The sequence below is a fragment of the Duganella paludis genome (assembly GCF_054461335.1).
In genome coordinates this window covers 1,079,717-1,136,925 of sequence record NZ_CM136922.1, presented here as the reverse complement: position 1 = coordinate 1,136,925, position 57,209 = coordinate 1,079,717, and the positions used below count along the sequence as shown (strand labels likewise).

Genomic DNA, 57,209 nt, shown 5'->3' with positions numbered 1-57,209 from the left:
AGCTGCGGCTTGGCGGTCGCGCTGTCGACGGTGGCGGCCAGCGCGGCGCGTTCCAGTTCATCGCGGTTGGTGTAGAAGGGCTGGTCGGCCAGTGGCACGTTCAGTTCGCGCGCCACGTCCAGCAGGATGTCGAGGTATTCCTCGATGTGGCGCGCGGTGTAAGTGTTCACGTCGTGGAAGGTGACTACCACCGGTGTGTAGCCGTCGGCCGAAGGCATGGCGCCGGCGGCCCAGCGTTTGCGGGTTTCCGCCAGGTGGGTCAGCAAGTTGGAGCGCTTGTGCCAGCTGAAGTTGATGCCGTAGATTTTGCCGTCGTTGGCATTCAGGTCGGTCAGCAGCATTTGCAGGCCGTGCGCGTGGTAGGACGCCAGCGTGTCGGCGTCATAAGCCCAGAAGGGCGGCCGCACCAGCTTGGGGGCGACGCCGGTTTCGGCCCGCAGGTCGTCGACGCCGGTCTGCAAGTTGCGATCCAGCTGCTCGCGGTTCATGAAGCGATGATTGGAATGCAGCGCGGTGGCCGAGTGCAGGGCCACCACGTGGTCTTCGGCTTGCTCGCGACGGATCAGGAAGCGGCCCATTTCGGTGCCGCCGCCGTTCCAGGCGCGGGTCTGGGTGAAGAACACGGCCTTGATGCGGCGCTTGGCCAGCACCTCGAGTACCTGGACGGTCGGGTTGTCGTTGACGGCGGCGGCGGGGCCGTCGTCGAAGGTCAGCAGAAAACGCACAGGGGCCTGCGCCAGGGCGCCAGCGCACCACAGCAGTAGAGAGAATGCAGCAAGCAGCAGGCGCGGACGGAAGACTGGCACGATACGGATCATTTCGACGGGGTCCGATATTGTACGTGAATTCGCCAGCCGGGCCGCGCATCGGACAACGTTGAAGATAAGAGAGCTTATGAGTGCCAATTTGGATTTGATGCAGCCGCCAAGTGATCCGCATGTGCCGGAGACGGCCTTCGGTAAGTGGTTCCTGCGTACCGAGACCTGGACCGTGCACGTGCTGGAACGTGCGCTGGCCGACCTGGACCGCCTGATGCCGGCCGGTGCGCCGCGTAGCTTCGGCGTGGTGGCGGACGTGGGCTGCGGCTTTGGCCGTTCGCTGGGCAAGCTGCACCAGCGCTTCGCGCCGCAGCGCCTGATCGGCATGGACATCGATCCCGAGATGCTGCAGGCGTCGGCCAGCGAAGTGGCGGCGCTGAACATCCCGGCGGAATTCATCTGCTGTTCCAGCTCGAACATCAAGCTGGAAGACAATTCGGTCGACCTGCTGTTCTGCCACCAGACCTTCCACCACCTGATCGACCAGGAGCGCGCGATTGCGGAGTTCTACCGCGTGTTGAAGCCGGGCGGCGTGCTGCTGTTCGCCGAATCGACCCGGCGCTACATTCATTCGTGGATCATCCGCCTGCTGTTCCGCCACCCGATGGACGTGCAGAAGACCGCGCCGGAATACCTGGCGATGGTGCGCGCCGCCGGCTTCTCGGTGCCGGACAGCGCGGTGTCCTATCCCTTCTTGTGGTGGAGTCGCGAAGACCTGGGCCTGCTGGAAACCGCGCTGCGCATCAAACCGCCCGCCGTGCGCGAGGAAACGCTGATCAATCTGGTCGCCGTCAAGCCGTAGACCGTAGGTGTATAGTTATTCCATGGAGGTTAGCCATGACCGAACTGGATGCGATGTTGACGGCTTATTCGGAAGGACGGATGAGCAGGCGCGAGCTGGAGCAAGCCACGGGTTTGTGGTTCGGTGAGATATTGTCCGAAATGGCGCTCCGTTCCCTGCCGCTGCCGCGCGTGGATACGCGTATGCATTTCAATGAAGCTCAACAGCGCTTGTTTGAGCAGGTGTTCGGATGACCATCACGTTCATCGTCAGGGACGCCTCCGCCGTTTGTCGTTCCCGCGCAGGCGGGAACCCATGCCGAGCCAACAAACACGCGGCGTATGGATTCCCGCGTGCGCGGGAATGACGGTTCTCAGTTATCCAGGCTCCACACATACTGCATTTTGGTCCAGGAGGATTGCGGCACGCCGTCCACTGAGCCGGGCTTGAAGCGGCACAAACTGAGCCCGGCCTGGGCGGCGCGGTCCAGTTCACGGAAGCCGCTCGATTTCTCGATGCGGGCCTCGGCCACTTTGCCATCCGTGCCGATCAGGAACGCCAGCATGACGGTGCCGGTGTCGCCGTTGCGCAGCGCGGTTTTCGGATAGTCAGGTTTGCTGCAGGCCTGCGCGTCCACCACGGCGGCGGTCACCACCGGGGCCGCTTTCACTACCTGCGTTTTCTCGCCCGGTTCGACCACGCCGCGCGGCGGCTGTGACTGTGGCGGCGGCTGGTCGGTCACGGTCCGCGTGGTCAGCGGCGGCTGGCTGTCGATCACAATATCCTTCGGCGGTTGCGGCACCAGGATTTCCGGCCGCGCCAACTGTGGTTCCTCAATCTGCGGCTCGCGTTCGCGCGGTTTCGGCTGTTCCAGCGTGGGGATCAAGTCCACCATCGGCGGCGCCGAATGGAAAACCGTCAGCTTCGATCCCTGCAGAAAAGCGCCAAGCAGCGCCACGTGCAACAGGACTACCGTGGCCATGCCGGTGAAGTTCTTCTTCTGGTTCATGCTTGCTCCTTGGTGGTGGGTAGAATTGCTAGTAGATGGAAGTATACTATTCCATGTAATAGCAAAATAAAAGCACATTTTTTGTGTTATGCTTCCGTCATCGAGTACTTCGGATAGCATCATGAAGAAAATACGTGTGCTGCTGGCGGACGATCACCCGATCGTTATGACCGGCTTTGCCATGTCGCTGGAAGGGCAGGGGCTGGAGGTGGTGGGGCAGGCGCGCTCGCCGGAAGAGGCGTTGGCGCAGTTCGCGCAATTGCATCCGGACGTGAGCGTGCTGGACATCCGCTTCGGCGACCAGCTGACTGGCCTGGACGTGGCCAAGCGCATGCTGGCGCAGCAGCCATCGGCCGCCATCATCTTCCTCAGCCAGTTCGACCAGGACAGTCTGATCAAGGAAACCTACCGCCTCGGCGGTCGCGCCTTCATGACTAAGGATTGCGACCCGGCCGACCTGGCGGCGGCGGTGCGGCGCGCGCATGAGGGCGAGCTGTACTTCCTGCCGCACATCGCCGAGCGTCTGGCCAACCTATCGGTGCGCGGCGACCTGTCGCCGCAATCGCAGCTGGACGAGCGCGCGCTGGAGATCTTCACGCTGATGGCCGCCGGCTTGACCAACGCCGAAATCGCCGAGAAGCTGGACGTGTCCACCAAGACCATCAGCAACATCAGCCAGGCGGTGAAGGAAAAACTCGGCGTGCACCGTCCGGCCTACATCACCCGGCTGGCGGTCAAGCATGGCCTGATCGAGCCCTGATGGGTAAGCGGTGGCAGCCGCCGTGGCGGCGCTGGAGCGTGCGCACGCGGCTGATGGCGATGACGGCCATTCCGTTGGCCTATCTGTTCTTCACCTTCCTTTGGTACGCCTACCATTCGCGCCTGTCCGAGGTGCGCGAAGAGCTGGCCGAGCGCGGCCCGCTGGTGGCCAAGGTGCTGGCCGATAGCAGCGAATTCAGCGTGGTCGCGCGCCGCCTCGACGACCTGAAGCCGACCATAAACGGCTTGTTGCGCACCGATCCGAGCATCCACCGCATCGACGTGCTGGACGCGCAGCGGCGCGAGCTGCTGCATGCGGCCGCGCGCGCGCCGGGCGGGACGGCGGAGCTGCGTTATTACGAGGCGCCCATCCTGAAGCGGCTGATGTGGGTGGCGATGTTGGGACCGGACGGCAAGCCGTACCAGAAGGACCGGCCGGCGGCCAGCGGCGTAACGGTGGAGACCATCGGCTATGTGCGGGTGACGATGTCGCCCTCGGCACTGCTGCTGAAGCAGACGCGTCGCTTCTACGTCGAACTGCTGGTGGGCAGCCTGGGGCTATTGGCCTGCGTGCTGCTGGCGTGGCAGCTGGCCAAGGGCCTGGATGCGTCGCTGCAGGCGTCGATGCAGGCGCTGCGCGAGGCCGACGCCGAGAAGCGCCGCCTGATCGGCAAAGTCAACACGGCGGTCGAAGATGAACGCAAGAGCATCGCGTTGGAGATCCACGATGAATTGAACGCCACCCTGATCGCCGTGCGGTTGGAAGGGCAGCGCATTGCCGACCTCAGTCCGGAAGGGGAGGTGCGCGACAAGGCGCAGTCCATCATCAAGCTGGCGCTGGGGCTGTACAACAGCGGACGCTCGCTGGTGCGCCGCCTGCGGCCCGAAGTGCTGGACATGCTGGGCCTGGAAGGCGCAGTGGAAGAGATGGTGCGCCACTACGACAGCGCCCGTAGCGGCTGCCGCTTCGATTTGCTGGCGCACGGAGACTTCTCCCGGCTGGAAGGCGAAATTGCTATCTCCGCGTACCGGATCGTGCAGGAGGCCTTGTCCAACATCGTCAAGCATGCGCGCGCCACGCAGGCGTCGGTCAGTCTGGCGCTGGAGCAGGGCGAACTGCGCATGCGGATCGCCGACAACGGCAGGGGCTTCGATGCGGCGCTGGCGTCGGCCGGCATCGGCCTGGTGGGGATGCGCGAGCGGGTGTATGCGCTCAACGGCAGCATCGCGGTGGAAACCTCGCCGGAAACGGGAACGCTTATCAGCATTGCAATGCCAATTCGATAAAATTTCTCTTTTAATGTAAACGATTCTCATTTACTATTACTGATTAAGAATAATTCTCATTCAATAATCAGGGGTAACAGGGAAATGCGTATCAAGGTCATGGTGGTGGCGCTGGCAGGAGTATTGGCCGGCTGGGCGGTGCATGCTGAGGAGGCGGCGCCGATCGAGCAAGTGGTAATTTCCGGCGACAAGCTGAAACGGACGGAAATCGATAGCAGCGCCAGCGTCGGCGCGCGCAACCGGCGCCAGATCGATGAATCTGGCCTGACTTCGCTGGACGAAGTGGCCGGCCAGATGGCCAACGTCGGCACCGCCGAGAACCTGTCGATCCGTGGCGTGCAAGCCTACGGCCCCACCGGTGGCGGCGGCAAGACCATCACGCTGGTGGTGGACGGCGTGCCGCAGGACGGCTTCGGCCAGGACATCGCCAACCTGAGCGTATGGGATGCCGACCGCGTGGAAGTGCTGCGCGGCCCGCAATCGACCAACCAGGGCCGCAACTCGCTGGCCGGCGCCGTGGTGCTCAAGACCCGCGACCCATCCGATGTGCGCGACTTCAGCTACCGCGCCAGCGCCGGCAACCAGCATGCGCACAATGTGGCGCTGGCAGGTGGCGGCGCGATCGTGGAGCAGGTGCTGGCCGGGCGCGTCAGCTTCGAGCAGCGCAAGCGCGACGGCGATGTCTACAACCCCACCCGCGACGACAAGCGCTCCAACCACAACGACGGCCACACCCTGCGCGCCAAGCTGCGCATCACGCCATGGGGCGACAATTACCAGGCGCTGGTGACGCTGGTGCACGACCAGCAGGACCTCGGCTACGGCAATGTGGAGGCGGTGAAGGTGCCGGTTTCCGCGCGCCAGAATTTTTCCAACGAGCCGCGCTTCACCGAGAACCTGACGCGCTCGGCGGCGCTGGAGCAGACCTTCCACGCCCTCGGCGCCGACATCACGCTGCTCACCACCTATTCGCACAACCGCTACAACCGCACCCAGGACTATGACGGCACGGAGCTCAACCAGGGTTACCGCAAGGGCGAGAACATCGACCGTCAGTGGGTGCAGGAGGCGCGCGCCAACTTCGACACCCAGCTGTTCGGCCACAAGCTGAAAGGCGTGGCGGGCCTGTACTACTCGCAGCAGTACTATGACGGTGACGACGGCTTCATCGTGCCGGTGTCCTATGTGCTGGGCCTGATCGGCCAGTGCAAGGTGCAGACCGTGTGCGACGCCATGTACGGCGCGGACTTCATCAGCCGCCGCCAGATGCAGAACAACGACAGCAAGACCCGCGCCGCCTACGGCGAGTTCGATTACGTGGTCGATCGCTGGACCATCACCGCCGGCATGCGTTTCGACGCCGAACGCCAGAACCGCTTGCTCAATTCGCAGACGTCCGGCACCTCGCCGCTGGCGCGGCAGATCTTCACGCAGCTAATCAGCGCCGGCGCCTTCGCACCGGATGGCCCGCTGGGCCTCGGCACCGACAACTCGGTGTGGCTGCCCAAGCTGGGCGTGCGCTATGCGCTGGCGCCGGAGTGGGTGGCCGGCCTGACCGCGCAGCGCGGCTACCGCACCGGCGGCGTCGATTACAGCTACCAGCGCGGCGCCCATCCGTATGGTCCGGAGTACACCAAGAACTACGAGGCTTCGCTGAAGGGCGTCATGGCCAACGGCTTGATGGTGGCGCTGAACGCTTACCGGGTCAACTGGACCGACCAGCAGGTCGACATCGGCGCCAACTCGCTGGATACCTATTTGGTCAACGCCGGCAGCTCGCGCCTGCAAGGACTGGAAGCGGAGCTGCGCGGCCGCGTGACGCCGCAACTGGAGCTGTTCGGCGCGGTGGGTGTGGCGCGCACCAAGTTCATCGACTTCGTGTCGCCGACCGGTGATTTCAGCGGCAACCAATTCGCCCGTTCGCCGCGCCAGAACCAGTCGGTGGGATTCAGCTGGACGCCGGGCCGCTGGATGTTGAACATGAACCTCGTGCATTCAAGCGGCACGTACATGAATTCGCAGAACACTGACCGCAACGACGGCCACACCCTGCTGGGCGGCAAAGCCACCTACGAGCTGGCCAAGGGACTCAAGCTGTTCGCCTACGGCTCCAACCTGACCGACCGCACCTACATCACCGCCAACAAGCTGGAGTCGGTCACGGGCCGCTACAACGCGGCGCTGGGCAGCGCGCGCCAGTTCGGCTTCGGCTTGCAGGGCACTATCTGAACGGAGGAGTGAGATGAATTGGATCTGCATCGGCGTGGCGGCGTTGGCTGCGCTCTGTCTCTACCTGGCGTCGCCGCACCAGACGTTATGGCGCGCGGCGCTGCGGCGCCAGGCTTTCCTGCGCTGGCTGTCGGTGCCGCTGCTGGTAGGCTCGGTCGCCAGCGCGGTGGACGCATATGGCCTCTGGTGCGGCGTGTGCATCACGCTGTCGGGCTGCATGACCATGCTGGTGGTGCTGCCCTACGTGGATGCCTGGTATCGCAAGGGAGGGCGCCATGCTCGGTAAATCGACCGCCGCCGCGTTGCTCGGCTTGCCGCTGTCGGTGCTGATCGTCGGCTTCGCGGCTTTGCTCAGCGGCGACCAGGCCAGCACCACCTTGCCCTGGCTGCTGGTGTTCTTCCTGGTGTGGATAGGCGCGATGACGGGCGCCTTCCTGTTCAAGACCGGTCTGCGCGCCTGGCTGTGGATGGGTGGCGCCACCGTGATCGGCTTCACGGCCCTGCATTTTCTCAAGGCCAGCGGTCTGTTAAGGATAGGCGCATGAAGGCATCGACTTTACGCACTTTCATTTCGGTGCACACCTGGATGGGACTGATCGCGGGCTTCGGCCTGTTCATCGCCTTCTATGCCGGTTCGGTGACCCTGTTCCATGAACAGCTGGGCGCGTGGGAGACGCCGGCCGCCAAGGTGGCCGCGCCACAGCACGATCCGCAATTGCTGATCGACGCGGTGCTGCAGGCGCATCCCAAGGCCAGGGAGACTTTCTACCTGCGCCTGCCTTCGGGCCACGGCCCGGAGACGGTGCTGGAATTCGACGAGCGCCACTTCCGCCTGGACGCCGCCGGCAAGCTGGAAGAGTTCGAGGAACGCTCGCAACTGGTGGACTTCATCTACCGCCTGCATTACACGGCCGGCCTGCCGCGCAGCTGGGGCATCTACGTGCTGGGCGTGGTGTGCGTGCTGTACGGGCTGGCGCTGGCCAGCGGCGTGATCATCTACGCGCCCACCTTCTTTAAGGACCTGTTCGCGCTGCGCATCGGGAAGAACATCAAGCGCATGTGGCAGGACGCGCACAACGCCATCGGCATCCTGTCGCTGCCGTTTCATCTGATGTACGCGTGGAGCAGCGCCGTGCTGGCGTTGGGCCTGTTGTTGCTGGCGCCATTCCAGTACCTGGTATTCGACGGCAAGCTGCTGCAACTGGTGGGGCCGGACATCAGCGCGGCGGCGCCGCCCAAGCCGGCCGGCGTGGCTGCGGCGCTGGCGCCGGCCTCGCGCTTGCTGGCGGAAGTGCGGCGCGCGGCGCCCGGCATCGAAGTCGAAACCATGGCCTACCATCGCGCAGGCGACGCCAACGCGCAGGTACAGGCCTACGGCCATCTGCATCAGAAAGCCGTGGCCAATGTCAGCGCGGTGGTGCTCAACGCCAGCAGCGCCAAGGTCGAACGGGTGGTCATGCCGGAGAATTACAGCGCCGGCACGCGCTTCCTACGTAGCTTGCAGACGCTGCACTTCGGCAGCTTCGGCGAGGCGGCGGTGCAGTGGATGTACTTCGTGCTGGGCATGGCGGGCGCCTTCCTGTTCTACAGCGGTAACCTGCTGTGGATCGAAGCGCGCCGCAAACGCCAGAAGCTAGTGCAGCCGCGCAGCGGCAGGCTGATGGCGCAGGCCACGCTGGGCGTGTGCCTGGGCTGCGTGGCGGGCGTGTCGGCGGTGTTCCTGGCAAATAAACTGGGACCGGAGGGACAGCTGCCGTTGTGGGAAGGGCGCAGCTACTACGCGGTGTTCTTCGCTTGCGTGCTGTGGGCCTTCGCCCGCCCGCCGGCGCGTGCGGCGCATGAATTGCTGGTGCTGTGCGCGGCGCTGACGCTGGCCGTGCCGTTCGCGCACTGGTGGAGCACCGGCCTCAATCCGTTGCTGGCGCTTGTGCAGGGCGACGGCGTGGTGGTCGGCGTAGCGCTGGTGGCCCTGCTGTTTGCGGCTTTGTACTGGAAGATGGCGCGCGCCGTTCTGCACCGGGGACGCCATGGCGATCCGCACAGCGTTTGGTCGTTGCGCCCGGCGCCGCCGGCACAGGGGGCCATGCAACAGGCGGCTTGATAGAACGCATGCCGGAGGGCTCCGGCATGCGGTTATAATCCGTCAATCTTTCCTGAACGGATACGCCCGACATGAGCCAGCCGAACCAGTTTTCCCTGTTGAAGCAGCGCCGCTTCGCACCGTTTTTCTGGACCCAGTTCCTGGGCGCTTTCAACGACAATCTGTTCAAGACCGCGCTGGTGGTGATCATCACCTTCGATGCGCTGAGCTGGACCACGATGTCGCCGTCGCTGGTGACCAATCTGATTCCCGGCCTGTTCATCCTGCCCTACGTGCTGTTCTCCGCCACCGCCGGTCAGTTGGCCGACAAGTTCGAGAAGTCCGGGCTGACGCGCTTCATCAAGTGGCTGGAGCTGGCCATCATGGGCGTGGCCGCTCTCGGCTGGGTCACGCACCACCTGTGGCTGCTGATCGCCGGCGTGGTCGGCATGGGCATCCATTCCACCTTGTTCGGCCCCGTGAAGTACGCCTACCTGCCGCAGCAGCTGAGCAAGGAAGAGCTGATCGGCGGTAACGGCGTGACCGAGATGGGCACCTTCGTCGGCATCCTGATGGGCGAGGTGCTGGGCGCCGTGCTGGTGGTGCAGGAACCGCACGGCCTGATGCTCGAAGCGGCCGCCACCATGCTGGTCGCGGCGCTGGGCCTGCTGGCGGCTTACCGCATTCCGGTGTCGCCGGCGCCGGCGCCCGAGCTCAAGATCAGCTGGAACTTCGTCGGCGAATCGATCCGCAATATCAATTTCTCGCGCAAGAACCGCACCGTGTTCCTGTCCATGCTGGGCAACTCGTGGTTCTGGTTCTATGGCGCGCTGGTGCTGGCGCAGTTCCCGGTCTACGCCAAGGATTATCTGCACGGCGACCACGGCGCCTTCGTGCTGTTGCTGACTATTTTCTCGCTGGGCGTGGGTAGCGGTTCGCTGCTGTGCGAGCGCCTGTCGGGCCGCAAGGTGGAGATCGGCCTGGTGCCGTTCGGCTCCATCGGCCTGACGCTGTTCGGCATCGACCTGTATTTCGCCAGCCTGGCCTACGCCGGCAGCGCCGGTGTTGTGGCGGCCGGCGTGCACCTGGACGCCTTTGCGCTGCTGGCGCAGCACGGCATGTGGCGCATCCTGTTCGACGTGCTGATGATCGGCATGTTCGGCGGCTTCTTCATCGTGCCGCTGTTCGCGCTGATCCAGTTGCGCTGCGATCCCGCGCACATCTCGCGCACCATCGCCGGCATGAACATCCTGAACGCGTTGTTCATGGTGGCGGCGGCCGGCCTGGCCATCCTGTTGCTGGGGCAGGGCTTCACGATTCCGCAGCTGTTCCTGATCACCGCGCTGCTGAACGCCGTGGTGGCGATCTACATCTTCTCGCTGGTGCCGGAATTCCTGATGCGCTTCCTGGCCTGGCTGCTGATCCACACCATCCACCGCGTCGATACCGTCGATGCCGAGCGCATTCCGGCCGAAGGCCCGGCGGTACTGGTGTGTAACCATGTCAGCTATGTCGACGCCATCGTTATCGTGGCGGCCGCGCCGCGCCCGATCCGTTTCGTGATGGACCACCGCATCTTCAAGCTGCCTTTGCTGGGCTGGATCTTCCGCACCGCGCGCGCGATTCCGATCGCGCCGGCCAAGGAAGATCCGTGGTTGATGGAGAAGGCCTACATCGATATCGCCCAGGCGCTGCACGAGGGCGAGCTGGTCTGCATCTTCCCCGAGGGCCAGCTGACGCGCACCGGCGAGATCAACGACTTCAAGGGCGGCGTCGCCAAGATCATCGAGCGCAGCAAGGTGCCGGTGATTCCGATGGCGCTGCGCGGCCTGTGGGGCCATCTGTTGAGCCGCAACCACGAGAACGTGTTCGGCCGCGTGTTCCGCAAGGGCTGGCGTTCGCGCCTGTCGTTGGCGGTGGGCGCACCGGTGGCGCCGCAGGATGTGTCGCCCGACGACCTGAAACAGCGCGTGGCGGCGCTGCGCGGCGACTGGAAGTAATCCTCCCGGCCCCCTAGCGCGCCGCCTGCACCTGGTCGCGGTTCTGCCGGGCGCCGGCCAGGCGGATGATCTGGTCCAGCTCCACCGGCTTGACCAAGTGATGGTCGAAGCCGGCTTCCACCGTGCGGCGGCGGGCGTCGCCCTGGCCCCAACCGGTCAGGGCCAGCAGCAGGATGCGCTCGGCGCCGGCGATGCCGCGTATCGCCCGCGCAGTTTCGTAGCCGTCCATGCCGGGCATGCCCAGGTCCATGATGATCATGTCCGGCGCCTGCGCCTGCACGGCCTGCACGGCGGCGGCGCCGTCGTACACGGCGCGCGCATCGAAGCCGTCGATCTCCAGCAGGGCGGTGAGCGAATCGGCGGCGTCCTCGTTGTCGTCCACCACCAGCACCTGCATCCTGCGGCCGTCGGTGCCGGCCTGCTGCGCCAGCGGAATGGCGTCGCGCGCGCCGTTGTGGTTCAGCACCGGCAGGCGGATCACGAATTCGCTGCCTTTGCCCATCCCTTCGCTATACGCCTCCACGCTGCCGCCGTGCATTTCGGCGAACTGGCGCGACAAGCTCAGGCCGATCCCGAGCCCGCTGGAGAACTGGCCGTTGACGGTTTTGCTTTGCTCGAACATGCGGAAGATGCGCGGGATGGTGTCGGCTTCGAGGCCGATGCCGTCGTCGCGGATCGATACCACCAGATCGTCGCCATCGACCGTCGCGCGCACCACCACGTGGCCGCCCTGCGGCGTGAACTTGACCGCGTTGGAGACGATGTTGGCGTAGATCTGCACCACGCGCGCATAGTCGATATTGAGCATCACTTCCTGCGGCGGCAACTGCCAGGCGATGTGGATGCGCTTGTCGTCGGCGGCCTGCTGGCACAACTCGCTGGCGTGGTTGATGACCGAGGCGAGCGAGGCCAGCTGCGGCTGCAAGGTGATCTTGCCGCTGGTGATGCGGGCCACGTCCAGCAGGTCGTCCACCAGCCGCGTCAGCAGGCGCACCTGGCGCTCCACCATGTCGCGGATGCGCCGCACCGGACCGGCGTCCGGGTACAGGTGGGTGAGCAGCGACACCGAGGTGCGGATCGGCGCCAGCGGGTTGCGCAGCTCGTGCCCGAGGCTGGCCAGGAATTCATCCTTGCGGCGTGCCGCTTCGCGGATCTGGTATTGCTTGTTGCGGGCGCGCAGGGTCGAATGCAGCGCCGTGATCAGGGTGATGGTGCGCACCGGGCGCTCCATCAGCGCCAGGTTGCCGAGCCCGGCCACCGCCTGCCGCACGCTGGCCGAATCGGCGCCGCGATGGGTCAGCAGGATGATCGGCAGGTCGGACCAGTCGGGCTGGCGCGCGACGCGGCCCTGCAGCAGCTGGAACGCGCCCGGCGCCAGCGCTTCCTCCACCGTCAGCACGGCGCCGGCGCCGCGTTCCAGTTCGTGGTCCAGGTCGGCCAGGGTGGGGCAGATGTGGGTGTCGATGGCCGCCATGGCCAGCACCTTGGCAGTGAGCGCCGCATCCTGGCCGGTAGGAGCGTAGATCAGGATACGGTTTTCCATGGGCTTCAACCGGCCGCGCTCTCGGCGATGGGGGCGCCGTGGTAGGTCGGCACGCCGGTCAGTACGCCGTGGAAGTCCTTCAGCACCGGCCCCACCCGCAGGCCGGCGGAACTCAGTTCGAAACTGCGCAACGTGCGTTCGTGCGCGCTGCCGCGTTTCTTGAACACCGAGATGGCTTGCTTCACGGCGCCGTTGGTTTCGTAGTAGCGCAGCATGATGACGTTGTCGGCCAGGTAGCTGGCGTCGATGCTGTTTTTCATGGAGCCGCCCACCATGCCCTGCTGGACGCCGACGATGATGCTGACCACGCCGCGCTGGCCGAGGAAGGTCAGCAGCTCGTGCAGGTGGGTGATGAGGAAGCGCTCGTCCGGCACCGCGTTCAGGTAGCCGTTCAGGCTGTCGATCACCACCACCCGCGCGCCTTCCTCCACCGAACGGATGACGGCGCTGGAGAACTCGCCCGGCGACAGCTCGGCCGGATCGATCTGCTGCACGCTCAGCATGCCGCTCGCCAGCGCCGGCCCCAGTTCCAGGCCGAGGTTGGTGCAGCGGTGCAGCATATTGCTGCGCGCCTCTTCGAACAGGAACATTGCGCATTTCTCCTCGCGCCGCGTGGCCGCGTGCACGAACTGGGTCGCCAGCGAGGACTTGCCGGTGCCGGACGGGCCGGAGATCAGGGTGCTGGTGCCGGCCTCCAGGCCGCCGCCGAGCAGCGCGTCGAGCGCCGGCAGGCCGCTGGAGCGCTGTTTGCGCTCGCCGTTCTCGCGCGTCTGCGCCGCCACCAGGCGCGGATACACGTACAGGCCGCCCTGGATGATCTTGTAGTCGTGCGCGCCGCCGCGATAGGCCACGCCGCGGTACTTGACCACGCGCAGGCGGCGCCGCTCGGCGCCGTAGGCCTGGTCCGTTAGTTCCAGCGTCAGCACCGCGTGCGCCACGCTGCGAACCTGCAGGTCGGTGCTGAGGGCGGTGCGGTCGTCGAGCAGGATGGTGGTGCAGCTGCGGCTGGTGAGATACTGCTTGAGCGCCAGCACCTGGCGGCGGTAACGCAACGGGCTTTCGGCCAGCAGCTGCAACTCGGACAGCGAATCGAGCACCACGCGACGCGGCTGGTATTTGTCGATCGCCGCCAGGATGCGCTGGGTCGTGCTGCTCAGCTCGATTTCGGACGGATGGAAGATGGTGTACTGCTGGTCCGGATTGAGCGCCTTTTCATCGGGGATGATTTCCTCGATGTGGATGCCGTCCATGCGCCAGCCGTGCGACTGCGCCACGCTGCTCAGCTCCACCCTGGTTTCGGCCAGCGTGATGTACAGCGTCGATTCGCCGCGCCGCACGCCTTCGAGCAGGAACTGCAGCGCCAGCGTGGTTTTGCCGGTGCCGGGCTCGCCCTCGACCAGGTACAGGCGGTCGCTGGTCAGGCCGCCGGCCAGGACGTTGTCCAGGCCAGGCACGCCGGTTGAGAGAAAGTCGTTGGTGATGCTGTTTTGCTCTTCCATGGGTTGTCCGGAACGAATGATTTTTGTTCCAGAAATCCTACCCCACGGCGAAAAACTTTGGTGTTCGTTAGCGCACCTAAAGAACAGTCTTAGCGGCGTGCGCGCTGCTGCATGCCCTGCTGTTTGTGGCGGTACATGGCGCGGTCGGCCCGGCCGAGCAGCATTTCGATATCCTGCGGATCGTCCGGATGGTGCAGGGCGATGCCGATGCTGGCGCTCAACGCGACGGTGGCGGTCTTCAGGATGAAGGGCTGTTGCAGGACCGGCAGCAGCTTGTCGGCCGCCTCCTGCGCATCGGCGTCGCTGTGCAGCATTTCGAGGATGACGATGAACTCGTCGCCGGCCAGGCGGCCGACGGTATCGGTCTTGCGCACCGCGCCGCGCACGCGCTGGGCGAACTGGCGCAGCAGCTCGTCGCCTTCCTCGTGGCCGTAGCGGTCGTTGACTTGCTTGAAGCGGTCGAGGTCGAGGAAGAACACGGCGCACGTCTGGCGCAGGCGGTTGGCGCGCTGCAGCGCCTCGGGCAGGGCCTGCATCAGCGCGCGCCGGTTGGGCAGGCCGGTGAGCGTGTCGTTCAGCGCCATCTCCTCCATCGAGGCGAACAGTTGCTTGCGCTCGCTGATGTCGTGCAGGAAGGCGATGAACAGGTGGCCGCTGCTGCGCGCCACATAGGCCAGCGAGACTTCGACCGGCAACTCCTGCCCGGCGCGGTTGTGCAGCGTGAGTTCCACCCGGCGGCTCAGCATGGCGGCGGCGATGTCGGCGCTCTCGGCCAGCTGGCGCATGTCGCGTTCGTAAGCGCGGCGCAGCAGCGGCGGCAGCATCATGGCCGCCAGCGGCTGGCCGATCACCTCGTTGCGCTTCCAGCCCAGCAATTGTTCGGCTTGCAGATTCCATTCGCGCACCACGCCGCCCGGATCGAGGGCGATGAAGGCGTCGTGGGCGTTGTCGAGAATGGCTCGCAGTTCGGCCGCGCGTTCCTGCAGCAACTGCTGGGTGCTTTGTTCCTGGGCCAGCGCGCGCTCCAGCTGCAGCGCCTTGCGGGCGATCTCGCGGGTGCGTTCACCGACCGTCGATTCCAGCTTTTCGTTCAGGCTGCGCAGGGCGCCGAGGTGGCCCTGTTCAGTGCGCAGCATTTCATTGAGCGCGCGTGACAGCACCTGCACTTCGTGATAGCCATCGTGCTGCTGCACGTCCGGCAGGCTGACCGCATCAGAAGGCGCGGCCAGGCGCGCTTCGATGGCCCGGCTCAGGGCGTTGAGCGGGCGCGTCAGGCGGCCCGCCACCACGGCGGCGGCCAGCGCCATCGCCACGCCCAGGATGGCGCCCAGCAGCAGGATTTGCCGTTCCAGCGCGCGGGCGCCGGACAGGGCCTGCGCTTCCGGCTGGCGTACCAGGATAGCCCAGGTGAGCGTGGCCGGATCGCCGGGCTGGCCGCTGCGCGCGTAGCCGGTGAGGTAGTCGCGGCCGTCGGCCCAGGTTTCCTTGAGCGCGCCCGAGGCGCCGCTCTGGGCAAGCGTCAGGCTGGCGCTGCTGATCGTTTGTTCCTCCATGCCCTGCGGGCCGAGGATCACGGTGCCGTCGCCGCGCACCACGAAGATCTCGGCCGAATATTGCTGGTCGGCCGGGGCCAGGATGGTTTGCACCATGCGCCGCGCCCAGCCCCAGCTCATGTGTACGCACAGCACGCCCCGGTAGCTGCCGTCCGGGCCGAGCACCGGGCCGGCGGCGTCGACAAAGCGCCATGGGTCGGCGCTGGAGGGAAGTTTCTTGCCCAGCGGGGAGGCCGGGTGGAAGTCGCCCGCGTAGAGTTTGACGCGGCCGTCGCGGAACCATGGGCGGTCGCTGACGTCCACGCCTTCCTGCACGCCCTGGGTGGCGGCGAATACCTTGCCGTCCGGGTCGGTCAGGCCGATCCAGGCGTAGTCGGGGAAGGTTTTTTGCAGGCTTTCGAGCACCTGGCGCACCTCGGCCGGCGTGCGGGCATCGCGCACGCGCGGCAGTTCGCTCAGCAGCGTGACGTCGCCGATGGCCTTGCGCACCACGCCGTTGAGCGAGTCGCGCATCTGCCAGGACAACTGCTGCAGGCGCTGCTCGGCCTCGCGGCGGGCATAGCCGATGGCGAAATGGTCGACCAGGATCAGCAAGGCCAGCACCGTCAGCAACACCGTCGCACTGACGCCGACGGTGACCAGCGTGGTCAGACGGGGACGGGTGGCGGGGGACGGCGGGGACATGGGCTGTACTGGCGGGCCGAAAAGATGTCTTTGAGAAAGTGATTGATTGTAGCATCGCAGGCCGCGTGCACCGCATCGGCATGTGGTTTTTGCATCCTTAAAACACGCTTAAGCTTGCCGCACTGCACAAGAATGTTGCTTGACTTAACTAGAATGATCGTTCATTCTATAGCCTGTGCTTAAATTTTATACAGAAAGCCCACATACTATGGCAGCCTATTTCTGCAAAAAAACCATGCTGCGGACCACCGGTACCGTCGCAATCCTCACCGCAATCGCCATGCTGGCTGGTTGCTCCAAATCCACGACCGAAGCACCTCGCACGCAGCAGGTGGCGGAAGTGGGCGTATTCAAGGTAGCGCAGGAAGCGCTGCAGATCACCACCGAACTGCCGGGCCGCACCGCCGCTTATCAAGTGGCCGAAGTGCGCCCGCAGGTCAGTGGCCTGATCAAGAAACGCCTGTTCGTCGAAGGCGCCGATGTGAAAGCCGGCGTCCCGCTGTACCAGATCGATGCCGCCACTTACCAGGCTTCATACAATGCGGCCAAGGCGTCGCTGTCCAAGGCCAAGGCCAACTTGCTGACCGCCGCGCCGAAAGTGGCGCGCTACAAAGAGCTGGTCGCCATCGAAGGCGTGAGCCGCCAGGACTATGAAGACGCCATCGCCGCCCACGAGCAGGCCAAGGCCGACGTCGAGTCGGCCGCCGCCGCGCTGGAACAGGCCAAGATCAATCTCGATTACACTCACGTCGATGCGCCGATCAGCGGCCGTATCAGCCGCTCAACCGTGACGCCGGGCGCGCTGGTGACCGCCAACCAGACCACCGCGTTGACCACCGTACAGCAGCTGGATCCGATCTACGTCGACGTGACGCAGAGCAGCGAAGACATGCTGCGCCTGAAGCGCGAAATCGAAAGCGGCGGCCTGAAAAAGAACGGCGGCCAGGCCAAGGTGACCTTGCTGCTGTCCGACGGCAGCAAGTACGCCGAAGAGGGCAAGCTGCAGTTCTCCGACGTGTCGGTCGACCCGGGCACCGGCAATGTGACCCTGCGCGCGCTGTTCCCGAATCCGAAGCACGATCTGCTGCCGGGCATGTTTGTGCGCGCGGTGATCGAGTCGGGCGTCAACGAGCACGCCATCGCCGTGCCGCAGCAAGGCGTGACGCGCAATCCGAAAGGCGAAGCGACCGCGCTGGTGCTGAACAAGGAAGGCAAGGTTGAGCAGCGCATCCTGGTGACCGGCAGCACGCTGGGCGCCAAGTGGCTGGTGAAATCGGGCCTGAACGAAGGCGACCTGCTGATCGTTGAAGGCGTGCAGAAAGTGAAACCGGGCGCACCGGCCAACGCCGCCAAGCCTGCCGCCGCCGTTGCCGCCGCCGGCGCTGCGCCCGCCGCCGCGAAAAGCGCGCAATAAGGAGATAGCTCATGTCACGTTTCTTTATTGATCGCCCGATTTTTGCGTGGGTGGTCGCGATTGTCATCATGCTTGCGGGCGTGATTGCCATTCTCGGCCTGCCGATATCGCAATATCCAAGCATTGCGCCGCCGTCGATTTCGATCAGCGGCTCCTATCCGGGTGCTTCCGCCAAGACGGTGGAAGACGCGGTTACCCAGATCATCGAACAGAAGATGAAGGGTATCGACGGCTTGCGCTACATGTCGGCGTCGTCCGATTCGACCGGTGGCGTCAGCATCACGCTGACCTTCAAGAGCGGCACCAATCCCGACATCGCGCAGGTGCAGGTGCAGAACAAGCTGCAACTGGCGACGCCGCTGTTGCCGGCCGTGGTGCAGCAGCAAGGCCTGGTAGTGGCCAAGGCCACCAAGAACTTCCTGATGGTGCTGGGCTTCGTGTCCGAAGACGGCAGCATGAAGCAGGCCGACATCGGCGACTACGTGGCCGCCAGCGTGATCGATCCGATCTCGCGCGTGGAAGGCGTGGGCGATGTCACCAACTTCGGTTCGCAGTACGCCATGCGCATCTGGCTGGACGCCGCCAAGCTGCAAAGCTATCAATTGACGCCGGCCGACATCTCCACCGCCATCTCCGCGCAGAACACCGAAGTCTCGGCCGGTGAGCTGGGCGGCCTGCCGGCCATCAAGGGCCAGCAGCTGAACGCCACCGTGACCGCGCAAAGCCGTCTGCAAACCGCCGAACAATTCGGCGCCATCCTGCTGAAGACCACCGCCAGCGGCGCCACCGTGCACCTGCGCGACGTCGCTCGCATGGAGCTGGGCAGCGAAAACTACAACATCCTGGCGCGCTACAACGGCAAGGCCGCTTCCGGCGTCGCCATCAAGCTGGCCACCGGCGCCAACGCGCTCGATACCGCCAACGCCGTCAAGGCCAAGGTCGCCCAGTTGGAGAAGCAGTTCCCGCAGGGCCTGAAAGCCGTGGTGGCTTTCGATACCACCCCGTTCGTCAAGCTGTCGATCGAGGAAGTGGTGAAGACGCTGGTGGAAGCGGTCATCCTGGTGTTCCTGGTGATGTACCTGTTCCTGCAAAACTTCCGCGCCACGCTGATTCCAACCATGGCCGTGCCGGTGGTGTTGCTGGGTACTTTTGCCATCTTGTCGGCGCTCGGTTATTCGATCAACACACTGACCATGTTCGCCGTGGTGCTGGCGATCGGCCTGCTGGTCGATGATGCGATCGTGGTGGTGGAGAACGTTGAACGCGTGATGACGGAAGAGGGCTTGTCGCCGCTGGAGGCAACCCGCAAGTCGATGAGCCAGATCAGCGGCGCGCTGGTGGGTATCGCCATGGTGCTGTCGGCGGTGTTCGTGCCGATGGCCTTCTTCAGCGGTTCGACCGGCGTGATTTACCGCCAGTTCTCGATCACGATTGTTTCGGCCATGGTGCTGTCGGTGCTGGTGGCGATGATCTTCACGCCGGCGCTGTGCGCCACCATTCTGAAGCCGGTGGAAAAAGGTCATCACCTGACCAACAAGGGTTTCTTCGGCTGGTTCAACCGCACGTTCGAGCGCAGCACCAACAAGTACCAGGGTTTGGTCGGTTCGATCCTGAACCGCAGCGGCCGTTCGCTGCTGGTGTATGGCCTGATCGTCGCGGTGCTGGCGGTGGTGTTCATGCGCTTGCCGACGTCCTTCCTGCCGGAAGAAGACCAAGGCGTGCTGTTCTCGCAGATCCAGCTGCCGACCGGCGCTACGCAGGAACGCACGCTGAAAGTGATCGAGAAAGTCGAGAACCACTTCCTGACCGAAGAGAAGGACGCAGTCGCTTCCGTGTTCGCGGTGGCCGGCTTCAGCTTCAGCGGCAATGGCCAGAACAGCGGCATCGCCTTCGTGCGCATGAAGGATTGGTCCGAGCGTCCGGGCGCCGCCAACCGCGTCAACGCGATTGTCGGCCGCGCCATGGGCAAATTCTCGCAGATCAAGGACGCGATGGTGTTCGCCTTCGCGCCGCCTGCGGTGCTGGAACTGGGTAACGCCAGCGGCTTCGATTTGCAGCTGCAGGATATCGGCGGCGTCGGTCACGAAGCGCTGATGGGCGCGCGCAACCAGATGCTGGGCATGGCGTCCAAGAGCCCTGTGCTGGTGGGCGTGCGTCCCAACGGCCAGGAAGATACGCCGCAGTACAAGATCACCGTCGACCAGCAGAAAGCCATCGCTTTGGGCCTGTCGGTGGCGGACGTGAACAAGGTGTTGAGCAACGCCTGGGGTAGCGCCTACGTCAACGACTTCGTCGACCGTGGCCGCGTGAAGAAGGTGTACCTGCAAGGCTCGGCCGATTCGCGCATGACGCCGGAAGACCTGAACAAGTGGTTCGTGCGGAACGCCGACGGCCAGATGGTGCCTTTCTCGGCCTTCTCGACCGGCAAGTGGATCTACGCTTCTCCGCGCCTGGAACGCTACAACGGCTTGCCGTCGACCGAGATCCTGGGGGCGCCTGCGCCGGGCCAAAGCTCGGGCGCCGCCATGGCGGAAATCGAGAAGCTGGCGGCGCAACTGCCGCCGGGCATCGGCTACGAGTGGACCGGCTTGTCGACCGAAGAGCGCGACTCCGGCTCGCAGACCACGCAGCTGTATGCGATCTCGATCCTGATCGTGTTCCTGTGCCTGGCCGCGCTGTATGAAAGCTGGTCGGTGCCGTTCTCGGTGCTGCTGGTGGTGCCGCTGGGCGTGGTGGGCACGGTGCTGTCGACTTATGTGTTCAAGCTGTCGAACGACGTCTACTTCCAGGTCGGCCTGCTGACCGTGATCGGCCTGGCGGCGAAGAACGCGATCCTGATCGTGGAATTCGCCAAGGAGCTGCAGGAGCAGGGCGTGGAACTGAAGGAAGCGACGTTGCAGGCGGTGAAGCTGCGCCTGCGTCCTATCCTGATGACCTCCATCGCCTTCGGCCTGGGCGTGCTGCCGCTGGCGATCAGCAGCGGCGCCGGTTCCGGCAGCCAGAACGCGATTGGCGTCGGCGTGTTGGGCGGTATGCTGACGGCCACTTTCCTTGGCATCTTCTTCGTGCCGTTGTTCTTTGTACTGGTGCGCGGCTACTTCACGCCGAAGAAGGCCGCCCCTGCAACTGTTGAGGTGCATTGATATGAAAAAGTCCTTATTCACGATGGCGGCGGTAGCCGTGCTGGCCGGCTGCAGCCTGGCGCCGGTGTATGAACGCCCGGCGCAACCGGTGCCGCAAGCCTTCCCTGCGGGCGCAGCCTACCAGGGCGTGCCTGCCGCCGCCGCAGATGCCAAGCCGGTGTCGCAAATCCAGTGGCGCGACTACTTCTCCGACGAGAAGCTGCGCAAGGTGATCGAGCTGGCGCTGGTGAACAACCGCGACCTGCGCGTCTCGGTGCTGAACATCGAAAAGGCCAAGGCCCAATACGGCATCGAGACGGCAGCGCTGCTGCCGCGTCTTTCGGCCAACGTCGGCCAGAGCGCGTCGCGCACGCCGACCAATATGACCGGCACCGGCGAGGCGGCCATCAACCGCCAGTACAACGGCGGGCTGGTGATGTCCTCGTATGAGCTGGACTTCTTCGGCAAGGTGCGCAACCAGTCCGAGGCCGGCTTGCAGAGCTACCTCGGCACCGAGGAAGCGCGCCGCACGCAGCAGATCACGTTGGTGTCGGAAGTGGCGAACGCCTACCTGACCCTGATCGCCGATCAGCAGCGCCTGAAGCTGGCGCAGGAAACCCTGAAAAGCCAGCAGACCAGCTACGACTTGAGCAAGAAGCGCTTCGACCTGGGCGTGGTGGCGGGCACCGACATGTACGATGCGCAGACCACGCTGGAATCGGCGCGCAACGACGCGGCGGTCTACACCGCGCAGGTGGCGCTGGACCAGAACGCCCTGACCCTGCTGGTGGGCGGCGCGGTGCCGGACGAGCTGCTGCCGACCGGTGACCTGAACGAAGTCACCCAGCTGGCGGCTATTCCGGCCGGCCTGCCGTCGGACCTGCTGCAAACGCGTCCCGACGTGCAGCAAGCGGAGCGCGCACTGCGCGCCGCCAACGCCAATATCGGCGTGGCGCGCGCCGCCTTCTTCCCGAGCATCTCGCTGACGGCGTCGGGCGGCAGCGCCAGCTCGACCTTGTCCGGCCTGTTCAAGTCCGGCTCGGGCACGTGGAGCTTTGCGCCGTCGATCAACCTGCCGATCTTCGACGGTGGCGTCAACCGCGCCAACCTGAATATCGCCAAGGCCGACCGCGACATCTCGGTGGCGCAGTACGAAAAAGCCGTGCAGACGGCGTTCCGCGAAGTGGCCGATGCGCTGGCCACGCGCGGCACGCTGGATGAGCGCCTGGCTTCGCAGCAGGCGCTGGTGGCGGCGGCACAGAAGAGCTACGACATCAACCAGGCGCGCTACAGCAAGGGTGCGGATACCTTCCTGAACGCGCTGGTGTCGCAACGCGCCTTGTATTCGGCTCAGCAGGGACTGATCTCCACGCGCCTGGCCAAGACCGGCAACGCCGTCACCCTGTACAAGGTGCTGGGCGGTGGTTGGCAGCCGGAATTGCCGCCGCAGCCGCGCGGCTGAACGTTATAATCGACTGCCCCAGGCAAATTACCCAAGGATCGTTCCATGAAATTCGACGTCAAACGGCGCACAGACCCGGAAAGGGCGCAGAACCGCCGCAACCAGGTCTTGCAGGCGGCCGCTGTGTGCTTCGCGCGCAGCGGCTTCCATGGCGCCAGCATGTCCGAGATTTCCAAGGAAGCGGGCATGAGCGCGGGCCACATCTACAACTACTTCGAGAACAAGGAGGCCATTGTCATGGCCTTCGTCGACCTCGAAATAGAGCACGTGACCTCGCAGCTGCGCGAACTGGAAGGCAAGGACGATCCGCTGCAGTCGATGATCGATGACGCGCCCAAGCATCTGGACGACAACCTGGACCCGCAGTACTTCCAGCTGCCGCTGGAGATGTTTGCCGAAGCTGCGCGCAATCCCAAGATCGCCGAAGCCTTGCGCGCCGGCGATCAGGCGGCGATGGATCGCTTCCGTCCCATCATCAAACGCGAGCGTGAACGGCGCGGCCTGCCGGTGGACGATGCGCTGCTCGACGGCCGCATCGACACGGTGGTGTCGCTGTTCCATGGCCTGCCGATCCGCGCCTTGCATCGCCCGCAGATCAATCGTGAAGCGCTGGTGGAAGGCTACCGTGTAGCATTGACGGCTCTGCTGCTGACCTGAACAAATCTTTAAAGGAGTGCCCATGACTTCCTACGTTATTCCCGCCCAAGACATCGTCGGCCTGCCGGTTGCCGGCACCGTCGATCTGTTCCCGGTGCGCCGCGTGTACTGCGTCGGCCGCAACTACGCCGGCCATGCGCGCGAGATGGGTTCCGACCCTGAGCGCGAACCACCATTCTTCTTCTGCAAACCGGGCGACGCGCAAGCCGTGGTGCAGGCCGCGCCGAACCGCATACTGGAGCTGCCGTATCCGCCGCAGACCAGCAACCTGCACTACGAGTGCGAACTGGTGGTCGCCATCGGCAAGGGCGGCGCGAATATTTCGGTGGACGATGCGGCGTCGCACATCTTCGGTTACGCCGTCGGCTTCGACATGACGCGCCGCGACCTGCAATTCAAAATGCGCGATGCGGGCCGTCCGTGGGAAATCGGCAAAGCCTTCGACTACTCAGCGCCGATCGGCCTGATACACCGCGCTGAAGACGCCGGCGACATCAACCACGCCGCGATCCAGCTGGACCTCGATGGCGTGACCAAGCAATCGTCGTCGATCTCGCATTTGATCTGGTCGATCAATGAAACCATCGCCAACTTGTCGACGCTGTTCACGCTGGCGCCGGGCGACCTGATTTTCAGCGGCACGCCGGAAGGTGTGGGCGCGGTGGTGCGCGGGCAGGTGCTGGAAGGTAAAGTGGCGGGCTTGTCGCCGATCACGGTCAAACTGGTATAAGCCGGTCGATGGCGGTGAGCGCCGCGAGTGCGTTCGCCGCCAGCCCGACATCGCGCGGGCCGGCCACCTGCGGCTCGCGCGGATTAATCCGGATCATGCGGCCGTTGTGGTGGGCGACCACGGCCTGGCCGAAATGCCGCACCGACGGAATCGCCGTGCCGGCGCCGATTTCCACCACCAACGGGCGTTCCGCTTTTTGCAGCAGCCGATGCAGCCGCGCTTCCTGTGCGGCGGCGCGCTGCTCGTTCCAGCCCCAATCGCCAAACATCAGAATATTCGGCCGTGCCAAAGCGCCGCAGTGCGGGCAGATGGGCGGCTGGTTCAATAGGCGGCAAGCTTCCTTGTCGATCTGCGGCGTGTAATCGTCGGCGCTCCAGATATCCACGCCGCATGGCTCCAGGCACTGCAGGTGATGAATCGAACCGTGGCATTCATAGATACGCTGGGGATCGAAACCGGCGGCCTGGAAGTGGCCGTCCACATTGCTGGTGAAGACGCCATATCCGTGCGCCATGCGCTCGCCCCATTTCCTCAGCAGCGCGAAGCCTTCATGCGGCGTGGTCGCGCGGTAGAGATTGAGCCGGTGGCCATAGAAGCCCCAGGCCAGTCTCGGATCATCGCGGAAAGTGGTGGGCGAGGCTACGCTGGTGAACTCCATGCCGGTCCGTCCAAGCGCCGGGTAAGCCTGCCAGAATCCCTGGTTGCCGCGAAAATCCGGCAAGCCCGAATCGACGCCCATGCCGGCGCCGGCGGCCACGATCAGCAGATCGGCCTGGGCGAGGAGGGCGGCGGCGCGCTCGATATCAGCGGTGTTCATGTGAGTATCTTAATCGTGCGAAGCAAACATGACAAATACTTAAAGCCGCTGCTATAATTATGCGGTTAGTCGGGGCGTAGCGCAGCCTGGTAGCGTACGTGCATGGGGTGCACGGGGTCGGAGGTTCGAATCCTCTCGCCCCGACCAACAATCAAATCCAAAATTTAGGCCAATCATCTGATTGGCCTTTGTCATTTTTGGGCCAGCTCTTGGCTTGTCCATATCGCCTATTGTCCGAGCTGGGGGCAGGAACTTACACAAGGCGCGCTACGCCGTCAGTGCGCTAGCTAACAGTTCTAAAAAGAAATAAAAGTGGACATTTAACCATGCACGATTGAAATTTAACAATTGTGAAAATTGTTATTGATATTCTAAATATGCAATTCAATCATTGTTTAATTAACCACCACTTAAATCTGGAGCACTCCATGAAACTGAAATTCGCCGCCGCCGCCGCCCTGCTTGCTACTTCCTTTGGCGCCTCCGCTGCCGTCTACGATTTGGGCGCACTGTCGCCACTGGGTTTTGATTCGTGGGGTGAGTCGACCGTGCGCCTGGCATCCGGCACGCAGATCGACGACACCTGGACCTTCACCCTGCTGGCGGACTCGACCGCTTCGTTCCTGGCAGCGCAGACCTTCGCTGTGTCCAGTGGTGCGATCAAGGATTTCAGCGCCGAGCTGATGGGCACCAGCTTCGGTCCGGTGCTGTCGGATACCACCTCGCAAAAGCTGAGCTGGGGCGGTACGCTGGCAGCCGGCACCTATTCGGTTCACGTTACCGGCCTGACCGCCGCTGACCGCACCACTTACGTGGGTTCGGTATCGGCGATGCCAGTACCGGAACCAGAAACCTACGCCATGATGCTGGGCGGCCTGGGTATCCTGGGTTTCGCGGCACGTCGCAAAGCTAAAAAAGCAGTATAAGTACAGCGCCAAGTAGAGCCCTACGTTTTATGAAGCCCATTGCGTCTAGCAGTGGGCTTTTTGTATTGCGCATCTGAATTGCGAACTCAGGAATGATGGAAAACTGATATCGTCGTTAGAGTCCGAATTTCTTCAACAGTACCGGCAACAGTTGTGTCAGAAGGAAGGCGCTGACTATCCATATGATGATGGAATATTTAGCTTCCATCACATCAGCCTTGGTTGCATAGTTGGACTTGATCACGGCCACGTCGGTTTTGACGATAGCTAACTCCGCTTCAAGTTTTTGTATGCGTGGTTCCATCGGTTGATCATAGGCGTGATGATTTCCGTCGTCAAATTGCTCAGACATAACGTACCTCATCGGGAAATTGGACTGCCTCATCGATGGCGATCCGCCCTTCAGGTAGGAGTTTGAGATTTCTCAATCATGCGCGATGGATTAGCTGCGTCATCCATAATGCCCTCTCCATCATTGCAGGAGAACGGCATGCCTTTTTACCGCGTCTGGTATCAGAACAAAACCGAACCTTTTGAATTCTCCACCGCCGGCATCAGCCGGGAGGAGGCGATTGTCGAGCGGATTCTCGCGCGGGAGAATATCGCCGCTGCGGAGACGGGCGCGAATGCGCCTTCCTTGTCGGAGCTGATTGCGAAGAATAATCTGGGGCCGGTCCGCTACACGGAAGATGAAAGCGAACCGCAGACGATCGCCTAGCCGCGCGCCGGCTCCTTGTGGAAGCGGCCGTCCTTCATGATGGCGTGCAGGCGGCTGCGGTCCTGCAGGATGGTGATGTCTTGCAGCGGGTCGCCGTCGACCAGCAGCAGGTCGGCCAGGTAGCCGGGCTTGATGCGGCCGAGCAGGTGGCCCATGCCCATCAGTTCTCCGCCCAGCCGCGTGGCCGCTTCCAGCGTTTCGCACGGCGTGTAGCCGAAGTGGCGCACGAACAGTTCGAGGTCGCGCGCGTTGCGGCCAGTGGGATTGAACGGGAAGCCATAGTCGCCGCCCGGCAGGACGCGCACGCCGCGCCGGCGCAGTTCCGGTATTAGTTCGCGCTGGCGGGCCAGCACCAGCGCCGCGCTGCGTTTCATCTCCGTCATGTCGATGCCTTCCGGCGGCTCGGTGTCGAGCGTAGCCTGGATGATGCCGACCGCCGGGCCGACGAAGATTTCGTCGCGCTTGTATTCCATCATGTCCAGCGCTTCCACGTCCGCCCAGGTGCAGTGATACAGCACGCGGAAGTTGGCGCGCAGGGCCATCTTCACCGCCGCCGCAGCCTGCGCATGCGCCGCCAGCCACACGCCCGAGATGCGCGCCTGGTCGCCGGCCGCATCGGCTTCCTCCTGCGTGTACAACAGCTCCTGCGAACTGCCCGGTTTCAGCGCGTCCTCGCCCGACAATAAAAACTTGACCGACTTGGCGCCCAGTGTGGCGCATTCGCGCACAAAAGCGCGCACCGCTTCCGGGCCGCTGCCGTGCGGATCGACCTTGCCGCCGTCGAAGGTGCCGGAGGTCGGCGGTTCGCGTTCGATCGATGAAGCGATCAAGCGCGGACCTGGCATGCCGCCGCTTTGGATGAATGAGTTCAGCGTCACTTCGATGGTCTTGCTCAACGCCCCCGCCGAGTAGGCGCTGGTGTAGCCGTGATCGAGTAGGATGCGGGCGTTGCGCGCGGTGGTCAGGATCAGGTCTTCCGGCGGCAGCGACAGGCGCGGCACCAGCCGCTCCACGGAACTGGGCCAGGACAGGTGCGCGTGCGCTTCCACCAGGCCGGGCATCAGGGTGCGGCCGCCGCCATCGACGATGCGGTCCGCCACGCCGCTCAACGACGCCAGGTCCGCTCCAAGTTCGACGATGCTCGAACCCTCGATGCGCACGGCGCCGACGCCCGGCAGCGGTCCGCTGCCGTCAAAAATATTCACGTTGTGAAAAACGATGCCGGGCATGGCATTCCTTCCGATTGATAGCCCAAGTCAGCAGCATAGCGCCGCCTCAGGCCATAACGAAGCCGATTTTGGCGATACCTGCTATCACCTCATCCTTAGCGTACCTGCGCGGCTAGCACGTCGTAGGGCGGCATGGCCTTGGCCACTTCCAGCATCACGCCGCGCAGCCAGATGTGGCAAGGATCGTTCTCTTGAAAGCGGTGCCACTGCACGCACTCCGCCATCAGTGGCAGCGTGTAGGGCAGGGGTAGCAGGCGCACCGGCAGGCGTCGCGCGCAGGCTTGCGCCAGGCGCGTGTGCATGGTCGCCACCAGGTCGGTGCCGATCAATACCGCCGCCATGCTGACGAAGTCCGAAGTGGTGACCTTGATCCGGCGTTGCACGCCCAAGCCTTGCAGCATCAGCTCCTCAAAGGTGGCTGAACGCGGGCGACCCAACATCGGTGCCACGTGCGGCAAGCGCAGATAGGTTTCGGCGTCCAGCGTGTCGCCCACCTGCGTATTGCCTTCCCAAATGACGGCGCAGTAGCTGTCTTCGAACAGCAGCCGTTGCGGATGTTCCTCGGCCAGGAAGTTGCGGGGAATGATGAGGAAGTCGTTCTCGCCGCGCCGCAGTTGTTCACTGGCGTCGTCCGACAGCGGCACCAGGTCCAGCGTCATGTTGGGCGCGTCGCGCAGCACGCGCGCCACCACGCGGTTGAGGAATACTTCGGTGGCGTAGTCGGACACCATGATCTTGACGCAGCGGGTTTCTTTGGCAGGGTCGAAGCTGACGCGCATGCCGACGGTGGCGTGGATGTGCAGGATCAAATCGCGCACCGGCGCTTCCAACTGGCGGCCCAGCACCGTCGGCTCCATGTTGCGGCCGACGGCTGCCAGCAGCTCGTCTTCGAAGAACTCACGCAGGCGCGCCAGCATGCCGCTCATGGCGGACTGGCTGACGTTGACGCGCGCCGCTGCCCGCGTGATGTTCTGTTCCTTCAGTAGCGCGTCGAGCGCCAGCAGAAGGTTCAGGTCCAGACGGTTGAATCGCATGACCTACCCTCCATGTTCCGACTGGCACATGGTACGCGATGCTTGCGCCGCCGCGCAAGCAGGTAATACCGCCCGCATCAGATGCTGTTCTTGCGGGCGATGCCGCCCAGCAGACGCGCACTTGGTTTGATGGTGCGGCGCATCGTGGTGCGGTCCACGGCGATCAGGCCGAAACGTGGCTTGTAACCGAAGATCCACTCGAAGTTATCCAGCAGCGACCAATGCAGGTAGCCGCGTACGTCGATGCCGTCGCGCAGGCAGTCCGCAGTGCTCTTCAATGCGCGCTGGATGTATTCCTCGCGCTGCTTGTCGTCGTCAGCCGAGATGCCGTTCTCGGTGACGTAGATCGGCAGCTTCACGTGCTGCGCGGTGTAGCGGATGGTGGCGCCCAGCGCCTCGGGCCAGAATTCCATGTGGTTGCTGGTCAGGCGCGCACCGGCCGGTGGCGGCAGTTCGCCTTCGGGCGAGATCAGGCTGCGGGTGTAGGTCTGCACGCCGATAAAGTCGCCGTTCTGGGAGACGGCCTTGAACCACGGCTCGTAGGCGATAGCGCGCTTGCGGTCGCGCATCGTCGCGTCGCCCACGGCCTGGTCGTCGGCGATGGCCAGCGATACGCCCACCGGCAGTTTTGGACATGCGGCCTTGATGGCCTGGTAGCCGAGGCGGTGGCCTTCCAGCATGCCGGTCTGGATCTTGGCGAAGTCGCCGAAAATCCACGACGAGAATTTGCCGGTGCCGGTGCCGGCGCGCTCGCCCGCTGCTTTCAGCATGGCTTTCTCCGGCGGGATGCCGGTCATGCCGGACAGCGGGCCTGGAATGCCGAACAGCAGCTGCGCCAGATTCGGTTCGTTGAAGGTGGTGGCCAGGTCCATCTTGTCGCCCAGCTCCGTGGCGACCTTGGTGCAGTAGCGCGCGAACAGCTGCGCCGCGCCTTCGGCTTCCCAGCCGCCACGGCCGGCGAACCAGTATGGCGTGATGAAGTGGTTGAACGAGACCACCGCTTTTACCTTGTGCTTGTGGCAGGAAGCCAGCACGTCGCGGTAATGTTCAATCGCCGCCACCGAGAACATGCCTTCTTCCGGTTCCACGCGTGCCCATTCGATCGAGAAGCGGAAGCTGTTCAGGCCCAGCGACGCCAGCATGGCGATGTCCTGGTCGAACAGGCGGTAGTGGTCCACGCCCGCGCCGGATGGTTCGACGAAGATGGATGGCTTGACGTTCTCCAGCAGCCAGGCGTCGCTGTGGACGTTGTCGCCTTCGACCTGGTGGCCGGCGGTGGCAGCGCCCCACAGGAAGCCTTTTGGGAAGCGGTAGCCTTTGTCGGCGGCGAACGACAGTGGCGACAGCAATGCGGTGCCGGTCAATGCGGCGACGGCTTTCAAGGTGCTGCGGCGGGATGCGACGATTTTCTTGTCTTCCATGGTGTCTCCAGTGTTGGTTTATTTTTCGGTGCTGCGCGAGAGCAGGCGTACAGGGCCAAGCAGGCCGCCAGGCATCAACTTGGCGTCGGCTTGATACGGTTTGAAGGTGCTGAAGGTGTAAGGCTGCGTTACGCCCGGCTGGGCGTCGCCGATCAGGCGGTTCGGCCACAGGTTGGTGACTGTGACTTCCAGCGCGTTGCTGCCAGGTTTGAGCAGGCCGGTGACGTCGGCCACATACGGTGGCTTCCACAGCAGCGGCAGCGGCTTGCCATTCAGTTTGACTTGCGCCATCACCTGCACGTCGCCGAGGTCCAGCAGTACGCTGGCGTTCTTGCGCAGCCACGCCGCGTCGGCTTTCAGTTCGCGGCGGTAGGTGGCGCTGCCGGAGTAATACTTCACGCCGTCCACTTGCGATGTACTCCACGACGTAAGGCTAGCCAGTGTGATGCTGACTGGTGCGCCGCCACCTGGTGCGAAGTCCAGCTTCCATGGGCCGGACAGCGTCGCCAGCGGGCGCGTGATCGTTATCGGCGGCGTGCCCGGCGGCGCAGTGCCGGTCGCGGTCCGCGGCGCGGCGGCAGGTGCAGCGCCAGTGGCACTGGCACTGGCAGCGGCGGCGTTGGCGCGGAAGACGACGAACACCGAGCCTTGCTCCTCAAGTTCCAGCGAAACGATGGTGCGGCCGTTCTCCGTGCGGTAGATGGCCGGTGCGGTCTTGCCGCTGTCCGCGTACCACAGCTCCGGACGCAAACCGCTCACGCGGAAGCTGGCCTCAAACTTTTCTGCGCGCGCCTTTTGATTGGCGACGAAGTAAATCTCCGTGCCATTGTCGCTGCGGTGCGTGGCGACGACGTCCGAGTCCGCGTATTGGCGGCTGAAGGCATAGTCCGGCGTCACCTGAAGGCCTTCCAGCACAGTGGCGATCTCGCGGCCGGAAACGACTTTGCCTTTGCCGTAGCGGTGCTCGGCCACGGTGCGGCCATCGGCATCGCCCCACATGCCTTCCGCAATCTGCGTCAACTCGGCCTGGTCGCCCATGCCCGGCGTGCTGCGTGGCTTGGGGCCAAGCAGCGTGGCGCCGGCTTCGACCAGGTCGCGCAGCTTGCGCAATAGCGGCAGGCTGATGGCGGTGGTGGTGGACGGCAGCACCAGCAGGCGGTAAGAAGCACCACCTTGCAGTTCAAGACGGCCATCGCGCACGCTGGCGCGCTGCTGCAGCACTTCGGCATTGACGTAGTCGTAGCCATAGCCGGCTGGCACGGCGGGGCGGTCCTGCTCACCGAAAGGCGCGGACACCGGCGCGCCTTCGCCGTAGAAGTAGGCGATGTCGTTGACTGAACGGCCCTGCTGCAGCATGTACGAGGCGCGGCTCAGGTAATCCATCCACGGGCGTGCCTGTTCGGCCCAGGTCTCGTTGCGGGTAAAGTGCTGGCCGAAGCGCCACAGGCTCACGCCCGGCTTGCGGCCGTCGAATGGCTGATGCGGCGAGGCGTGGATGACAAAGCGGTTCACACCCAGCGCCATGTATTGGTCGGCGATCCATTTCAGGTCGCGCGGGCTGCGGCTGAACGATGGAATCATCGGCGTCGCGGTGAATGCTTCCGCCGCCACCAGCTGCTTGCCGTAGATGTGTGCCGCCGACGCGGCCTCGCGGATGTCGGACACCTGGTTAGCAATCGGCTTGTCGCCCGGATTGCGGTCCCAGAACTCGCCCATCGGAATATCGACGCGGCCCTTGGCCTGCAGGCCGTCGCCGGTGGTCGGCAGGTTGACGCCCATCGCCTCGGCATACACCTGCATGCCGTGCTTGTGCGCCACCTCGGTGGCGGCGGCGTAGTGGTTGTCGGAGATCAGGTCGGCGATGGTGCGGCGGAAGTCCCACAGGAAGCGGTCGCTGGCCTCGGCGCTGTCGACCACGCGGCCGCTTAGCACCGGCAGCCATGGCAGCGCATCGTAACCGCGACGCTGGCGGAACTCGGCCAGCATGTTGGCGGTCCAGTTTTGCTGGTTGGCTTCCCAGCTGTCCAGCATCAGGTGGCTCAGGCCTTTGGCATCGGCCATCTTGCCGAGATAGGTTTCGAAATGCGAAGTTACGGCGGCGCGATCGAGCTTGTCCACTTCCAGTCCCACGCCTTGTTGCGTGGCCGGGTCGTTGGTCTGGCCGGTGAGCGAGTAGCCCAGGCGCAGCACGGCCCAGCGGCCGGCGGGGACGTCCCAATCGAGGCTGCCATCGGCGCGCAGCTTGCCGGTCAGGTCGATCACCGACTGGCTGCGCACGGCCATGTCGGCGGCGACGGCCGGTGTGCCCAGGCTTTCATATTCTTCGGCGATGGAGAAACCGGCCTTGTCTTCGTAGCGATGCACGCGGCCGCTGGTGGCGACCGAGAATTCGGCGATGTCGTGGGCCGTTTGGTGCGGCTTGCCCATCACGTCGTCGAGGAAGTTACGCGCCGGCTTGCCCAGTTCCAGCCGCACGAAGCGTACCGCGCGCTCGGCGAAGGCATAGGTGCGCACACCGGTGGTGGTGCTCAGGCCCGAGTGCACGGAGCCGGGCAGGGTGGCCACGGTGTCCCAGCGCACGCCGTCGGCGCTGACCTTGACCGCGCCGTCCGGAATCTGCACCTGTCCCAGCGACAGGGTGACGGCTTGTGCCCGTACCGCTTGTGCGTATTCGATCTGCACCCAGGCCGGCTTGCCGGCATCGGCCGATACCGGCAGCTTTTGCGCGTGTTCGAAATCGCCATCGTCCAATGCGGCGGCAGTGAAGTCGCCGCTGCTGGCGGTGATGGTGCGGGCCGGCGCGGCGGCTTCCGCATCCGGCAGGCGATAGGCGATGACGGCGGCGTCTGCGTACCACTGCGGCACGGTGAACTTCTGGCGGCTGTATGGCTGGCCGCCAGGCGAGCCGTCCGGCATGGGCGCGTGGTCGGACTGGCGGTGAATGGGAATGTTCTGGAACGGACCGCTGACCGACGGCGGCGCGGCCAGCGTGCCACTGAAGCGGCGCGGCCCTTCCACTTTGGTCTCGGTCCAGACGTACTTCTTCATGCCTTGCTGCGGCGTCACCCACGGGCCGCCGGATTCGCTCCAGCCGCTGCCGCCGGCGACGGCGACTTCCATGCCGAGCTTACCCGCCAGGGTGGTGGTGTAGCGCAGGCTGTCGAGCCAGCGCGGCGACATGAACTCGGCCGGCTGCGCGACATACTGCGCCGTGCCCAGGTCGACGTCGAAGATATGCACGCCACCCACGCCGATGCGGTTCATCCATTCCAGGTCGAGCTGGATGCCTTTGTTGTCGACGTTACCATTCATCCAGTGCCACCAGACGCGCGGGCGGGCTTCCTGCGGCGGTTTTTCGAACGAGGCCAGGTCGGCGGCGTAGGCGGCGCAGGACATGCCGACAGCGGCGGCGAGTGCGAGCAGGCGAGGCGCGGCGCCGTATGGCGCCCGCCCGGGGCGGGATTGATGCATGTTTGTCTCCGTTGTACGGCTTTTTTTAGTGATCACACCATAACAGTGCGGCGTCCATCAGTAAAACGATGAGTTGCAATAGCACGTATCACGAATCCAGATCGCGCACGAATTTGAGCATTGCGGCGGACAGGCTTTCATCGCCGGTGTTGACGGCGTAGACTTGCGTCAGGTGGTTATGGCCCCGCACCACGTGGATCTGCGGGTTGTAGCCGTGGTGCGTGACCAGGCGCGCGAACAGTTCGCAGGACTGCACCTGCATTTGTGGCGGATCGAGTTCGGCGTAGCTGACGAAGGTGGGCAACGGCGCGGCGTCGATCAGGTCCACGGTGGACATGGCGGCGTGGCGCGACAGGTCGGCACCGAAGTAGGCTTCGTTGCGCGGGTCGGGCGTGGCGACGCCGAATTGTTCGCGCGCGCGCAGCTCCAGCCCGGCGTTGTAGACGCCGGAGACCAGCGCCATGCCGGCCGGATGCACGCCGCCGGCAGGGTGGAAGCGCTGGATCAGCGTGGCCGCCGCCACGTGTGCGGCGCCGGCGGATTCACCGGCGATGACGATGTGCGCAGGATTGCCGCCATGGCGAGCCACGTTCTCGCGTGCCCAGGCGAAGACGGCGGAAGCGTCCTCCGCACCGGCCGGCCATTGCACTTCCGGCGCCAGGCGGTAGTTCGGCACGATGGTCAGCACGCCGTTGCGCGAGAAGTAGCGGCCGAAGTTTTCACGGTCGGCCTTGTCGCCGCGCAGGAAGCCGCCGCCGTGCAGGAAAATCAGCACCGGGAAGCCGCCTTGCGGCGCCTCGCCCAGCGGGCGGTACACGTCCAGCTTGTGGCGCGCGTGGCTGCCGTAGGGCAGGTTGCGCTCCACCGTGCCGCCTGGCGGCGACTGCTCCAGCACCGGCGCGTAGAGATTGCGGGCAAACGGTGGATCGATCACCGCGCCGGCCGCGCGGATCACTGCTTCGAAGGGATGGGCCATGGCGGTTCCTTAGCGCGGATCTTTGTGGAAGGCGCCGTCCTTCATGATGGCGCGCAGGCGCTTGCGGTCCTGCAGCACCGTCACATCCCGATCCGGCTCGCCGTCCACCAGCAGCAGGTCGGCCAGGTAGCCCGGCTTGATCTGGCCCAGCTCTTCGCCCTGGCCCATCAACTGGCCGCCCAGCAGCGTGGCCGCTGAAAGCGCTTCCACCGGCGTGTAGCCGAACAGGCGCACAAACAGCTCCAGGTCGCGCGCGTTGCGGCCGTTCGGGTTGAATGGGAAGCCGTAGTCGCCGCCCGGCAGGATGCGCACGCCGCGCCGTTTCAGTTCCGGTATCAGCTTCGACTGCAGTTCCAGCACTTCGGCGGCGCTGCGCTTCATGTGGCTCATGTCGAAGTGCGGCGGCGGCGAGGCGTCCAGCGTGGCCTGGATGATGCCGATGGCGGGAGCGACGAAGATGTCGTCGCGCGCCGCTTCCAGCATGTCCAGCGCTTCGGAGTCGGCGTAGGTGCAGTGGTACAGCACGCGGAAACCGGCGCGTATCGCCATCTTCACCGCTTCCGACGCTTGCGCGTGGGCCGCCAGCCACACATTCGATTCGCGCGCCTGCTCGCCGGCGGCGCTGGCTTCCTCCTGCGAGTAGAGCAGCTGTTGCGAGGCGCCCGGCAGCAGCGCATCTTCGCCGGAGAGCAGGAACTTGACCGACTTGGCGCCCAGCGCCGCGCAGTCGCGCACGAAGCCGCGCAACGCTTCCGGGCCGGTGCCGTGTTCTTCCACCTGGCCGGGGCTCAGCTCATCGGCGCTCGGCGGCGAGCGTTCGATCGACGATGCGACCAGGCGCGGGCCGGGCATGCCGCCGCTGTCGATGAAGGTTTTCAGCGTGGTTTCCACCGTCTTGCTGAGCGAACCGGCCGAGTAGGCGCCGGTGAAGCCGTGGTCCAGCAGGATGCGAGCGTTGCGCGCGGTGGTCAGCACCAGGTCTTCCAGCGGCAGCGCCATGCCGGGCACGAAGCGCTCGACCGAGCTGGGCCAGGACAGGTGGGCGTGGGCCTCGATCAGGCCCGGCATCAGCGTGGCGCCGGCGCCGTCGATGACGCGGTCACCTTCCTGTGGCGCGATGTTGCCGTCGGCGTTGACCTGGGTGATGCGCTGGCCTTCGACGCGTACCGCGCCTTTGCCCGAGGTGTCCAGCATGTGCGCGCCGTCGAAAATGCGCACATTGTTGAAAATGATGCCGTTCATGGAGTCTCCATTTTTTGTAGTGATCGAATGGAGGGAAAGTCTATCTACGCCCCGTAGACGACCAAAGCCTAATTTGGTGATACCAGCTATCGCGCAAAGGAATCACAATCCGCGATAGCTCATATCAAAACACTGGCTTATGAGATTGCAGGGTTCCGCTGATATCTTCGTCATCACAAAATTAAAACGACGGAGACATTCCATGAACCATGCAAGCAGCGGCCGTGGCCGCGCTGTATTAATGCTGGCGCACTTTGCCGGCATGATCGACCTGGTGGCATTGCCGGTCTGGGTCGGCGCGCTGGTGCAACATTATCAGTTTGATCTTGAGCACGCGGGCATGGTGGTTACCGCATTCCTCCTCGGCGCTGTCGTCGCCAGCCTGCTTGCTGCACCGCGCTTCAATATACTTCCGCATCGTTTGTTGGCCATGGGCGGCTACGCCGGTGCCGCCGTGGCTTTCGCCTGCGCTTCGCAAGTCAGCGATTTCGCCGTGTTGTTGCCGTTGCATGCGCTGGCGGGCCTCTGCCTCGGCACCGGCTTGTCGATGGTGCACGGCGCCATCGGCCGCAGCGCCAATCCACACCGCCTGTTCGCCATGGCCGGCGCCGCGCTGGGCGTGGGCGCGGTGGTGTTTTATGGTGCGGTGCCACCAGCGATTGCCGCCGGTGGCGGCCAGATTCTCTTCTTTGTCTTTGCCGGCTTGATGGCGGTGACCGCCGCCGCCTGCAGCGCCTTCCCCCACATCGCCACCGACCCGCACCATGCGCAGCAGCGCGCACCGCTGTCGCGGGTGGCGTGGCTGGCGGTGCTGGGCGTCACCTGCATGGCGCTCAACCAGTCGATCACCTTCGCCATGCTGGACCGCGTGGGCGTCATGCGCGGCTTCGGCCAGGAGCGCGTCAACATGGTGTTGCTGGTGTGCGGCTTCGTCAACCTGCTGCCTGCGGTGCTGGCGGGACTGCTGCAACAGCGCTTGTCGGCGACCCGCGTGGCCTTGATCGCACCGCTGGTGCAGGCCACGCTGGCGGTGATCATCGCCAGCTCGCCGACCTTTGAACCGTATGCACTGGCCGCCAGCGTATTTGCCGCTGTGATGATCTTCACCCATACCTTCCTGTTTGGCCTGATCGCCAGGCTCGATCCGAGTGGCCGCGCAGTGGCTTCCACGCCGGCCATGATGATGACCGGCGCCGCCATCGGCCCGGCGCTGGCCGGCAGCGTCGCCATGCGCGCCGGCTTCGGCGGACTGGCCGTGCTGGCGGTGGTGGTGGGCATTGCCGCCACCTGCGCCTTTGCCTACGTCAGCCGCCACGGACGCGGCGCCGCCGGCGCGCCGCTGGCCGCCGTCAAATAATTTTATTCACTTGAGCTAACCATCATGACCGAACTGAATCTCGCCGCCGCCAATATTATTCTCAACGCCGCCATGCAGGAAGCCGGCAGCAAGGGCTATCGTCCGATGTCCGCCGTGGTGCTGGACGCCGGCGGTCACCTGGTCGCCATGCAGCGCCAGGACGGCGCCAGCATGTTCCGCGCCGATATCGCCACCGGCAAGGCCTGGGCGGCGGTGGCGATGGGCGTGCATAGCCGCGCGCTGATGAAACGCGCGGCCGACAATCCAAGCTTCTTCGGCGCGCTGGCCAGCACGGGGCAGGGCAAGTTCATTCCGCAGGTGGGCGGCGTGCTGGTCAAGGATGCAGAGGGCAATATCCTCGGCGCGGTGGGCGCCAGCGGCGGCACCGGCGACGAGGACGAGGCGATCTGCATCCACGGCATCGTCACCGCCGGCCTGAAGGCGGACTGACATGCAAGCTTCCTGCACCTGCGGCATCGATATTCACAGCCACGTCGTGCCCGAGCATTTTCCGGCATACCTGGGCAGTGCCGCGCCGGCCGACTGGCCGTCGATGGCGCCGGCGCATGAGTGCCATCGGCATGTGGTCATTTCGGACAAGGTGTATCGCACGGTGTCCGAGCGGTGCTGGAGTCCTACGCGCCGCATCGAGGACATGGATGCCATGGGCCTGTCGCTGCAAGTGATCTCGCCCATGCCGGAGCTGCTGTCCTACTGGATGGCGCCGGCCGCCGCCGCGCAGCTGCTGCGCTACATCAACGAGCAGATGGCCGAGATGGTGGGCTTGTCCGGCGGCCGCCTATGCGCGCTGGGCGCGGTGCCGTTGCAGGATATGGACCTGGCGCTGGCGGAACTCGACTACGTGATCGACAAGCTGGGTTTCGCCGGCGTGGAAATCGGCAGCAATATCAACGGCAAGCCACCCGGTGCGTCGGAGTTCGCGCCGTTCTTTGCGGCGGCGGAGGCTAAGGGCGCGGCGGTGTTCGTGCATGCGCTGCGCCCGGCCGGCAAGGAGCGCCTGGTGGGACCGGCCCAGTTGCAGCAGGCGCTCGGCTATCCGACCGATGTAGGCCTGGCCGCAGCGTCGGTGCTGACCACCAACCTGATCGAACGCCACCCGAAACTGCGCATCGCCTTCAGCCACGGCGGCGGCACGCTGGCGGCGCTGCTGCCACGTCTTGAGCAGGCACGCCGCGTATTCCCTGCGCTGCAGGAGGCCATGCCTTCCGGTCCGTCCGAGCAGGCGCGCCGGCTGTTCTACGACGCGTTGGTGTTCGATACGCCGACCTTGCAGCACCTGCTGGCGCGCTTCGGCGAGAGCCAGCTGATGATAGGCACCGATTACCCGTTCGCTTTCCATGAACGCAAGCCGCTGGCGGCGATCAACGACGCCGTGGCCGACGCCGTGCTGCGCGCGCGGCTCATTACGCACAACGCCGAGCGTTTCCTCGGCCTTCCATCCACTTTGCAATAAGGACTGACCATGCCTGCATCCCTTGCCGGTAAATTACGCAGCATCGCCATCGGTGTGACCGATCTGGCGGCGGCGGAACAATTCTACGTATCGACCTGGCGTCTGACGCCGGTCGCGCGCACCGACCATGCGGTCTACCTGCGCGGCAGCGGCGCGGATCACCACATCCTGGCGCTGCATCGCAGCCAGCAGCCGGATGTGCGACGTGTCGATTTCGTGGTCGCGCAGGTGCAAGACCTGGCACGCATCGCCGAAGGCGTGCGCGCCAACGGCGGCCAGGTGCTGGCCGATGTGCATGACAACACGGAGGCTGATGGCGGTAGCGCTCTGGACGTGCAGGACCCGCAGGGCCGCCATCTGCGCTTTGTGCACGCGCCGGCGGTGCACGCCGTCGGCGGCGACGCCGGCGCCAACGCCAACGCCGATGCTCCTGTACGCATCACCCACGTGGTGTTCAACAGCGCGGACGTGGCGGCGGCGCAGGTGTTCTACGAACGCGCGCTGGGCTTTTCGCTGTCGGACCGCACCCGCATCATGGCCTTCATGCGCTGCGGTAGCGACCATCACAGCATCGCGCTGGCCGATGCCGACGCCAACACGCTGAACCACATCGCCTTCGTCATGCCGGACCTGGACGCGGTGATGCGCGGCGGCGGACGCATGACCGACGCCGGCTATCCGATCGAATGGGGCGTGGGTCGTCACGGGCCCGGCAATAACGTCTTCTCCTACTTCATCGGCCCGGACGATTTCGTCATCGAGTACACGGCCGAAGTGCTGCAGGTGGACGACAGCTACCGCGTCGGCAAGCCGGAAGACTGGACCTGGCCGCCCGGCCGCTTCGACCAGTGGGGCGTATCGAAGCCGCCGTCGGACCGCATCAAGCAAGCACAGAAAAAAATTCGTTTCGCAAATCAATAAAGGAGTACGACCTTGAAATTCATTACCTTCCGTTCCGGTTCCACCACCCGTCTCGGCGTGCTCAGTGAAGGCAGCGTGATCGACATCAACCGCGTGCTGCCGCAAGTGCCATCCGATCTGAAGGTTGCGCTGCTGGCCGGTATCGACCTGACCGCCGCCGCCCGTGTCGCCGTGGCGCAGGCCACGCCTGCGGATCGCCTGCCGCTGTCGCAAGTGAGCGTGGCGCCACTGATTCCGTCGCCGGGCAAGACCATCTGCCTGGGCCTGAACTACTACGACCACGCCGCCGAGAGCGGCCGCGAGAAGCCGGTCTATCCATGGTTCTTCCTGCGCTGCGATACCTCGCTGCTGGCGCACGGCGAAGCGGCGCTGCTGCCGCGCGTGTCGGACCGCTTCGACTACGAAGCCGAACTGGCGGTGGTGATCGGCAGCCGCGCGCGCCACGTCAGCCAGGACGACGCCTTGCAGCACGTCTTCGGCTACACCTGCTTCAACGACATGTCGGTGCGCGATTACCAGAAACGCACGCCGCAATGGACCATCGGTAAAAACTTCGACCGCACCGGCGGCTTCGGCCCGCAACTGGTGACGGCCGACGAACTGGAACCGGGCGCGAAGAACCTGAAAATCCAGGCACGCCTGAACGGCGAAGTAATGCAGGATGCGAACACCACCGACATGATCTGGAACGTCGCCGAAACCATCGCGCTGCTGAGCGAGTGCGTGACGCTGGAACCGGGCGATGTGATCGTCATGGGCACGCCGGCCGGCGTGGGCCAATCGCGCACGCCGCCGGTATGGATGAAAAACGGCGACAAGATCGAAATCGAGATCGAGAAGGTCGGCCTGCTGGTCAACACCATCGAGCAGGAAGCCTGAGATGAGCGGCCTGCAAGACAACGCCCGCTATGATGTCGCCATCGTCGGCTTTGGACCGTCGGGCGCCGTTGCGGCGGCGCTGCTGGGACAGGCCGGCGTGCGCACGCTGGTGGTGGACCGCAGCCTCACCGTGTACGACCGGCCGCGCGCCATCGCCCTCGATCATGAGATCATGCGCGTGTTCCAGCAACTGGGCCTGGATGAAGAAATCTCGCGCTACTGCGAGCCGTTCACGCCGTCCGAGTATTACGGCGCCGACGGCCAGTTGATCAAGCGCCTGGCGACGGTGGCGCCGCCTTACCCGCTGGGCCACACGCCGTCGATGGTGTTCACCCAGCCGGAAGTGGAGCGCGTGCTGCGTGCCCACGTGGCGGCGCTGCCGTCGGTGACGGTGGCGCTGGGCCAGCGTCTGGCCACGCTGCGCCAGGACGCCGACCAGGCTACGCTGTTGTTGATGGACGACGAAGGCGCGCAGCGCAGCGTCCACGCCAGCTATGTCATCGGCTGCGACGGCGCTTCGAGCACGGTACGCGACGCCGTCGGCATCACGCTGGAGGATCTGGAGTTCGACGAGCCCTGGCTGGTGGTGGATGTGCAGATCAATGAACGTGGCCTGGCCAAGCTGCCGAAGACCAGCGTGCAGTATTGCGAACCGGCGCGTCCCTGCACCTACGTGATCGGCCCCGGCATGCATCGGCGCTGGGAGATTTCGCTGCTGCCGGGTGAAGACCCGGCCTACATGGCGACCGAGGAAGGCGCGTGGAGCGTGCTGAAACGCTGGATCACGCCGGACGACGGCGCGCTGTGGCGCCAGGCCAGCTACCGCTTCCATGCGCTGGTGGCGCGCGAGTGGCGCAACGGCCGCGTGTTCATCGCCGGCGATGCGGCGCACCAGCAGCCGCCGTTCCTGGGGCAGGGCATGTGCCAGGGCGTGCGCGACGTCGCCAACCTGGTGTGGAAGCTGCGCGCCGCGCTGGAAGGCAAGGGCGGCGACGCGCTGCTGGACAGCTACGGCAAGGAACGCGGCGCCCACGTGCGCCGGCTGACCGCGCGCATCAAGGACATCGGCCGCGTGATCTGCGAGCGCGATCCGCAGCGCGCCCGCGAACGTGATGCCGGCCTGATTGCTGCCGCCGGCGGCGAGATCCGCACCATGGCGCGGCAGGACATCATTCCGCCGCTGGAGCAAGGCCTGCTGGCCGGCGGCGGCGACGGCATCGAACTGGCGCCGAAGAGCGGCGTCGGTACGCTGTTCCCGCAACCACGCCTGCACCATGCGCAGGGTCCGCAGCTGATGGATCAACTGGCCGGCTGCGGCTGGCGCGTGGTCACCAGCTTGCCCGCCTGGTCGCTGCCGCCGGCGCTGGCGGCGCGCGTGGACGCCTTCGGCACTTTGGTGCACGTCGGCCCTGAGACGGAATGCGACGGCGTGCTGGCCGCATGGTTTGCGCGTTTCGCCTGCTGCGCGGCGATCGTTCGTCCCGATCATTACGTTTATGGCGTAGCCGCCACCGGCGAGGCCCTGGCCGCGCTGCTTGACGACTGGGAGGCGCGCACCGCAACTGTTTAAGCCGTCCATTACAAATCCGTACTCACTACACAATAACAGGAGACAAACATGAAAACCCAACTCACCATTCTGAGCATGAGCCTCGCCGCGATCTGGCAGCCGGCCTACGCCCAGGCGGACACCAAGTCGGACAGCAAGTCCGAAATCGAAACCGTGGTCGTGACGGCGCAAAAGCGCAGCCAGAGCATCAAGGAAGTACCGGTGGCGATCACCGTGGTCAACGCCACGCAGCTGGAGCGCGCCGGCGTCAAGGACATCAGCGATCTGTCGAAGACCGCCGCCGCGCTGGAATTCGGCGATCCGAACACCAACGCGGGCCCTGGCGGCAGCGCCTCGATCCGTGGCATCGGCACCGCCGTGATGACGATTTCGGCCGAGAGCTCGGTCGGCGTGGTGGTGGACGGCGTGCCGCAAGGTTCGACCGCCAGTGGCTTGATGCTGGACCTGGCGCGGGTGGAAGTGCTGCGCGGTCCACAGGGCACCCTGTTCGGCAAGAACGCATCGGCCGGTGTGCTGAACATGTCGACCCAGGCGCCGATCATCGGTGACATGAGCGGCAATGTGCAGCTGGAGTACAAGGGCAATCACGGCGCCGCAGTGCGCGCCACCACCAACATCCCGATCAACGATATTTCGGCATTGCGCATCTCCGGCCTGACCGAACGTAACGAGGGCGTATACCACAACGTCTTCACCGACAAGGACAGCCTGACCAAGAACAGCGGCGCGCGCATCCGCTACCTGCTCAAGCCGAACAGCGACCTGGTATTCAACCTGATCGCCGAAGCGTCCAACACGCGTGCCGAGAACGCGGTGTTCTTCGCGCCGGCCGTGGCCTACGCCAGCAACACCGCCGGCAACCACAAGCCGCTGGCGGAATTCGCCGCCTGCGGCGTGACGGTCTCCAAGACCAACAACCAGGTGTGCTCGGACGGCCCGGAACTGACCCGCGCCCAGGTGCGCGGTTTCTCCGGACAGGTTGACTGGAGCCTCGGCAACGGCAACACGCTGACCTCGATCACCGCCTACCGCAAGCGCGAAGTCGGTCCGAACCAGGTGACGATCGATATGTCGCAGGGCTACGACAAGGTGCGCAACTACACGCCGTACCAGGATGTGAAGCAGTTCTCGCAGGAGTTGCGCCTGGCTTCGCCGGCCAAGCAGCCGTTCGAGTATGTGGTGGGGGCGTTCTACGCCGATTCCGACGTCGACCGCCGCACCATCACCTCCATCCTGCCGAATCCTGTGCTGCCGTCGCCGCCGGTGCCGCGTTCCATCGTCACCGACTCGATGGAGCAGGCCAAGCTGACCACCAAGGCGCTGTTCGGCCAGACCACCTTCCGCCTGAGTGACGCCACCAGCCTGATCATGGGCCTGCGTTACACCCGCGACAGCGTCAGCAGTGACTACCAGCAGTCCAGCGTGGTGAGCTTCACCGGCTTCTCCCTGCCGGCCACCGTCAACACCGCCGCCGGCGCCGCCACCGAGACCAACGTCTCCGGCAAGGTCGGCCTGCAGCACACGCTGTCGAAGGACGCCAATGTCTACGCGACCCTGAGCCGTGGCTACAAGGGCCCGCAGATCGACAATGAATCGCCGGTCAGCGCCGCCACCGTCGCCGGTAACTACAAGGGCAACCTGGTCAAGCCGGAACTGCCGACCAGCCTGGAGCTGGGCACCAAGCTGTCCTACCTGAACCGCCGCCTGGATGTGGACCTGGCCGTGTTCCACACCAAGATCAAGGACTTCCAGGAGCAGAACTGCACCCTGACCTCGGTGGGCGCGCTGAGCTGCATCCCGGTCAACGTGCCGGAGGTGATCAGCAAGGGCTTCGAGGCCGACATCCGCGCGCGTCCCGTGCCGGCGCTGCAACTGGGCATGAGCCTTGCCGTGATCCTGGATACGGCATATCCGACCGGCTTCGTGTTCGACAACAGCAACGTCGGCGGCCAGCGCCTGCTGTATTCGCCGAAGCAGAAAGCCACGCTGTCGGCCGACTACAGCTGGGAACTGCCGGGCGACTATGAGCTGAAGCTCGGTGGTGACCTGGTCTACAAGAGTCGCGTGCGTTTCTGTAACCTGAACGATGTCGAGTGCAGCTTCCGTGGCCACACGATTTCTTCGATGCGCCTGACGCTCAATTCGCCGGACAACAAGTGGAGCGCCACGCTGTACGGCCGCAACCTGAACGACACGCGCGCGCCGAACGGCATCCTGTATCCGCTGCCAGGCAAGGGCGCCGGTTCGGGCTTCGCCTACAGCCTGGGCGACAACTCGTTCCGCCGCGTCGGCGTCACCGTCGACTATCGCTTCTGAGAGGGGAAGCCATGATGCAGAAACGTGCGATCGCAGCACTTCTGGTCAGCGTGGCGCTGTCGGCTCCTGCGTGCGCGCAGCAGCCCGGCGGCAAGCCGCTCACCATGCAGGACATGACGGCCTTCCTGGCCGCGCACCCGCCGCAGCCGATCGCCGCCGCGACCGAGCCGTCGATTGCGCTGACGGCTGCGGGATCCGCCGGCAGCGAGGACTGGGTCAATATGTTCGGCCACCGGGTGGTGCGCAATGTGACGCAACCGGCGCTGTATCCGGTGCGGCCGGCGGCCGGCAAGGCCAATGGCACGGCGGTGATCATCGCGCCGGGCGGCGCCTTCCTCAGCCTCGCCTTCGACAACGAGGGCATCCTGGTGGCGAAGTATCTGGCCGAACGCGGCATCACCAGCTTCGTGCTGAAGTACCGCGTCGACCAGACGCCCAAGGACGGCAAGGCTTTCCTGGATGTGGTGGAGAACCGCATGCGCAACGGTAAGCCGAACCGCACGCATGTCGACTTCGCCGAGACCAAGGGCATCCTACTGGCGCAGGAGGATGGCCTGGCGGCGGTGCGCTGGGTGCGCGCCCATGCGGGCGAGTATGGCGTTGATCCGGCCAGGATCGGCATCATCGGCTTTTCCGCCGGCGGCATGACGGCGATGAATGTCGCCACCGGCTACGACGCCGCCAGCCGGCCCGATTTCGCCGGTTCCATCTACGGCGCGGGGCCGGACCGGCCGGTGCCGAAGGATGCGCCGCCGGTGTTCGTGGCGCTGGCCGCCGACGACGGCATCATGGCGTATGCCGGCGTGCCGATCTTCGAAGCGTGGCGTGCCGCCGGGCGTTCCGCCGAGCTGCATGTGTATTCGGCCGGCGAGCATGGCTTCAGCATGCGCCCGGTCGGCACCAGCGCGGACCACTGGACCGAGCATTTCGTCCAGTGGCTGCACGGCGTGAAGATGGTGCCCTGAGCGCAGTGCCTTGGCCGCCCTCACGGGCAGATGGCGGCGCCCGGCTGGTAGCCCAGCGATTCTGCTTTGGCGATGGTGGTGGCCTGGGACAGCGTGTGGCTGATGCCCGACAACGGGAACAGCGGTTCGTAGTTGACGGCATCGCAGCCGGCGCCGCCCGGTGCGCACAGCCGGGCGCGCACGAAGCGGATGCAGCTGGCGCCGTTGGGATTGGCGATGCAGTTGAGGTGTGCGCGTACCGGGCACGCCGGCAGGCTGGCCGCCGGGATAGTCGTCATCGACAGGCTGCCGTCCGCGTTGCGCGTCAGCGACAGGTAGTCGATGCGGATGTGGGCGTCGGTTACTGGCGTGCCCAGCGGCAGCGTGCCCGCGCTGTCGCGCATCACCGCCGCCTGGCGGATCGCATTCATGGCGGCGGGATCGCTGAAGTCGCCGATGGCGGCGGCGCGCGCGGCGCGGCGCGTGACTTCCTGCAAGGTGTTCCACATATACATCGCCCGCATCGCCTCGAGCACAAAGAACAGCACGCCCAGAAACACCAGCACGCACAGCGCGAATTCGGCCAGGGTGGCGCCGCCTTGCGGCCGGGGTTTAGTTGCCCACATAGCGCACACTGCGGGCGATGAACAGTTGCTGGGTCCCCAGTTCGTCGCCGTAGCCGGGGAAAATATTCGGTACCTCGACAATCACGGTGATCGAAATCGTGGCCGGCACCACGCCGTTAAGCACGTTGCACGGCACGCTATTGCACGTGACGACCACGGTGGCGGTGCTGTCCAATGAGGCCATTTCGGTTTGCACGATGGTCTGTGCGAGGTCGCTTTCGTATTGCGCCGAGGCGGACGTCCTCAAATTCACCGACGGTACGCTGGAAAGGTAGCGCGTGCCCGCCTGCACGGATTTCTGCGCAATCTCGTAGTGATAGGCCAGGCGGCCGTAGTACAGCACCACCACCAGCAACACCATCAGTGTCGGCACGACCAGGGCCAGTTCCAGCGCCACGGCGCCGCGTTCACGTTTCATCGTTGTAGCTCCACGGTGCCGGCCAGTGATGCCGCCGGGGTTGCGCCGGCAAACTCGGCGTTGAGGGCGGTGGCGCTGGCCGGCGCCGTCATGAAGAAGCGGCCGACGCCCAGCACGGTGGCGTTGGCGGTGGCGCCGGCCGGCACCGGACAGGCCAGCAACGCGACATTCAGCACCCGCCGCCTGGGCAGGCCGGTGCGGCTGGGAGCAAGGGCGTAGGTGCTGTTGTTGGTGGTATAGGGCGTGGCCGCGAGCGTGAGCGAGGGGTAGCTGAGGGCGGCCGGCGGCCCCGGCGTGTACAGCGTGGACCAGGCGGCGGTGGAGAAGGTGGTGTAGCCGGCGGCCGGCTCCACCGGCGCGGCCACGTAGGCCGAGTACGGCACCGCCTTGGCGTACGCCCACAAGGGGCCGTATTGCGCCGCCGTGGTGCCGGCGGGGCCGGGCAGGGGATCGGCGCGGGTGCGTAATCGGATGCCGCTGTCGGTCCAGGCGGCGGCGCTCTGGGCGGCCGCCGCCGGCGACATCCAGCTGATGCTGGCGTAGGCATATTGCTTGATGTTGGTGTCGGGTGGCGCACCCTCGGGCGCGCAGGCGTTGCCGGTGTAGTTGTCGAAGCGCGAGTTCAGGTGGGTGTACAAATTCGACAGCGGAAAATTGCGCTGGACATTGAGCGTGCCGCCGGTGACGCCGGCCATCAGCATGGTGCCGGCGCAGACGAAGGGGCCGACCACGGCGGTGCTGAAGTTGGCCGGCGAGCCCGCCGTGTCCGGCGGCGACAGCGGATCGATCAGGAAGTTCTCCGGCGTCGGGCCGTTCGGATTGAGGTTCATCAAGTTGTAGCCGACGCCCCGGCGGAAGCCGAATTCCACCAGCTCGTTGTAGGCGGGGTTGGCGCTGTTGGCGCGCATGGCCGCCGGCGTGCCGGCCTGGGCGCAGATGGCCAGCGGCGTCACCGGAATAGTCATGCGGCCGGCCACCGCCCGCGCCGAGGCCCGCAAGGTGGTGGGCGCGCCGGCGTTGGCGCGCATGAAGATCGAGGGGATGTTGTTGAGGCTGCCGTCGAGATCGTCCAGCGCGGCGGTGTCGACCCTGGCGTAGCGCAGGCTGGCCGGCGCCGTGGCGGCGCTGCCGGCGCTGGTCCAGGCGGCGTCCGGCGTGCCGGGCGCGGCGGCAAAGCTCAGCGCCGCGCTGGACCAGGGTATCGGCTGGGTGTTGTAGTGATAGCTGAAGTTGGCGGCGGCGGTTTCGGCGGCGGCGACGGCATTGTCGATGCCGGCCGCAGTGCCGTTCAGTTCACGCGCGGCCGCCAGGGCGACGGCGTCGGCTAGCGCCTGCAGCTCGGTCTTGCGGTTGTAGGCCATGGCCAGGTCGAGCGCCATCCCGGCCATGCTCAGCAAGATCAGCACCATCACGGCAAACATGATCAGGATGGCGCCGCGCTGGCGCTGGCAAGGATGGTGCGGCGGGCGGCGAGTGCGCATGCGCGTCTCCTGGATGGACTGACCGCTCGATTCTATCCAGTAGGAAATATTTGCTCTTGATTCGGCGCAAGCAGGCTACTGACAGAAACTGTCATGAGGCGGCCGTAAGATGGTTGCATTGTCAACTTTGAACGGAGCATCCCATGAGCGCCTACCACCCCAACTACGTGCTGCTGTATGTCGACCAGCCCGCCGTCAGCGGCGCCTTCTATGCCGACCTGCTGGACCTGCAACCGGTCAAATCCTCGCCCACCTTCGTGCTGTTCGTGCTGCCGTCAGGGCTCAAGCTCGGCCTGTGGTCGCGCCACACGGCCGAGCCCAAGGTGCTGGCCTCGGGCGGCGGCAGCGAGCTGGCGTTTCCCGTACCCGACCGCAGCGTGGTCAACGATATGTACGCGGACTGGTCGGCGCGAGGGCTGACCATCGCCCAGCGTCCGACGGCGCTGGATTTCGGCTACACCTTCGTGGCGCTCGACCGCGACGGCCACCGCCTGCGCGTGATGGCGCTGGAAATGTAATTTTGGCGGCCTGGTCCGCCATTTCCGTTGACACTCAAAATCAATGGATGCTATATTTGGCGCAAGATTGGTAACGTTTCCAATCTCGCCGTCGTCTCTTCGCCCCGCGAAGTTACCGGCGCCTGGGCCGGCGCCGGTTTTTTTGCCTGCGGAAGACGGTAGTATCTGGAAAGATAAAAAAATATACGGAGACTGGATGGACAAGCACACCACGGGCCGCGCGCGCCGCGCCGGGACCTTGCCGGCCGCGTTGGCGCTGGCGACGGCGCTGACCTTTGCCGCCGGCGCCGGTGACGTCGCCGCCGCTGCCACGGCGGCCGCGCCCCGCGCGGAAGTGATGCACTGGTGGACCTCCAGCAGCGAATCGGCCGCCGTGCGCAAGTTCGCCGACGCCTACCGCGCCGCCGGCGGCGTCTGGGGCGACACCGCCATCGCCGGCGCCGACCAGGCCAAGGCGGTGGCCATCAACCGTATCGTCGGCGGCAATCCACCGACGGCCGCCCAGTTCAACACCACCAAACAATTCCGCGACCTGATCGACCAGGGTTCGCTCAACAACGTCGACGACATCGCCGTGCGCGACCGCTGGGACCAGCTGATGCCGCAGGCGATCCTGGACGTCATCAAGGTCAAGGGCCACTTCTACGCGGTGCCGGTCGATATCCATATGTCGACCTGGATATGGTATTCCAAGGCCGCGTTCCAGAAGGCCGGCATCGCCAAGGAACCGGCCACGCCGGACGAACTGTTCGCCGCGCTGGACAAGCTGAAGGCGGCCGGCCTGGTCGGCCTGGCCCACGGCGGCCAGCCGTGGCAGGAGAACATCCTGTTCCAGGCCATGCTGGCCAACGTCGGCGGCAAGGAGCTGTACCTGCAGGTGCTGCGCGACCGCTCGCCCAAGGCCATCAACTCGGAAGCGTTCAAGAAAGTGCTGCTGGCCTTCAAGCGCCTGCAAAGCTATGTGGACGCCGGCTCGCCCAACCGCAACTGGAACGACGCCACCGCCATGCTGATACGCGGCCGCGCCGGCGTGCAGATCATGGGCGACTGGGCCAAGGGCGAATTCGCCGCCGCCAGGCAGACCGCCGGCAAGGACTTTGGTTGCATTCCTGGGTTGGGCGCCAACGTGCCTTACCTGATCCAGGGCGATGCCTTCGTGTTCCCGAAAACCAAAAATCCGGAGGCGGTGCAGGCGCAGAAACTGCTGGCCACCAGCATGCTGGCGCCGGCCGCGCAGCTGGAGTTCAACAAGATCAAGGGTTCGCTGCCGATCCTCAGCAACGTCGACGCATCGAGCATGGACATTTGCGCGCAGGCCGGCATGGCGATCATGAAGGAAAAGACGCGCGCGGTCGGCATGATCGAAGTGTTCCTGACACCGGACCAGAACGGCGCGCTGCAGGACGTGCTGACCACCTACTGGAACACGCGCATGCCGGTGGAGAAGGCGCAAAAGGGCATCGTCGCGGCGTTGCAAGATTGACGGGGGCGCGTTATCCTTGCCGCCGCGTAGACAGAACGGATAAAGGAACTTGTGGCAACCATCAAAGACGTAGCCCGGCTGGCGGGTGTGGGGCTGGGCACGGCCTCGCGCGTTGTTAGCGGCAAGGGATCGGTATCGCAGGCCACCATCGACAAGGTGCGCGCGGCGATCGAGGAACTCGATTTCCGGCCTTCGCACGCGGCACGTTCCTTGTTGTCCGGCAGTTCGCAGATGATCGGCGTCTACATACCGTATTTGAGCGGGACGTTCTACACGCCGATTTTGCAGTCGATCTACACCGCGCTGCGGGCGGCGGGGCTGAACATGGTGGTGGCTTTCGGCGTTGGTGACGGCGATGCGCGCAACCAGGCCATTGAAGGCGTGAACTTCCTGATCGAGCGTGGCAGCGATGGCTTGATCGTGATGAGCAATGTGATGGAGGACGATGATTTCGTGGCGCTGGGGCCGTACCAGTCCAAGGTGGTGGTGATCAACCAGGACTTCGGCAGCATCTCGGAGCAGTGCTTCACGGTGGACCACGACGCCGGCGGACGGCTGGCGGCGCGCACGCTGCTGGAACTGGGCCACCGCAAGATCGCGGTGATCGCGGGCCGCGCGGCGGCGCCGGACAACCTGCAGCGTATCGCTGGCTTCAAGGCGGAGCTGGAGGCGGCGGGCGTGGCTACCGCCGGCATGTGGATGGCCGACGGCGAGTTCACGCCGGAAGGCGGCCTGGCGTGCGCGGAAAAGCTGCTGCAGTCGGGCGAGGAATTTACGGCGGTGTTTTGCGCCAATGATGAAATGGCGGTAGGGGCCTTGTCCATGTTCCAGAAGGCCGGGGTCAGGGTGCCGGAGCAGGTGTCGGTGCTCGGCTACGACGATACGCACAGCGCGGAATTCACCGCGCCGCAGCTGACCAGCGTGCATATCCCGTGGAGCGAGATGACCATGAACGGCTTGAACTACCTGCTCAACCAGTGTTACGGGATGGAGCGTCCGGTGGTGCGGGAATACCGGCTGCACGTGGCGCAAAGGGCCTCGCTGGCGCCACCGCCGCAGGCGTAAAAGGAAGTAAAAAAACAGGGCAGGTGCTGGTCGCGTGCTCTTTTTTTGCGGTATATTTGGAAACGATTCCACTGGGTCCATTGTTCGGAGACGCTATGACGATAAAAAGATTGCTGGGCACCGCCGTGTGGCTGGCCTGCGCGCATGCACAGGCGCAGCAGGCCCTGCCGATGCTGCACACGGAGGGCACCAAATGGCTCGGCGCCGACGGCAAACAGCCGGCGTTGCGCGGCGTCAATCTGGGCAATTACCTGATCCAGGAATTCTGGATGATGGGGCAGGAAAACAAGGCCGTCGACGATCAGTGCAAGCTGGAGGCGGTGCTCGACCAGCGTTTCGGTTACGAGGAGCGTCAGCGCCTGTACACGCTGTTCCGCGATAACTGGATCAAGCAGCGCGACTGGGATTTGCTGCCGAAAATGAATCTGAACCTGGTGCGCCTGCCGTTCATCTACAGCGTGGTGGAAGACGAAAAGCATCCGCGCCAGCTGCGCGCCGACGCCTGGAAATACCTGGACGGCGTGATCGCCGAAGCCGAGAAGCGCGGCATCTATGTGATCCTCGACCTGCACGGCGCCGTCGGCAGCCAGGGCTGGGAACATCACAGCGGCTGCGCCGGCAAGAACAAATACTGGGACACGCCGGAATATCAGGAGCGCACCATCTGGCTGTGGCAGCAGATCGCCGCGCGCTACAAGGACCGCAGCGCGGTGGCCGGCTACAGCATCCTGAACGAACCGTGGGGCACCACGCCGGAGAACCTGGCCGTCGTCATGGGCACGCTGTACAAGGCGATCCGCGAGATCGATCAGAACCACGTCATCATCCTGCCGGGCCATAACCTGGGCATCGACGCTTACGGCAAACCGTCCGAGCATGGTATGAGCAATGTCGCCTTCGAGATGCATCCGTATCCGGGCCACTTCGGCTGGGGCAAACCGGGACTGGACGTGCACAAAGGCTGGCTGCAATGCGCGGGCGAGGGTGACAACGTTTGCAAATGGAAGACCAAGCTGGAAGGCCTGAACACCGCCTTCTTCGTCGGCGAATTCCAGCCTTGGGCCTTCATGGGCGCGGAGCACGGCGGCCAGGTGATGCGCGTGACTTACGACACCTACGTCGCCAACGGCTGGGCCTCGACCGCGTGGGCATGGAAGGTCTTGACCAACAAGGGCGGGCAGGGTAAGGGCACCTGGGGCCTGGTCACCAACGCGCCCGGCGCCGCCATTCCCAAACTCGATTTCACCAAGGCCCCGCTGGCCGACATCGAAAAGTTATTCCGCTTGTACGGCAGCGTGCCGTATCAGCCGCAGCAAACCGCCATCAAATGGATGAACGCCACCGTACCGCCTACTCCCTTCGCTAAATAACATGACCATGATTCTTACTGACCTGCCTACGGCGATCAAGCGCTCCGACTTTGCCAGCGATTTCCTCTGGGGGGTATCCACATCCGCCTACCAGATTGAAGGCGCGGCCGCCGTTGACGGCCGCGTGCCGTCGATCTGGGACACCTTCGCCGCCACGCCGGGCAAAATCCGCGACGGCTCCACCGGCGAAATCGCCTGCGACCACTATCACCATTGGGAACAGGATCTTGACCTGGCCCAGTCCATGGGCCTGAATTCCTATCGTTTCTCGATCGCGTGGACGCGCATCTTCAACGGCGTGGATGCGGAGCCGAACGCCAAGGGTCTGGCCTTCTATTCGAAGCTGGTGGACGGCATGCTGGCGCGCGGCCTGCAGCCGTGGTGCACGCTGTATCACTGGGATCTGCCGCAGTACCTGGAAGACCAGGGCGGCTGGAACAACCGCGCCACCATCGACGCCTATCTGCAGTACGTGGACGTGATGACCAAACATCTGGGCGACCGCATCAAGCACTGGATCACCCACAACGAGCCGTGGTGCACCGCCATGCATGGCAACTGGGACGGCATGCACGCGCCGGGCAACAAGAGTTTGCCGCTGGCGCTGCAGGTCTGCCACAACGTGCTGGTGTCGCACGGCCGCGCCGTGCCGCTGATCCGCGCCAATGTGCCGGATGCGCAGGTCGGCATCGCACTGAGCCTGCATCCGGTGAAGGCGGCGACCGACAGCGCCGCCGACCTGGCCGCCGTGACGCGCCACGACGCGCTGCGCAACCGCTGGTTCCTCGATGCGCTGTACGGCCGCGGTTATCCGGCCGACGCGCTGGCGCTGGTGGGCAAGGATGCGCCGCTGGTGGCGGCGGGCGATATGGACGTCATCGCCGTGCCGTGCGATTTCCTCGGCGTGAACTACTACTTCCCTGAAGAGGTGGTGGATGCGCCGGACGAGTACCCGCTGCGCACCAGGATCGTGTATCCGCAGGACCGCCAGCGCACCGACTTCGGTTGGGAAGTGTCGCCGGAAGGATTGGTGACGCTGCTGGAGCGCGTGGCGCGCGATTACCCGACCGGCGATTTGTACGTGACCGAAAACGGTTCGTCCTACGACGACCACATCGGCGCGGACGGCGCCGTGACCGACACCGCGCGGCGCGATTACCTGATCCGCCACCTGGCCGCGATGCGCGACGCCATCGCCGCCGGCGGCAGGATCAAGGGCTACTTCGCCTGGAGCCTGCTGGATAACTTTGAATGGGCGGAGGGCTATCTGCGCCGCTTCGGCCTGACCTACATCGACTACGCAACGCAACGCCGCATTATTAAACAAAGCGGCGAGTGGTACAGCGCCTTCGTGCGCGGCCAGAACTAATTTATAACGGAGACAAAATGAATACCAAGAATAACACCATCCTTCGCCGCGCAGTGCTGGCCGCCACCCTGGCCATCGGCGCCAGCGCCGTCATCGCCGCACCCGCCGTCAAGCCGCTCGCCGACTGGCCGCACATCACCAGCGCCGTCAAGCAGGACAAGGCGATGGAAGCGCGCATCAAGCAGATCGTGGCCGGCATGACGCTGGCGCAGAAGGTCGGCCAAATGACGCAGCCGGAAATCAAATTCAGCTCGCCGGAAGATATCCGCACCTACTACATCGGTTCCGTGCTGAACGGCGGCGGCAGCTGGCCGCAGAATAACAAGCACGCCAGCGCCGCCGACTGGGTCAAGCTGGCCGACGCCTACTACGACGCCTCGATGAGCACCGACATGAAGGTGCAGATCCCGGTCATCTGGGGCATCGACGCCATGCACGGCAACTCGAATATGTACGGCGCCACGCTGTTCCCGCATAACATCGGCCTGGGCGCAGCGCGCGACGCCAAGCTGGTGGGCGAGATGGCCAAGTCGGTCGCCAAGGCGGTGCGCGCCACCGGCATCGACTGGGTGTTCGCACCGACGCTGGCGGTGGTGCGTGATGATCGCTGGGGACGTACCTACGAGAGCTTCTCGGAAGATCCGGCCATCGTCAAGGAGTACTCGGGCGTGTACGTCAAGGGTCTGCAGGGCAACCTGAAGGACGACAGCACCGTGGTGGCCACCGCCAAGCATTTCGTCGGCGACGGCGGCACCTACGAGGGCAAGGACCGTGGCGTCAACCAGTCCACCATGGCCGAGATGATCAACATCCACGCGCAGGGCTATTACCCGGCGCTGCAGGCCGGCGTGCAGACCGTGATGGCGTCCTTCAATAGCTGGAACGACGTCAAGGGCGCGACCGACCATGGCAAGATGCACGGCAGCCGCGAGCTGCTGACCGTGGCGCTGAAAGAGAAGATGGGCTTCGACGGCCTGGTGGTGAGCGACTGGAACGCCATCACCGAAGTAGCCGGCTGCGCCGAAGACAGCTGCGCCGCCTCGATCAACGCCGGCGTCGATCTGGTGATGGTGCCCGAGAAGTGGAAGACCTTTATCGCCAACACCATCGCGCAAGTTGAGAAGGGCGAGATCCCGATGTCGCGCATCGACGACGCCGTGACCCGCATCCTGCGCGTGAAGCTGCGCGCCGGTCTGTTCGACGGCAAGAAGCCGTCGCAGAACATCTACGCCGGCAAGCAGGAAGCGCTGCAGGACCGCGCGCTGGCGCGCAAGGCCGTGCGCGAATCGCTGGTGCTGCTGAAGAATAACGGCGGCGTGCTGCCGCTGGTGCGCGGCAAGAAGATCCTGGTGGTCGGCAAGAGCGCCGACAGCATGGCCAACCAGTCGGGCGGCTGGTCGCTGACCTGGCAGGGCACCGACAACAAGAATAGCGATTATCCGTACAGCGACACCATCCTGAGCGCGATCCAGGAAGTGGCCGGCAAGGACAACGTCACCTACAGCGAAACCGCCGCCGGCGTCGACGTCGCCAAGTTCGATGCGGTGATCGCGGTGATCGGCGAAACGCCGTACGCCGAGGGCGATGGCGACATCGGCCCGGCCGGCACGCTGCGCTTGAGCGGCCGCCATCCGGAAGACCTGGCGGTGCTGCAGGCGGTGGCCGGCAAGGGCAAGCCGGTGGTGACGCTGCTGGTGACCGGCCGTCCGTTGTACACCAACGACATCTTCAACCTGTCCGATAGCGCGGTGGCCGCATGGTTGCCGGGCACCGAAGGCAAGGGCGTGACCGATGTCCTGTTCCTCAAGGCGGACGGCAAGGTGAACGCGGACTTCCGCGGCAAGCTGTCGTTCTCGTGGCCGAAATCGGCCTGCCAGTCGCCGTTGAACGTGGGCGATGCGAACTACGATCCGTTGTTCAAATACGGCTACGGCCTGACCTACGCCAGCAAGGTGACCGTGCCGCTGCTGGACCAAAGCTATCCTGAAGGCGGCTGTGGTAAATCGCTGGCCGTCCCGGTGTACAATCCGACCGACCGCTTTACCTATGCCTTGTACGTGACCAGCGGCGGCCAGCGTGTGGCCCTGGGTGCGGACCTGAACGCGGTCTTCAACCTGCCGACCGTGAAGGTGGAAACCGCGCAGATCAACACCCAGCAGGACGCCAAGCGCCTGACCTGGACCGGCACGGCCAAGCTGGAAGCGCAGGCCGGCAAGGCGGTCAAGCTGCCGGCGTATGCCAGCACTGACGGCGCGCTGCAGTTTGATGCTATCGTGTCGGCTGAGCCGCAGGGCAAGGTACAAATCGGCATCGAAACGGTGGAGCTGGACGCCAGCGCTGTATTCCAGCAGCTGGCCGGCAAAGGCAAGCAGACGGTCAAAATCCCTCTGTCGTGCTTCGCGAACCGTGGCCTGGCCCTGGCGGCTTTGAGCACGCCATTCAGCGTAAGTGCCGACGCTCCGTTTGCCGCGACGTTCGCCAACATTCAAATCGTTGGCGGCGCCGCCAAGGACAAGGATGCGCTGGCGTGCGGGGATTTTAAATAATTATATAAATCGCGATAAAACGAGGAGAAAGTAAAAGTATGGAACACTATTCGCAAACTGCGCCGGTGGCATCCGGGCAGTCGCACGCGGGCGGGAATACCGGACCGCTGGTCATCGTCACCATCCTGTTCTTCATGTGGGGTCTGCTGACGTCCCTGAACGACGTGCTGATTCCCCACCTGAAGGCGGTCTACACGCTGACCTATGTGCAGGCGATGCTGGTGCAGTTCTGCTTCTTCGGCGCCTATTTCATCGTTTCGCTGCCGGCCGGTATGCTGATCAAGAAGATCGGCTACCAGAACGGCGCCGTGGTCGGCCTGACCATCGCGGCGGCCGGTTGCGCCTTGTTCTATCCGGCGGCAACCAGCGGCTACACGCTGTTCCTGATCGCCTTCTTCGTGCTTGCGGGCGGCATTACCATCCTGCAGGTGGCGGCCAATCCTTACGTGACGGTGCTGGGCGATCCGCAGACGGCATCGAGCCGCCTGACCTTGACCCAGGCTTTCAACTCGCTGGGCACCACGGTGGCGCCGGCGCTGGGCGGCATGCTGATTCTGGGCGGCGTGGTTCTGAGTTCGTCCGAACTGGCGCTGCTGCCGGCGGCCGAGCAGGCCGCGTACCATGCCAAGGAAGCGGCGAGCGTCCAGGGTCCGTATCTGGCGCTGGCCGGCGCCTTGCTGGTGCTGGCGATCCTGTTCGCGATGGCACGCCTGCCGAAGATCGTCGATGCGGAAGGCACTGCGGTGCAGGGCGGCTACTCGGAAGTGCTGAAGCACCGTCACCTGGCGCTGGGCGTGGTGGCGATCTTCCTTTACGTAGGCGGTGAAGTCAGTATCGGCAGCTTCCTGATCAACTTCCTGGGCGACCCGAACGTGGTCAGCATGACGGCGGCCGATGCGGCGCACTACGTCAGCTTCTACTGGGGCGGCGCCATGATCGGCCGCTTCATCGGCTTTGCCGTGATGCGCAAGGTCAGCCCGGGCAAGGCGCTGGCCTTCAATGCGGCGGCGGTCATCGTGCTGGTGCTGCTGGCGATCTTCAGCGGCGGGCATCTGGCGATGTGGGCGCTGTTGGCGGTTGGCCTGTTCAACTCCATCATGTTCCCGACCATCTTCTCGATGGCGCTGAACAAACTGGGTCCGTTGACCGGCCAGGGTTCGGGCTTGCTGTGCATGGCCATCGTCGGCGGCGCGCTGGTGCCGTTCGCGCAAGGCTACCTGGCGGACACCATCAATCTGCAGCTGTCCTTCCTGGTACCGGCCGCGTGCTACCTGTTCATCCTGTACTTCGGCCTGAAATACGCCAATATGTACTCGGAAAAATAAGCGTTCACTACGCTGTCGAAAAGCTCCCTTCGGGGAGCTTTTTTTATGGGAGCGCGTAGGGAGGAGCTGCGGGATGGTGTTACCAT

General features: G+C 64.9%; 47 protein-coding genes and 1 tRNA gene (1 of these 48 cut by a window edge). 32 read left to right on the top strand and 16 right to left on the bottom strand.

All coding sequences use genetic code 11. The features are described 5' to 3' along the window. Positions 1-818, bottom strand: partial view of a polysaccharide deacetylase family protein gene (locus ACXZ1M_RS05115; protein WP_459052113.1) — the 5' portion only. Its footprint begins 31 nt before the window's first position; the window shows 818 of its 849 coding nt (coding positions 1-818); it begins with the start codon at positions 816-818; its stop codon lies off the left edge, out of view. A gap of 76 nt (positions 819-894) precedes the next feature. On the opposite strand from ACXZ1M_RS05115, the gene ACXZ1M_RS05110 reads away from it, so the two are divergent. Both ACXZ1M_RS05110 and ACXZ1M_RS05105 read left to right on the top strand, forming a co-directional pair. Beyond that, on the top strand, positions 895-1,620 hold the full coding sequence (locus ACXZ1M_RS05110) for a class I SAM-dependent methyltransferase (protein WP_459052112.1): 726 nt from the start codon (positions 895-897) through the stop codon (positions 1,618-1,620). A 35-nt stretch (positions 1,621-1,655) separates the two neighbouring features. Next, on the top strand, positions 1,656-1,853 hold the full coding sequence (locus ACXZ1M_RS05105; protein WP_459052111.1) for a hypothetical protein: 198 nt from the start codon (positions 1,656-1,658) through the stop codon (positions 1,851-1,853). Between the two features lie 119 nt (positions 1,854-1,972). Here ACXZ1M_RS05105 and ACXZ1M_RS05100 read toward each other — a convergent pair whose 3' ends face one another. Continuing rightward, entirely contained in the window at positions 1,973-2,608 is a 636-nt protein-coding gene (locus ACXZ1M_RS05100) for an energy transducer TonB (RefSeq protein ID WP_459052110.1), read from the bottom strand. A gap of 121 nt (positions 2,609-2,729) precedes the next feature. Between ACXZ1M_RS05100 and ACXZ1M_RS05095 the strand changes: the two genes are divergently transcribed. The 7 genes from ACXZ1M_RS05095 (at position 2,730) to ACXZ1M_RS05065 (ending at position 10,963) form a co-directional block, all read left to right on the top strand. Then, positions 2,730-3,368, top strand: a complete 639-nt coding sequence (locus tag ACXZ1M_RS05095) for a response regulator transcription factor (RefSeq protein WP_459052109.1) — start codon at positions 2,730-2,732, stop codon at positions 3,366-3,368. After that, a complete protein-coding gene (locus tag ACXZ1M_RS05090; protein WP_459052108.1) occupies positions 3,368-4,654 on the top strand; it encodes a sensor histidine kinase in 1,287 nt (428 codons plus the stop codon). The genes ACXZ1M_RS05095 and ACXZ1M_RS05090 overlap by 1 nt, the downstream gene beginning before the upstream one ends. An 84-nt stretch (positions 4,655-4,738) precedes the next feature. Beyond that, on the top strand, positions 4,739-6,883 hold the full coding sequence (locus ACXZ1M_RS05085; protein ID WP_459052107.1) for a TonB-dependent receptor: 2,145 nt from the start codon (positions 4,739-4,741) through the stop codon (positions 6,881-6,883). Between the two features lie 13 nt (positions 6,884-6,896). Then, positions 6,897-7,169 (top strand): hypothetical protein, encoded by a 273-nt coding sequence (locus tag ACXZ1M_RS05080; protein ID WP_459052106.1) that lies wholly within the window; start codon positions 6,897-6,899, stop codon positions 7,167-7,169. Continuing rightward, positions 7,159-7,428, top strand: a complete 270-nt coding sequence (locus tag ACXZ1M_RS05075) for a hypothetical protein (protein WP_459052105.1) — start codon at positions 7,159-7,161, stop codon at positions 7,426-7,428. Before ACXZ1M_RS05080 ends, ACXZ1M_RS05075 begins: the two co-directional genes overlap by 11 nt. Next, positions 7,425-8,984 carry a PepSY-associated TM helix domain-containing protein gene (locus ACXZ1M_RS05070; RefSeq protein ID WP_459052104.1) on the top strand — a complete coding sequence of 520 codons (1,560 nt, stop codon included), beginning with the start codon at positions 7,425-7,427 and terminating at the stop codon, positions 8,982-8,984. Before ACXZ1M_RS05075 ends, ACXZ1M_RS05070 begins: the two co-directional genes overlap by 4 nt. A gap of 71 nt (positions 8,985-9,055) precedes the next feature. Next, positions 9,056-10,963 (top strand): MFS transporter, encoded by a 1,908-nt coding sequence (locus ACXZ1M_RS05065; RefSeq protein WP_459052103.1) that lies wholly within the window; start codon positions 9,056-9,058, stop codon positions 10,961-10,963. 13 nt (positions 10,964-10,976) lie between these two features. Here the strand turns inward: ACXZ1M_RS05065 and ACXZ1M_RS05060 are convergent, their stop codons facing one another. From ACXZ1M_RS05060 to ACXZ1M_RS05050, 3 genes are all read right to left on the bottom strand, one after another. Continuing rightward, on the bottom strand, positions 10,977-12,506 hold the full coding sequence (locus ACXZ1M_RS05060; RefSeq protein ID WP_459052102.1) for a hybrid sensor histidine kinase/response regulator: 1,530 nt from the start codon (positions 12,504-12,506) through the stop codon (positions 10,977-10,979). Between the two features lie 5 nt (positions 12,507-12,511). After that, the gene (locus ACXZ1M_RS05055) at positions 12,512-14,005 is read right to left on the bottom strand and encodes an ATPase domain-containing protein (protein WP_459052101.1); all 1,494 of its coding nucleotides are present in this window, start codon (positions 14,003-14,005) and stop codon (positions 12,512-12,514) included. Between the two features lie 89 nt (positions 14,006-14,094). Next, positions 14,095-16,242, bottom strand: a complete 2,148-nt coding sequence (locus ACXZ1M_RS05050; protein ID WP_459052100.1) for a diguanylate cyclase domain-containing protein — start codon at positions 16,240-16,242, stop codon at positions 14,095-14,097. Between the two features lie 235 nt (positions 16,243-16,477). Here ACXZ1M_RS05050 and ACXZ1M_RS05045 point away from each other — a divergent pair, with 235 nt between their 5' ends. Genes ACXZ1M_RS05045 through ACXZ1M_RS05025 form a run of 5 tightly spaced genes read left to right on the top strand, consistent with a single transcriptional unit; the run spans position 16,478 to position 23,627 of the window. Next, on the top strand, positions 16,478-17,656 hold the full coding sequence (locus ACXZ1M_RS05045; RefSeq protein WP_459052099.1) for an efflux RND transporter periplasmic adaptor subunit: 1,179 nt from the start codon (positions 16,478-16,480) through the stop codon (positions 17,654-17,656). A gap of 11 nt (positions 17,657-17,667) precedes the next feature. Next, positions 17,668-20,799: an efflux RND transporter permease subunit gene (locus tag ACXZ1M_RS05040; RefSeq protein WP_459052098.1), complete on the top strand. Its 3,132-nt coding sequence runs from the start codon at positions 17,668-17,670 to the stop codon at positions 20,797-20,799. A gap of 1 nt (position 20,800) precedes the next feature. Further along, positions 20,801-22,240, top strand: coding sequence for an AdeC/AdeK/OprM family multidrug efflux complex outer membrane factor (gene adeC / locus ACXZ1M_RS05035; protein ID WP_459052097.1), 1,440 nt, complete (start codon positions 20,801-20,803; stop codon positions 22,238-22,240). Between the two features lie 45 nt (positions 22,241-22,285). After that, positions 22,286-22,897 carry a TetR/AcrR family transcriptional regulator gene (locus ACXZ1M_RS05030; protein WP_459052096.1) on the top strand — a complete coding sequence of 204 codons (612 nt, stop codon included), beginning with the start codon at positions 22,286-22,288 and terminating at the stop codon, positions 22,895-22,897. 22 nt (positions 22,898-22,919) lie between these two features. Beyond that, the gene (locus ACXZ1M_RS05025; protein WP_459052095.1) at positions 22,920-23,627 is read left to right on the top strand and encodes a fumarylacetoacetate hydrolase family protein; all 708 of its coding nucleotides are present in this window, start codon (positions 22,920-22,922) and stop codon (positions 23,625-23,627) included. Here the strand turns inward: ACXZ1M_RS05025 and ACXZ1M_RS05020 are convergent. Further along, positions 23,614-24,444: an SIR2 family NAD-dependent protein deacylase gene (locus tag ACXZ1M_RS05020; protein WP_459052094.1), complete on the bottom strand. Its 831-nt coding sequence runs from the start codon at positions 24,442-24,444 to the stop codon at positions 23,614-23,616. The two genes, ACXZ1M_RS05025 and ACXZ1M_RS05020, sit on opposite strands and share 14 nt — an antisense overlap. Before the next feature lie 70 nt (positions 24,445-24,514). Between ACXZ1M_RS05020 and ACXZ1M_RS05015 the strand changes: the two genes are divergently transcribed. Beyond that, a tRNA-Pro gene (locus tag ACXZ1M_RS05015) sits at positions 24,515-24,591 on the top strand. A gap of 281 nt (positions 24,592-24,872) precedes the next feature. Next, positions 24,873-25,370, top strand: a complete 498-nt coding sequence (locus ACXZ1M_RS05010) for an FxDxF family PEP-CTERM protein (protein ID WP_459052093.1) — start codon at positions 24,873-24,875, stop codon at positions 25,368-25,370. A gap of 115 nt (positions 25,371-25,485) precedes the next feature. On the opposite strand, the gene ACXZ1M_RS05005 is transcribed toward ACXZ1M_RS05010, so the two are convergent. Then, on the bottom strand, positions 25,486-25,722 hold the full coding sequence (locus tag ACXZ1M_RS05005) for a hypothetical protein (RefSeq protein ID WP_459052092.1): 237 nt from the start codon (positions 25,720-25,722) through the stop codon (positions 25,486-25,488). Positions 25,723-25,860: 138 nt separating this feature from the next. Between ACXZ1M_RS05005 and ACXZ1M_RS05000 the strand changes: the two genes are divergently transcribed. After that, positions 25,861-26,088, top strand: a complete 228-nt coding sequence (locus ACXZ1M_RS05000; RefSeq protein ID WP_459052091.1) for a hypothetical protein — start codon at positions 25,861-25,863, stop codon at positions 26,086-26,088. Here the strand turns inward: ACXZ1M_RS05000 and ACXZ1M_RS04995 are convergent. The 6 genes from ACXZ1M_RS04995 to ACXZ1M_RS04970 all read right to left on the bottom strand — a co-directional run bounded on the left by ACXZ1M_RS04995 (position 26,085) and on the right by ACXZ1M_RS04970 (position 35,461). Beyond that, positions 26,085-27,317 carry an amidohydrolase family protein gene (locus ACXZ1M_RS04995; protein ID WP_459052090.1) on the bottom strand — a complete coding sequence of 411 codons (1,233 nt, stop codon included), beginning with the start codon at positions 27,315-27,317 and terminating at the stop codon, positions 26,085-26,087. The two genes, ACXZ1M_RS05000 and ACXZ1M_RS04995, sit on opposite strands and share 4 nt — an antisense overlap. Before the next feature lie 95 nt (positions 27,318-27,412). After that, a complete protein-coding gene (locus tag ACXZ1M_RS04990) occupies positions 27,413-28,351 on the bottom strand; it encodes a LysR substrate-binding domain-containing protein (RefSeq protein WP_459052089.1) in 939 nt (312 codons plus the stop codon). Between the two features lie 77 nt (positions 28,352-28,428). Continuing rightward, positions 28,429-29,772, bottom strand: coding sequence for a glycoside hydrolase family 1 protein (locus tag ACXZ1M_RS04985; protein WP_459052088.1), 1,344 nt, complete (start codon positions 29,770-29,772; stop codon positions 28,429-28,431). Between the two features lie 18 nt (positions 29,773-29,790). Beyond that, on the bottom strand, positions 29,791-33,243 hold the full coding sequence (locus ACXZ1M_RS04980; RefSeq protein WP_459052087.1) for a glycosyl hydrolase: 3,453 nt from the start codon (positions 33,241-33,243) through the stop codon (positions 29,791-29,793). An 88-nt stretch (positions 33,244-33,331) separates the two neighbouring features. Continuing rightward, positions 33,332-34,219, bottom strand: coding sequence for an alpha/beta hydrolase (locus tag ACXZ1M_RS04975; protein ID WP_459052086.1), 888 nt, complete (start codon positions 34,217-34,219; stop codon positions 33,332-33,334). A 9-nt stretch (positions 34,220-34,228) separates the two neighbouring features. Then, positions 34,229-35,461, bottom strand: coding sequence for an amidohydrolase family protein (locus ACXZ1M_RS04970; protein WP_459052085.1), 1,233 nt, complete (start codon positions 35,459-35,461; stop codon positions 34,229-34,231). A 202-nt stretch (positions 35,462-35,663) separates the two neighbouring features. On the opposite strand from ACXZ1M_RS04970, the gene ACXZ1M_RS04965 reads away from it, so the two are divergent. From ACXZ1M_RS04965 to ACXZ1M_RS04930, 8 genes are read left to right on the top strand one after another with little or no spacing between them, the layout of a single operon-like run. Further along, positions 35,664-36,818, top strand: coding sequence for an MFS transporter (locus ACXZ1M_RS04965; RefSeq protein WP_459052084.1), 1,155 nt, complete (start codon positions 35,664-35,666; stop codon positions 36,816-36,818). Between the two features lie 24 nt (positions 36,819-36,842). Beyond that, positions 36,843-37,268, top strand: a complete 426-nt coding sequence (locus ACXZ1M_RS04960) for a GlcG/HbpS family heme-binding protein (RefSeq protein WP_459052083.1) — start codon at positions 36,843-36,845, stop codon at positions 37,266-37,268. Position 37,269: 1 nt separating this feature from the next. Next, positions 37,270-38,292: an amidohydrolase family protein gene (locus ACXZ1M_RS04955; RefSeq protein ID WP_459052082.1), complete on the top strand. Its 1,023-nt coding sequence runs from the start codon at positions 37,270-37,272 to the stop codon at positions 38,290-38,292. A gap of 9 nt (positions 38,293-38,301) precedes the next feature. Continuing rightward, positions 38,302-39,213 carry a VOC family protein gene (locus ACXZ1M_RS04950; RefSeq protein WP_459052081.1) on the top strand — a complete coding sequence of 304 codons (912 nt, stop codon included), beginning with the start codon at positions 38,302-38,304 and terminating at the stop codon, positions 39,211-39,213. A 12-nt stretch (positions 39,214-39,225) separates the two neighbouring features. Further along, positions 39,226-40,092: a fumarylacetoacetate hydrolase family protein gene (locus tag ACXZ1M_RS04945; RefSeq protein WP_459052080.1), complete on the top strand. Its 867-nt coding sequence runs from the start codon at positions 39,226-39,228 to the stop codon at positions 40,090-40,092. Position 40,093: 1 nt separating this feature from the next. After that, positions 40,094-41,662 carry a bifunctional 3-(3-hydroxy-phenyl)propionate/3-hydroxycinnamic acid hydroxylase gene (locus ACXZ1M_RS04940; protein WP_459052079.1) on the top strand — a complete coding sequence of 523 codons (1,569 nt, stop codon included), beginning with the start codon at positions 40,094-40,096 and terminating at the stop codon, positions 41,660-41,662. Between the two features lie 48 nt (positions 41,663-41,710). After that, positions 41,711-43,978: a TonB-dependent receptor gene (locus tag ACXZ1M_RS04935; RefSeq protein ID WP_459052078.1), complete on the top strand. Its 2,268-nt coding sequence runs from the start codon at positions 41,711-41,713 to the stop codon at positions 43,976-43,978. Between the two features lie 11 nt (positions 43,979-43,989). Continuing rightward, positions 43,990-44,943 carry an alpha/beta hydrolase gene (locus ACXZ1M_RS04930; protein ID WP_459052077.1) on the top strand — a complete coding sequence of 318 codons (954 nt, stop codon included), beginning with the start codon at positions 43,990-43,992 and terminating at the stop codon, positions 44,941-44,943. A 20-nt stretch (positions 44,944-44,963) separates the two neighbouring features. Here the strand turns inward: ACXZ1M_RS04930 and ACXZ1M_RS04925 are convergent, their stop codons facing one another. Genes ACXZ1M_RS04925 through ACXZ1M_RS04915 form a run of 3 tightly spaced genes read right to left on the bottom strand, consistent with a single transcriptional unit; the run spans position 44,964 to position 47,447 of the window. Further along, on the bottom strand, positions 44,964-45,548 hold the full coding sequence (locus ACXZ1M_RS04925) for a TadE/TadG family type IV pilus assembly protein (RefSeq protein WP_459052076.1): 585 nt from the start codon (positions 45,546-45,548) through the stop codon (positions 44,964-44,966). Then, a complete protein-coding gene (locus tag ACXZ1M_RS04920; RefSeq protein WP_459052075.1) occupies positions 45,535-45,966 on the bottom strand; it encodes a TadE/TadG family type IV pilus assembly protein in 432 nt (143 codons plus the stop codon). The genes ACXZ1M_RS04925 and ACXZ1M_RS04920 overlap by 14 nt, the downstream gene beginning before the upstream one ends. Continuing rightward, entirely contained in the window at positions 45,963-47,447 is a 1,485-nt protein-coding gene (locus ACXZ1M_RS04915) for a pilus assembly protein TadG-related protein (protein WP_459052074.1), read from the bottom strand. Before ACXZ1M_RS04915 ends, ACXZ1M_RS04920 begins: the two co-directional genes overlap by 4 nt. Positions 47,448-47,590: 143 nt before the next feature. Between ACXZ1M_RS04915 and ACXZ1M_RS04910 the strand changes: the two genes are divergently transcribed. The 7 genes from ACXZ1M_RS04910 (at position 47,591) to fucP (ending at position 57,123) form a co-directional block, all read left to right on the top strand. After that, positions 47,591-47,965 (top strand): VOC family protein, encoded by a 375-nt coding sequence (locus tag ACXZ1M_RS04910; RefSeq protein WP_459052073.1) that lies wholly within the window; start codon positions 47,591-47,593, stop codon positions 47,963-47,965. 196 nt (positions 47,966-48,161) lie between these two features. Next, positions 48,162-49,448, top strand: coding sequence for an ABC transporter substrate-binding protein (locus tag ACXZ1M_RS04905; protein ID WP_459052072.1), 1,287 nt, complete (start codon positions 48,162-48,164; stop codon positions 49,446-49,448). A gap of 51 nt (positions 49,449-49,499) precedes the next feature. After that, complete coding sequence (locus ACXZ1M_RS04900) at positions 49,500-50,513, top strand: LacI family DNA-binding transcriptional regulator (RefSeq protein WP_459052071.1); 1,014 nt, start codon at positions 49,500-49,502, stop codon at positions 50,511-50,513. Positions 50,514-50,608: 95 nt separating this feature from the next. Then, positions 50,609-51,883 carry a glycoside hydrolase family 5 protein gene (locus ACXZ1M_RS04895; RefSeq protein ID WP_459052070.1) on the top strand — a complete coding sequence of 425 codons (1,275 nt, stop codon included), beginning with the start codon at positions 50,609-50,611 and terminating at the stop codon, positions 51,881-51,883. 1 nt (position 51,884) lies between these two features. Further along, a complete protein-coding gene (locus tag ACXZ1M_RS04890; RefSeq protein ID WP_459052069.1) occupies positions 51,885-53,252 on the top strand; it encodes a GH1 family beta-glucosidase in 1,368 nt (455 codons plus the stop codon). Between the two features lie 17 nt (positions 53,253-53,269). Further along, positions 53,270-55,798, top strand: a complete 2,529-nt coding sequence (locus tag ACXZ1M_RS04885; RefSeq protein WP_459052068.1) for a glycoside hydrolase family 3 protein — start codon at positions 53,270-53,272, stop codon at positions 55,796-55,798. A gap of 38 nt (positions 55,799-55,836) precedes the next feature. Continuing rightward, complete coding sequence (fucP, locus tag ACXZ1M_RS04880; protein WP_459052067.1) at positions 55,837-57,123, top strand: L-fucose:H+ symporter permease; 1,287 nt, start codon at positions 55,837-55,839, stop codon at positions 57,121-57,123. Positions 57,124-57,209: the final 86 nt, after the last annotated feature.

Coding starts and splice junctions, on each gene's coding strand:
- ACXZ1M_RS05005 (WP_459052092.1), bottom strand. CDS start 25,722: ATGTCTGAGCAATTTGACGACGGAAATCATCACGCCTATGATCAACCG.
- ACXZ1M_RS05040 (WP_459052098.1), top strand. CDS start 17,668: ATGTCACGTTTCTTTATTGATCGCCCGATTTTTGCGTGGGTGGTCGCG.
- ACXZ1M_RS05105 (WP_459052111.1), top strand. CDS start 1,656: ATGACCGAACTGGATGCGATGTTGACGGCTTATTCGGAAGGACGGATG.
- ACXZ1M_RS05050 (WP_459052100.1), bottom strand. CDS start 16,242: ATGTCCCCGCCGTCCCCCGCCACCCGTCCCCGTCTGACCACGCTGGTC.
- ACXZ1M_RS04930 (WP_459052077.1), top strand. CDS start 43,990: ATGATGCAGAAACGTGCGATCGCAGCACTTCTGGTCAGCGTGGCGCTG.
- ACXZ1M_RS05060 (WP_459052102.1), bottom strand. CDS start 12,506: ATGGAAAACCGTATCCTGATCTACGCTCCTACCGGCCAGGATGCGGCG.
- ACXZ1M_RS04985 (WP_459052088.1), bottom strand. CDS start 29,772: ATGGAAGACAAGAAAATCGTCGCATCCCGCCGCAGCACCTTGAAAGCC.
- ACXZ1M_RS04975 (WP_459052086.1), bottom strand. CDS start 34,219: ATGGCCCATCCCTTCGAAGCAGTGATCCGCGCGGCCGGCGCGGTGATC.
- ACXZ1M_RS05090 (WP_459052108.1), top strand. CDS start 3,368: ATGGGTAAGCGGTGGCAGCCGCCGTGGCGGCGCTGGAGCGTGCGCACG.
- ACXZ1M_RS05030 (WP_459052096.1), top strand. CDS start 22,286: ATGAAATTCGACGTCAAACGGCGCACAGACCCGGAAAGGGCGCAGAAC.
- ACXZ1M_RS04905 (WP_459052072.1), top strand. CDS start 48,162: ATGGACAAGCACACCACGGGCCGCGCGCGCCGCGCCGGGACCTTGCCG.
- fucP (WP_459052067.1), top strand. CDS start 55,837: ATGGAACACTATTCGCAAACTGCGCCGGTGGCATCCGGGCAGTCGCAC.
- ACXZ1M_RS04955 (WP_459052082.1), top strand. CDS start 37,270: ATGCAAGCTTCCTGCACCTGCGGCATCGATATTCACAGCCACGTCGTG.
- ACXZ1M_RS04885 (WP_459052068.1), top strand. CDS start 53,270: ATGAATACCAAGAATAACACCATCCTTCGCCGCGCAGTGCTGGCCGCC.
- ACXZ1M_RS04980 (WP_459052087.1), bottom strand. CDS start 33,243: ATGCATCAATCCCGCCCCGGGCGGGCGCCATACGGCGCCGCGCCTCGC.
- ACXZ1M_RS05045 (WP_459052099.1), top strand. CDS start 16,478: ATGCTGCGGACCACCGGTACCGTCGCAATCCTCACCGCAATCGCCATG.
- ACXZ1M_RS04965 (WP_459052084.1), top strand. CDS start 35,664: ATGAACCATGCAAGCAGCGGCCGTGGCCGCGCTGTATTAATGCTGGCG.
- ACXZ1M_RS05075 (WP_459052105.1), top strand. CDS start 7,159: ATGCTCGGTAAATCGACCGCCGCCGCGTTGCTCGGCTTGCCGCTGTCG.
- ACXZ1M_RS04995 (WP_459052090.1), bottom strand. CDS start 27,317: ATGCCCGGCATCGTTTTTCACAACGTGAATATTTTTGACGGCAGCGGA.
- ACXZ1M_RS04895 (WP_459052070.1), top strand. CDS start 50,609: ATGACGATAAAAAGATTGCTGGGCACCGCCGTGTGGCTGGCCTGCGCG.
- ACXZ1M_RS05010 (WP_459052093.1), top strand. CDS start 24,873: ATGAAACTGAAATTCGCCGCCGCCGCCGCCCTGCTTGCTACTTCCTTT.
- ACXZ1M_RS05085 (WP_459052107.1), top strand. CDS start 4,739: ATGCGTATCAAGGTCATGGTGGTGGCGCTGGCAGGAGTATTGGCCGGC.
- ACXZ1M_RS05080 (WP_459052106.1), top strand. CDS start 6,897: ATGAATTGGATCTGCATCGGCGTGGCGGCGTTGGCTGCGCTCTGTCTC.
- ACXZ1M_RS05025 (WP_459052095.1), top strand. CDS start 22,920: ATGACTTCCTACGTTATTCCCGCCCAAGACATCGTCGGCCTGCCGGTT.
- ACXZ1M_RS05095 (WP_459052109.1), top strand. CDS start 2,730: ATGAAGAAAATACGTGTGCTGCTGGCGGACGATCACCCGATCGTTATG.
- ACXZ1M_RS05065 (WP_459052103.1), top strand. CDS start 9,056: ATGAGCCAGCCGAACCAGTTTTCCCTGTTGAAGCAGCGCCGCTTCGCA.
- ACXZ1M_RS05020 (WP_459052094.1), bottom strand. CDS start 24,444: ATGAACACCGCTGATATCGAGCGCGCCGCCGCCCTCCTCGCCCAGGCC.
- ACXZ1M_RS04925 (WP_459052076.1), bottom strand. CDS start 45,548: ATGTGGGCAACTAAACCCCGGCCGCAAGGCGGCGCCACCCTGGCCGAA.
- ACXZ1M_RS05055 (WP_459052101.1), bottom strand. CDS start 14,005: ATGGAAGAGCAAAACAGCATCACCAACGACTTTCTCTCAACCGGCGTG.
- ACXZ1M_RS05110 (WP_459052112.1), top strand. CDS start 895: ATGAGTGCCAATTTGGATTTGATGCAGCCGCCAAGTGATCCGCATGTG.
- ACXZ1M_RS04940 (WP_459052079.1), top strand. CDS start 40,094: ATGAGCGGCCTGCAAGACAACGCCCGCTATGATGTCGCCATCGTCGGC.
- ACXZ1M_RS04950 (WP_459052081.1), top strand. CDS start 38,302: ATGCCTGCATCCCTTGCCGGTAAATTACGCAGCATCGCCATCGGTGTG.
- ACXZ1M_RS04970 (WP_459052085.1), bottom strand. CDS start 35,461: ATGAACGGCATCATTTTCAACAATGTGCGCATTTTCGACGGCGCGCAC.
- ACXZ1M_RS05070 (WP_459052104.1), top strand. CDS start 7,425: ATGAAGGCATCGACTTTACGCACTTTCATTTCGGTGCACACCTGGATG.
- ACXZ1M_RS05000 (WP_459052091.1), top strand. CDS start 25,861: ATGCCTTTTTACCGCGTCTGGTATCAGAACAAAACCGAACCTTTTGAA.
- ACXZ1M_RS04910 (WP_459052073.1), top strand. CDS start 47,591: ATGAGCGCCTACCACCCCAACTACGTGCTGCTGTATGTCGACCAGCCC.
- ACXZ1M_RS04990 (WP_459052089.1), bottom strand. CDS start 28,351: ATGCGATTCAACCGTCTGGACCTGAACCTTCTGCTGGCGCTCGACGCG.
- ACXZ1M_RS04960 (WP_459052083.1), top strand. CDS start 36,843: ATGACCGAACTGAATCTCGCCGCCGCCAATATTATTCTCAACGCCGCC.
- ACXZ1M_RS04935 (WP_459052078.1), top strand. CDS start 41,711: ATGAAAACCCAACTCACCATTCTGAGCATGAGCCTCGCCGCGATCTGG.
- adeC (WP_459052097.1), top strand. CDS start 20,801: ATGAAAAAGTCCTTATTCACGATGGCGGCGGTAGCCGTGCTGGCCGGC.
- ACXZ1M_RS04890 (WP_459052069.1), top strand. CDS start 51,885: ATGACCATGATTCTTACTGACCTGCCTACGGCGATCAAGCGCTCCGAC.
- ACXZ1M_RS04915 (WP_459052074.1), bottom strand. CDS start 47,447: ATGCGCACTCGCCGCCCGCCGCACCATCCTTGCCAGCGCCAGCGCGGC.
- ACXZ1M_RS05100 (WP_459052110.1), bottom strand. CDS start 2,608: ATGAACCAGAAGAAGAACTTCACCGGCATGGCCACGGTAGTCCTGTTG.
- ACXZ1M_RS04920 (WP_459052075.1), bottom strand. CDS start 45,966: ATGAAACGTGAACGCGGCGCCGTGGCGCTGGAACTGGCCCTGGTCGTG.